This is a genomic window from Flexistipes sp., from assembly GCF_036172515.1.
Taxonomy (GTDB): domain Bacteria; phylum Chrysiogenota; class Deferribacteres; order Deferribacterales; family Flexistipitaceae; genus Flexistipes.
The window spans coordinates 1-57,671 of sequence record NZ_JAXKVW010000014.1 but is presented as its reverse complement, the minus strand read 5'-3'; the positions used below and the strand labels follow the sequence as shown (position 1 = coordinate 57,671).

The following is a 57,671-nucleotide window of genomic DNA, read 5'->3' as shown; positions in this document are numbered from 1 at the left end:
GGCCTATCATAAAATACAGTTTAGCTGTTTTCCATCCGTTGTCAGCCGCTACTTTAACGGATGATATAATTTCATCCTCAGAAAGATTCTTGTTTATAATTCTTCTCATTCTTTCGCTTCCCGCTTCCGGTGCAATGGTAAATCCCGATTTTCTGACACGGGAAAGTTCCCTGAATATATAATCTTTGATTTTATCAGCTCTAAGGGAAGGAAGTGAAATGGAGGTGTGCGAATTTTTAACAATAGACGATAATCTCACCAGCAAATCCTCCAGACATGAATAATCTGCGGCGGATAAAGAAAGAAGTGAGGCCGTTTCATATCCTGTATTTTTAAGCTGATTGAGAATATTGTTCACAATATCATCAACATTTCTCTCTCTGACAGGTCTGTAAATCATGCCGGCCTGGCAGAATCTGCATCCCCTGCTGCACCCCCTGGATATTTCCGAAACAACCCTGTCCTGTACAGCCGGAATCAAAGGTACAACCGGAGCATTTACCGTAATATCATTTTTAAAATCTGTATAAACTTTTTTCACAACATGTTTTTCCGAATTCACAGAAGGGACATAAGTGAAATCATATGAATCAAAAAACTCAAGACGCTCTCTGCGTCCGGCAAATTTTTTCCCGGCGTATTCTTCACAAATATCTGTGAAAACATGGTCCATCTCGCCTATAAAAAATACATCTATAAATTTTTCCAAAGGCTTGGGGTTATAAACACAAGGGCCGCCGGCAACAATGACCGGAGAATCACTTCTGAGACTGCTCTCTGCCGGAATACCGGAATTAAGAAGTATGGACAAAATATTGGAATAAGATAATTCGTACTGGACACTGAAGCCTAAAATATCAAACTTCTGCAGAGGGGTTTTTGACTCAAGCGAAACAAAAATATCTCCGCCCATTTTATCAATTGCATCAGGCCAGGGCATAAAGAAACGCTCCGCATAAATCTGGGAAGATAGGTTTAGATTCTCATATAAAATCTTTATACCCAGATGTGACATCCCGACCTCGTAGTTGTCCGGGAAGGAAAGACACACCCTCAGCTTGTCAGAATACTCTTTTTTATAGGAATTTATTTCACTTCCCAAATATCTCGGAGGCTTAGACACCTGAAGAAAATCGTGGAAATTCATAACACAAACACTCCGTTTAAAAATCTGCCGGTCTGTCGTATCTGCGCATAGCTATGGAATTGACAATACCAAGCATAGACATGAAGGTAACAAGAGATGAACCGCCATAGCTTATGAAAGGCATAGGTATTCCCACAACAGGCATCATTCCGACAACCATTGAGGCATTAACAAAAAACTGAAAAAAAATAAAGGCAAAAACTGCCACACACATAATTTTTGCTGTGGGCTCTTTTGAATATGCGGAAATGAACAAAATTCGGGCAAGCAGACTTAAAAAACACAATAAAATAACAGCAGCACCCACCAGGCCGAATTCTTCGCCAATCACCGAAAAGATAAAATCCGTATGCTTTTCCGGTAAAAATTTCAAATGGGACTGTGTACCCTGAAGATACCCTTTGCCGGTAAGTCCGCCCGAGCCGACAGCAATTTTGGATTGAATAACATGATAACCCGCCCCGAAAGGATCTGCTTCCGGATTAAGAAATGTAACAACCCTCTGTCTTTGATAATCATGCATATTTGCCCATATCACGGGGATACTAACCAATAAAATTGTCAATACGGCAAAAAATGTATATTTTGTAATCCCTCTGTACAAAAGAACAATCCCCCAGACTGCTAAAAATATAACGGCTGTGCCCAGGTCAGGTTGCAAAAAAATCAGCAGCAATGGCGGGACGGCAGGAATAAATTTTTTCAGTATAGGGAAAAAAGAGAAATTTTTCATTCCGATATCCTTAAAAACCCTTCCCAAAGTTATAACCCATGCAACTTTAAAAAACTCAGAAGGCTGTAAACTGAAACCTCCTATATCAATCCATCGCTTTGCTCCCATGCTCACATCACCAAAAATCAAAACATAAACCAAAGATATCACACCCAAGGTATAAATTACAGCTGTCCAGGATATTAATCGTTTGTAACTTATAAATGAGAAACCAAGAAAAAGAGCAATACCAATAACACTCCAGGTTATCTGTTTTATATAATAATCTCCCGACTGTTGAAGCTGGAGATTGTATGATGCACTGTATATAGCCATAATGCCGAGAAACAGTAACAAGACCGTTTGAAAAAAAAGTATATAGTCAAAATTTACAACATGCCGTTTATCAATCTGAAACATAACCCATACTCACCATCTTATTTATTACCGCCCCTGAAATTGATGCCGCGCTGTGTCCTCCGGAGCCTCCGTGTTCAATCAGCGAAACTATAACATAGCGTGGCTCCTCAACAGGGAAAACGCCGCCGAACCATGAGTGATCCCTGTATTTTTCCGGGACTTCTCCTTCTTCATACTGTTCAAATTTTTTCAGGCTTACCACCTGTGCTGTTCCCGTTTTTCCACCGATTTTAATTTCACTAACCCTGGCGCGGTAAGCTGTACCGTGTAATCCGTATACGGCATTATACATAGCATTCAGGAGAAAATTCCTTGTTGAGTTATCGATATCTATTCTATTGTTAATTTTAACCGGTTTAGTCTCGAATCCGTCAGCGGTTTCAAAACCTTTTACTAAACCGGGCTGATAAATCATCCCGCCGTTGAAAATACCGCTCAGCATAACTGCCATCTGCAAAGGAGTGACATTGGTATACCCCTGCCCGATTGAGGTAATTATTGTTTCTCCAGGATACCAAGGCTGATCAAACGCCTTCTCTTTCCAGTTTCTATCAGGAAATATGCCTGATTTTTCATTAGGCAAATCGATACCTGTTTTTCTACCTAAAGAAAAGTTATGTGCATATCTGCTGATAGTGTCGATACCGAGCTTAAGCCCAAGGTTATAATAATATATATCACAAGACTCCACTATTGATTTTTTTAAATCCACTTCGCCATGGCCGGATTCTTTCCAGCACTTATAATCATAACTGCCGTAATAGAACACTCCGTTACACTCAAAAGTAGTATCAGGGGTAATTTCATTTTCCGTCAAGGCGGTTGCAGCCATTAAAATTTTAAAGACAGAACCCGGTGGATAAGAGCCTTCAATAGCTCTGTTTAACATGGGTTTGTCCTGATCATTTGTTATAGCTTTCCAATAATCACTTTTTATAAAAGGAACAAACTTGTTCAAGTCATAAGATGGGTTTGTCGCCATAAGCAAAACCTTATTGTTGTAAATATTAAGAACAACTATTGCTCCTTTTTTTCCCTTCAAAAGTTCCATTCCAAACTTCTGAAGGTCATAATCCATGCTGAGCACAACATTTGCACCCGGTTTTGCATGTTTCGTTTTCAAAACTTTAACAACCTGACCAAAACTGTTAACCTCAACCTGTTTGGCACCGTTAACCCCTTTAAGTCTTTCTTCGTATTCCTTCTCCAAACCGGTCTTTCCTATTAAATCACCAGGTCTGTACCCATTATACTTTTTCAACTCACTATCGTTAACTTCCCCCATGTATCCAACCAAATTACTGTATGCAAAACCGTCTTTGTAATTTCTTACGGCCTCCATATCTATTCTGATTCCTGGATAATTTTTCAAATTTTCATAAAGGTAAGATACTTGTTTGAAAGTTAGACCCCTGAAGATGGTAACCGGGTCATAGTAGTATCCTTTCAAAATCTTCTCTTTAGCCTCTTCAACGTTTATATTCACAACATTTTTTAACTTATCAAACAGCCTGTCCAGATTCCTGGTATCCTCTCTGATAACACTGAGATTGTAACTGGGGGCATTCTTAACCAAAATTTCACCATCTCTATCCTTTATAAACCCCCGGGGAGCCTTAATTCTTAATATTCTGATACGGTTATCTTCCGAAAGCCGCTTATATTTGTCATGCACAACCACCTGAAGATAATAAAGTCTTAAAAAAAGGAGCAAAATTAAAAAGAAAGTAGCTGCAAACAGCAAGAAACTGCGTTTTTTATATTTGGCAATAACATTTTCTTCAAGAAAGCGAAAAAGCATAACCGAAATCCTTTAATGAAAGCAAAACAAAATACAGTGATGAGTTAACAACCAGAGGAATCAGAAGTAAGTTACTATCGTTAGCAAATGAATAATCGGTAAAAGAAAAAGCGATAACTACAAAGATAGTATAACTCAGAAATGAATACAGCAGTTTAATCAGCAGGTTGTTATAATCAAAAAGCGTAATAAGCAGTCTTTTTGTAAAGTAAAATAAAATTATGCTCAAAACAGAAATACCGAAAATTCCGAATGTTATAAAATCGTTAAACATACCAAGTAAAAATGCATGCGGAATCAGATTTTCACTATCCACTTCATGTTCCAAGGCAAAATATATTAAAAAAGGGTAATTTATGTAATTGAGCACCCCGTCAAAAATCATAAACAGAACATAACAGACAATCAAAGCCACTGTGATTTTGATGTACCTTTTATTCTTCATCTTTTACTACTAATACGTTTTCAAGTTTATAAAAATTTACCTTTTGCTCCACAAATATCTTCTGAAAAATACCGTTCACAGATTCCGTGTTTTTTACAGCGTTACCCACCGGTATACCTTTAGGATAAAGTCCTCCAAGTCCCGAGGTAATAAAAAGGTCTCCTTTTGAGACTTCATCCAGTTTGTCGTAAAAATCAACCACCAATTTACCTTGCCCATCGCCACTGAGAATTCCGACTGTTCTTGTATTAAAGTTCATAACGCTGACATAACTGTTCACATTCAGAATAACATTCACCCTCGCAGAGCTGCGGTAAACCTCCACAACCTTGCCCACAAGCCCCTCATAGCTGACAACCGCATCATTAATTTCCACACCGTCCGTACTTCCGGCATCTATTATGATGTATTTTAAAAAGCCTTCTATATTACGTCCTATCACATTGCAAGCTATTGTCCGGAAATCATAAGCTTTTTTAAAGTTCAGTAATTTTTTTAATCGATTATATTCAGTTAATTTTTCACTTAAAATACTGTTTTCAAGTTTAAGTTGCCGAATCTTTTCTCTGAGCTCTTCATTGTTTTTCTTTACACCAACAAGGTTTATGTAATCATCGTAAATATTGGAAATATAACTCGTTGTCATCTCTGTATAATAAAGAACAGGATTCAGTATATTACCGAAAATTCCCCTGAACACTTTTTGGGATTCAGGAACTCTCGTCTGAAGAAGAATGATTAGAATTAAAAGTATAACAACTGCTATAAATTTTCTTCTAAAAATCATCAAACTACGGAAACTTTCTTAAGCAAATCAATTTCATCAAGCACCTTGCCGGCTCCGAGCGCAACTGCTGTCAGAGGATCATCGGATACTATAATAGGAAGACCTGTTCCTTCAGCCAGCCTTTTATCAAGCCCCTTCAGCAGTGCTCCGCCTCCGGTGGCCACAATTCCCCTGTCAACTATATCAGCCGCCAATTCAGGAGGGGTTTTTTCAAGTGCAACTTTTACTGCCTCAACAATTTTGTTTACTGCTTCTTCCAGAGCTTCTCTTATTTCACTGTCTGTTATCTCTATGGTTTTCGGTATACCTTCCACCAGTGATCTGCCTTTTATTTCTATACTCATTTCCTCTTCGCCGGGATATGCAGAACCAATTTCCATTTTTATTTTCTCAGCTGTCCAGGTACCGATAAGAAGATTGTATTTTCTTTTGATATAATTGACGATAGCCTCATCCATTTCGTCTCCGCCCACTCTCACGGAATTTGTATATACAATACCGGACAGGGAAATGACAGCAACCTCAGTAGTACCACCGCCGATATCAACAACCATATTTCCCGACGGTTCCTGAATAGGCAGCCCTGCACCAATGGCTGCAGCCATAGGCTCCTCTATAAGATAAACTTCTCTGGCTCCGGCCTGTATGGCTGAATCTTTTACCGCTCTTTTTTCAACCTGTGTTACACCTGAAGGTACGCAAATAACAATTCTGGGACGAACCAGGGACTTTCTGTTATGAACTTTCGTAATAAAGTACCTGAGCATTTTTTCCGTCACTTCAAAATTGGCTATCACACCGTCCTTCATAGGCCTTATCGCAACAATATTGGCAGGAGTTCTTCCCAGCATATTTTTCGCTTCGCTTCCCACTGCAAGTATATCTTTTGTATCATTGTTAATAGCCACCACTGAAGGTTCACTGCAGATAATTCCCTTGCCTTTCACATATATTAATGTATTGGCAGTACCCAGATCTATGGCCAGATCGTTTGAAAAATAATCAAAAATTTTATTGAATAACATTCGGTTTCCTCCGTGTTGTTGAATACAATTTTGTTGAACACAACCATGATATAGCAAAACTTATGCATCTATTCAATATAAAACAACCTTAAGAGAATATTTTCAGCATAACTGATGCTGCTGCAATTGATGCATGGCTCAATAGTGCTACAAGTCAATAAAATCCGTTTTGCCGTTATCTGTATAAATAACGGCAAAAGAAGCACTATCAGCCATATATCCTCCCAGCGTGCCTGGATTTATTATCGTCTGTTTATCCCGTTTTGTTAAATCTTTACTGTGAGTATGCCCGTATAAAACATAGGAGACATCACTGCTTATGTAATCTATAACAGATGGCTCATGAAACACAGCAAACCTGCAGCCGCCTATTTCCTTCACAAGAGGTCCCTTTACTATTTTTCCGCCGGTAATTTTAGCCAGACCTAACCATTCACCGTCGTTGTTGCCAAAAATCCCGAAATACGGCATCCGGAGTTTGTTTAAATACTCAGCGGCAAACGGTGACACTATATCTCCGCAATGAATAACATAATCTGCACCGTTACGATTGAAATATTCAACTGCAAATGAAAGATTCTTGACATTATCATGGGAATCTGAAATAACACCGACTTTCATAGTACTCTCCATATTGACGGGTGAAGATTTTATATTGTAAACACATATGGTTTTATGTATAACATTACCCTAACAATATTATCAATAGAATATAATTGTCAATAATATATAAATACTCAGGAGAGAAACAGATGGATGAACACAGATACAAAAAACTGCAGCATTTAAAAAATTCTGATATTTTACCGTACGTAAATTCATTTAAAGTCCCTTTTTCGCTTGCAGAAATCAAGGAAAAGTATGAAGGAGTACAAAAATCTCAACTGATGGAAAACAAATACAGATTTACTGTAGCCGGCAGAGTGATGTCCATAAGAGAATTCGGAAAAGCGGCCTTTATTACAATTAAAGACAGAAGCACCTCCTTTCAGATATATCTAAAGAAGGGTGAAATAACCGAAGAAGAGTACGAAGTTTTCAAATCCACCGATGTGGGCGATTTTGCCGGAATGTCCGGTTTTCTCTTTAAAACAAAAACCGGCGAATTAACACTGTTTACTGAAAGCTACAGAATGCTGACAAAGGCACTGAGAGATCTACCGGAAAAATGGCACGGTCTGAAAGACGTGGAAAAGCGGTACAGACAGCGTTATACAGACTTGATTGTCAATGAGCATGTGAAAGATATTTTTATAACGCGCAGCAGAATAATTAAAGGGATAAGAGATTTCTTCAATGATAGAGATTTTCTCGAGGTTGAAACCCCCATGATGCAGCCTTTGGCAGGCGGAGCAACTGCAAAGCCATTCATTACTCACCATAATGCCCTTGATATGCAGCTGTATCTGAGAATAGCGCCCGAATTGTACCTGAAAAGACTGGTTATCGGGGGGATGGAGAAAGTTTACGAAATAAACAGAAATTTCAGGAATGAGGGGATCTCCACAAAGCATAACCCTGAGTTCACAATGATAGAGTGGTATATGGCTTATGCCGACTATTACGATATGATGGCATTGACTGAAAATTTGATAGTATCAGTGACAACAAAAATACTGGGGAAAAATTCAATTGAATACGACGGTAAAGAGATAAATCTGCAAAAACCATGGCCGAAACTGACCCTTGAAGAATCCATTGAAAAATTCGCAAACATACCCCAAAGCGATTTGAAAGACTATGAAAGTGTTAAAAAGATTGCAGAAAATCATAATATAAAAGTCGACAAATCATGGGGCAGAGGGAAAATTGTTCTGGAAATATTTGAAGAACTTGTCGAAGATAAACTTTTTCAGCCCACTTTTATAATTGATTACCCTAAAGAAGTTTCTCCCTTATCTAAATCAAAAGCTGACAATCCCGATGTCACTGAGAGATTTGAACTGTTTATAGGCGGCTTTGAAATGGCCAACGGATTTAATGAGCTCAACGATCCGATAGATCAGAAAGAGCGTTTTGAAAAGCAGGTGGAAGCAAAAGATGCCGGGGATGAAGAGGCTCATCTTATGGACAAAGATTTTCTGAGAGCACTGGAATACGGATTGCCGCCAACTGCAGGTGAAGGTTTGGGGATAGACCGTCTTGTCATGCTTTTAACTAACAGCAAATCCATTAGAGAAGTAATACTCTTTCCTCATATGAGACCGGAAGAGGAAGAGGAGTAAAGCTTTGAATTATTTTGAATAATCCGGGAAGTGCTGTAACAATAAGGTTCAAGGTTCAAACTTATTGAAAGTGGAAATAAATATTTATTGTTATTCAAGTTTCGCACTTACACTGTTTTCACGTCTTTGTTCACCCTGTTAAATATCAGCTTCGCTGATTGCCTGTGGCATTTAACAGGGCAGGGAGTGAAAACGACGAAGCAATCTCTCTATTTTTCTTGTTTTGAGATTGCCACAACCCTGTTTCCACAGGGTTTCGCAAGGATGCCTATGGATAGCACCAGTCTTTTAGACTGGTAAATATGTTTAACATTCTATATATTCGCTAAAAGCGAATGCTAGACAAAACGAAGTGCGAAACTTGATTTATTCTTAGTTATTTATTGAAAAACGCCGGCTCGTCAGAGGTCGCTTTCTTTTGTCGTATAATCATCCGGAAGGCTGCAGCTCTCCACCATATCAAAAGGAATTGGATACCTAATGCCTGCTTTATGTGTATTCAGCAGACCTTCTGCAACCTCATCCATCATTTCAAAAGGAAAACCCACAACAATTTCAAAGTCCTGAGCCATTGCAAAACGCCTGTCGCCAAGACATGGAATCTCTAAAACGGGTTTTCTGTATTTGTACACTTCAGCCACACCTCTGGAACATACACCGGCATCCCCTGAGGATTTCATCACAAATTCACCGCCTTTATCATAAAGAAATGCCTGGACAAACCTCATCGCCTGAGCCGAATTTACATACATAACAATGACATCCGGCTGAATATTCTCCACAGGTCTTTCAAGTGAATATGTCAAAACACCCTGAATATTTTCGTCAATCCTCGGCATAAGTCGCTGCATATTAGATGCAGCATGAATATCCTTCTGATAAACATTGCAATTAACTTCGCCGTTCAGCACCCTTTCCGGGGTTTCAATAAGTCCGCAGCATGAAGCACCGAGAACACAGTAACTATCCTCCGCAGTAATATATGTAGGCCAGTTGTAGTAACGGGAGTATGCAATCTGCTGGCAGATATTTATTTTTTTATTTTTCACTTTTGCTTTACCGTCAAAATGAGTTTCTTTAAACAGTTTAACCGCTACAGGGCTGGTCTGAGGTTTAACAGTTTTTTGCAGTACAGCCAGAAATTCTTTCATATCAGCCTCCGTTTTCAGTCAAAGCCTTAAGTAAATCCCCGAGAGAAACGATTCCAACCAATTTGCCGTTTTCAACAACCGGTATCCTATGAATATAATTTTCCAGGAATATTTTTGCCACATCCTTTAAGTTATGCTCCGGGGTTACAGTTATAGGCGGTTTGCCCATAATGTTTTTTACTGGTGGATTTGTCAGCTCCTGTACATCAACAAGAGGGATTTTATCAGCATCATTTAATATGTCCGGTAATTGATTTAAAACATCGGATTCACTAAAAACTCCCACAACCTCCCCGTCTTTATTCAAAACCGGCAGACCTGTTATACTTTTCTTTCTTAATTTCAGTGTTACCTGCCTGATACTTTCGTTCTCATTAGCCGTTATGACCTTTGTAGTCATTACTTCACTAACTTTGATTTTCATTAATATTGACCTCCGGTTAATAAACGTTTATAATCAAAAACACAGTATCTCAATAATCAAACGTTGTTTAAAATTATAGAGCATTTGATTTTAAATGTAAAGAATTTTTTGATACCCTCCTAAATAAAACCGTGACGCGGGACGTTCAAAGTTCAACGTTCAATGTTTTATAATTAGTTACTTTGGCACTATATCACTCAACAACTCAACCAATACACCACTCAACCAATACACCAATATACCAATCATCTCATTCTTTCCCAAAACATATTACATCTGTGTGGCAATCTCCTTAAGCATGTCTCTCAATATAGATCCGTCGGCAGATTTGGGAAGAGCCCTTGTAAATTTAATTTCAGCCGGTAACACAATCTCCCCGATTTCAGAAATTATTGTTTCCCTGATTTCCCTGACCGTCTGATCGTAATAGCTTTCCTCAATTTTTCTTGAAAGCACACAGAATGCAACAAGCATATCCCCTCTTTTTTCATCATTAATGTTAATAACTGCAGCATCAAGCACCAAAGGATGTTTCTTTATAGCTGCTTCAATTTCAGTAAAACTTACCCTTTTACCCCCTATATGCATAACCTCATCCATTCTACCGGTTAAGACTATCTCATAATTTTCAGTGAATTCAGCTCCGTCTCCTGTTTTAAAGAGAAAATCACTGTCTACTTTCCTCCAGTATATACTTCTGTACAATTCACTGCCATTGCAGATATTTTTACAGATAGACGGCGTAAGCTTACTCAGCATCAGTGAACCTTTACTGCCCTGAGCGTTAATTTTGCTTTCATCCAGTTCATCATAGATGAATACATCTATACCCGGCAGCGGTTTTGAAACATTGGAAAAATCAATCTCCGAATATCCGGGTATATTTGCTGCAAGGGCCCCGCCGGCTTCCGTCAGCGAGTAAATGTTGACAATCGGTTTTTTTTGAAAAAGTATCTTTTTAAATACCCATTCCAGTAGCTCATCGGAAGTTCTTTCCCCACCGGTGGCTATAAGCTCTATACTGCTGAGTTTCCTGTAAATACTTCTCTTTTGGGCGGCATTCATAATTGATTTTAGGATAGTTGGAGTGGTATAAAATTTTGTAACCTGAAACTTTTCGCATATGTCATAAAAGCGGTAAGCATTGTTCATATCCAGAGTATCTTCAAAAATAAGAATACTTTGACCGGCCATAAGGGGGCCGTATGCCCCGTAAGAGTGCCCCGGAATCCAGGAAATATCAGCTGTGCTCCAGTAAGTGTCCAGGTCATTGGGATCAAAAATCAACAGATAACTGAAGTACACCCAGAGTAAATAGCCGGCACAGTTAAACACAAGTCCTTTCGGCTCTTTTAGGTTCGTGGATGTGTATGTCATAAAAAACGGATCGGATGAATCGTAATAAACGCTGTCCAGATTCTTGGCTGCTGTGAAGTCCTCATCACTTATCAAATCGTGATACCACAGGTCCCTTAACGGTTTCATATGAACCTTCTTTTCACTCCGCTGAACAACAATACAGTGTTTAGGGCTATAGGAAGCTTTCTCGATTGAAGCATCCACCTTCTTTTTGATTTCCCTCTCTGCACCGGTATAGCTCACATTGCAGCAAACAATATAATTCGGTTTACAGTCATCCAGCCTTTCCGCAAAGGACTCTGATGAATAGCTGTGATGGTAAACAACATGAACAGCACCCAAGCGTACACAGGCAAGCATGCTTATAATAAGCTCCGGTATATTCGGCATATAAATAAAAACCTTGTCACCTTTATTAACACCCAGTTTCTTCAAAGCCGAAGCAAACTTCATGGTTTCAGAATATAAAGACTGATAGGTATAAATTTTTTCGGTATGGTCGCTGCCTTTCCAGATTATGGCCGCCTTATTTTTTGTGGCCGAATGAAGATGTTTTGTTAAAATATTGTAAAAAGGGTTGAGAAGCCCGCCGCTGAACCATTTGTAAAAAGGAGCCTCTGATTCATCCAGAACTTTATCAAACTTTTTCTCCCATGTTAAAAGTTCAAGTGATATTTTATTAAAAAAAACTAAATTATTTTCGGCTTCTTTATAAAATTTCTTTATCTCTTCGCTGGAATAGTTGGCTCTTTTATAGTTTTTATTCACATCGGTTAGTTTTTTATTAAACATTAACACCCCCATACATAACACTGTTATTTTATTAATAATATAAGCGAAGTCAATATAAGACCTTTGAATAAGTACCCCACCCAACCTCCCCTAAATTAGGGGAGGAGCTTTATCTCCCCTCCTATCAAAGAGTTAGAAGGGGATTAAGGGAAAGTTCACCGTTCAATGTTCAATGTTCAAGGTTCAACTTTCAGCGTTAAGTACCCAATCAACCAATACACAAATATACTGTTCAACAAATTACTACTTGTCTCCCTCTCCACATCCCTATCTCACTACCTCACCAAAAAGCTAACCAGCAGTCAGACTTTATTTGCGCTCTATCCCCTCTTCAGTTCTATTTTTTTACTGATTTTATTAAAATCAGGCTCTCTTTTGTACAACGGTTCAGCACTATCTTTATAAGGTGGAAGATGATTATCAAAACAAGGCTTTTCTTTATTAATGTAAAAAATGCCCAACGGATAAGGATCTTTTTCAAAAGCTTTAATCATTGCCTGATCTTTGTCCATGACATTATGGTCCTTCATAAAATAGGTGTTATTTTTATACCACATAAACGTATTCACTTTGTTAAAAGTGACACATGGCTGGAATATTTCAACATATGAAAAACCTACATGCTTAATCGCATTTTTAATAATCTCTTTTGTTTCCTCTTTGTAACCCATAAATGTTCTGGCAACAAAAGAACACCCCTGGGAAACAACAAGTGCAATGCTGTTCATAGGTTCATCGTAAACACCCCAGGGCTGAGTGGTGGTCTTCATACCGGGCAAAGATGTGGGAGAACCCTGACCTTTGGTGAGTCCGTAAACCTGATTATTATGAACAATAACGGTAATATTGGGATTTCTCTTTACGGCGTGCAGAAGATGATTGCCTCCTTCTGCGAACATATCACCGTCTCCTCCTATAGCAATTACCTCCAATCTTGGATTTACTGCTTTTGCAGCTGTTGCTATGGGGAGAGAACGGCCGTGAAGTGTATGAAAACCATTGGCTTCTAAATAGTGGGGCATTTTTCCGGCCTGCCCTATTCCGCTGATGACGGCTACCTCTTTTGGCGAATACTGCATCTCTTCCAGGACATCCATCAGCTCATTTCTTATACCGAAATTTCCGCAGCCCGGACACCAGGATATATCCTGAGACTTCGGTCTGTCAGAATCAAATAACTTAGATTGCTTGGCCATTATAATACCCCCTTCTCAGACAGTTCTTTCTCCAGAAATTCCTCGGAAATCTGTCTGCCGTCATATTTTAAAATTCTCTTGCTGATTTTTATATCAAGTTCTCTGTGGATAAGATCGGCAAACTGCCCTGTAAGATTTTGTTCCACAGCAATAATCTGATCAGCTTTTTTCAAATAATCCGAAGCATCGTAAACAGGATACACCTGTGAAAAATGAAGCATAGCCAAACCTTTATCCTCGTATTTATCAACCAGACTTTTAACAGTATCGCGTGTTGAGCCCCATGACACCATTAAAACGGAATAATTCTCATTTCCGTAAAAAAATGGTTCCAACGCTTCATCTTTTAACCCTTCCAGTTTTTTCATACGTTTTTCCTGCATAGCAGTAGTCAACCCTGTTTCTTCAGTAGTATCGCCGTATTCGTCATGCTCATTACCGTTTGCTATTATTATTCCCTCCCCGTATCCAGGGATGCCCCGGGGGGAAATTCCGGTTTTGCTCAATTTATAGCGTTTGTAATCACTATTCATTTCCACAATATGTTTATCAACAGTATCATTCACTTCCAGTGTTCCTACATTGTAATACATATCCACCAGGTATTCGTCCGTTAAAAGTATAACAGGAACCTGGAACTTATCAGCTGTATCGAATGCTTTTGTGCTGAGTGCATATGCCTCTTCAATATTGGAAGGGGCATACATCACTCTGGGAAAATCACCATGCCCCGCATAAAGCGCCAGATTCAAATCTCCCTGTGCAGTTCTTGTAGGCAGTCCGGTTGCAGGGCCCGGACGCTGGGCAAGATGTATAACAACCGGAGATTCCGACATACCGGCCAGACTCAGACTCTCACACATTAGAGAAAAGCCGCCGCCGGATGTGGTCACCAGACCTCTGCCACCCCCAAACCATGCGCCAATGGAAGCATTGGAAGCAGCAATCTCATCCTCAAACTGCTCAACTATAATACCCATCTCCTCAGCCATATTCGCCAATTCCACCGCTACATTTGTGGAAGGAGACATGGGATAAAAGCTTACAAAATTACACCCCCCATTTAAAGACCCCAGGGCAACAGCTTCCGATCCGTTAATTACTATGTCTTCGCACACAGAGCTGTCTCTTTCTATTTCAAAAGAAAAATCATATTCCTTGCAGATTGTCTCACTTAATTCATAACCTTTTTCAGCAGCTTGCACATTCTTAGCGGCCACCTCTTCACCTTTTGAGGAAAACTTTTTTTCCACTACTTTCTTAAGAGCTTTCTTATCGGCTTTTACAATTCCGAATAAAAGACCGCTCAGAATGGTATTTGCAAAAAGTTTGTTTCCCAGCTCTTTTGCAAGTTTTTCTATTTCAACAATAACATGTGTTAAACCGTCCGGTATCTCCTGTTCGAGATATTTTTCACCCAGAATTAACGTATCTTCTGAGAGTCTGCCGCCTGTCCAGTCAACAACACCTTTAGTAAAAGGAACCAGAATATCTATTTTTTCTCTGTAAGATCTGACGGGAGAAGAAGAAATGCTTATAGTCGTTGTGTTAATGCCGCCTCTGACACGGGACATATATTCCTTGGTTGCAAAAATATTAAATCCTGATTGTTTTAACGCTTTGGTAAGCAGTTCTTCAGTGGTGTTAATACCTTGACCCGCTGCCCCTCCGAGCACAATGTTTAAAGTTGACATAAATTCCTCCGTTTATAAATATAAACTCATAAGATCATTTGCTTTATAAAATTCCACATCGGTATCCAGCCTGCTCAGGGCAAAATCCGCACTGTTCGGATAAAAATGGCTGAACACCAATCGCTTTACTCCGGCTTTTTCGGCCATGGCCAGCCCCTCTCTGTAGTTCATATGCCCTTCAACCGGAAATTCCGTTGAAGCTGCGCAATCAAGAACCGCCAGTTCTGCATCCTGCAGGTACTCCAGATAGGAATCAGAGTATTCCGTATCTGAAGTATAAACTATTTTTTTACCATCAACAATAATATATACTCCGGTAGATTCTTCAGAATGTACTGTAGGGAAGAGATGAAAATTACAGTCAGCAATATCAAGCTCATCTTTGTCTGAAAATCTGACATCAAATCCAGGCTCAACCCATTTCCCCAATATTTTCCTGAAACTGTTAAAATATTCCTCAATTCCTTCAAATCCAGTTATATAAAGGGGGTTCAGTCTGTTGTAAAAAGGAGATTTCAAAGCAAAAAGCAAATGTATAAGTCCCATAAAATGATCCGGATGTTTATGGCTGATAAATATACCGCTCAGCTCATCCAAATCAATCCCTGCCGCGCTTAATCTGCCTACGCATTCGAAACCGCAATCGAGCAAAAATTTACCGCCGTTTGTTTCCAAAAGGTAGGAAGCAGATGCCCTGTTTTCAAAAGGAACAGCGCTGCCGGAACCCAAAATTGTAAATTTAATACTTTTACCTTTCATAAATTGATGATATAATAATTTAATATAAATTTCAAAACTTAATATGGAGCATAAACTATGATAACCGGAATAATTATAATAGTTTTAATTCTAATTGTCATCCTTTTACTTATTTATTATTATAACAAGTTTATCAGTTTGAGAAATCAGGCGGATGAGTCTTTCAGCGGCATTGATGTTCAGCTGAAAAGAAGATATGATTTGATTCCGAATCTTGTAGAAACGGTAAAAGGATATGCGTCCCACGAAAAAACTACTCTGGAAAACGTTACAAAAGCAAGAAATATGGCGATGAATGCAGAAGGGGTAAAAGAAAAGGCAAAGGCTGAAAATATGCTGAGTGAAACGCTGAAGAGCATTTTCGCACTTTCCGAAAATTATCCTGACTTAAAAGCTAATGAAAATTTCCTGAATCTTCAGAACACATTGTCGGAAATTGAAGAAAACATTCAGATGGCACGCCGTTATTATAATGCAGTAGTAAGGGACTATAATATTCTGTGTGAAGCTTTTCCCTCGGTTATTATAGCAAATGCTTTTAGCTTTAAAAAACGTGATTTTTTTGAAATAGAAGCTGCTGAACGACAAAATGTAGAGGTTTCTTTTTCTTAGCGATGAAAAAACTTTTTTCTTTAGTCCTGCTGTTTTTTGTAAGTAGTTTTGCTCATGCTGAATATTTTACCATAGAAAATTACAGTAACGAAATTTTTCTCCAAAGTAACTCAGTAATTGAAGTAAAAGAAGAATTGACAGTAAGATTCTCATCCCCCAGACACGGAATTTTCAGAAAAATCCCTTATAAATATGAGATAACAGATGCACAAAATCTGTCTGCGGAATTTACTTCGTTTTCAGGCTCAGCAAAAGACGCTTACAAACTAAACATATATGACATCAATGTTGAAAACTATAATTATAAAATCAGCAAAGATGGTAATTTCATAACGATAAGAATAGGCTCCGCCAATAAATATGTCAGAGGCCGTGTAAAGTATAATATTTCTTATAAAGTGGCTGGCGGAATCCTCAATTTCGAAGACCGTCAGGAATTTTACTGGAATCTGATTGGCACCGAATGGCCTGTTAGTATTGAAAATTCAACATTCTCGATTTTTCTGCCAAAACCGCTGAATTTAAACAAAGACGATTTTTTTCTTTTCAGGGGCAGCTATGGTGAGAAGAAAAAAGTTGATACAGTAAAAATTAAGCCAAAAGCAATATACGGATCGACTGAAAAACCGTTCTCTCCAGGCGAAGGGCTGACTGTAGGGATAAAATTTCCGCCAGGATATTTGGGAAACATATCCTATTTTAAATCGTTGCAGCTTTTTATATCCGGCAATTGGGCTTTGTTTATCCCTATTTTCGTGCTTGTTGCCCTTTTTGCTTTATGGTATTTTATCGGCAAAGACAAAAGCATAATAGACGTTGTCCACTATAAAATACCTGATAAAATCACACCTGCTGAAGCCGGTTTTATTATAGATGACAAAGGGGATAACAGAGATTTAACTTCACTTATCTTCTACTGGGCATCAAAAGGTTTTATCAGTATTGAAGAAGTTGAGGATGAAGGGTTCTTCTCATCCAAAGACTATATCCTGACAAAAGAAAAAGAGCTTAATAAGGATGCAAAACCTTTTGAAAAAACAATCTTTTACGGACTATTTCCTGCGAACACAACCAACGTCCGGGTATCCACACTAAAAGACAATTTTTACACATATATGAAACAGGCAAAAGAACAGCTGCGTGAAGAAATAAACAAAAGCGGGGTTTACGAAGGTTTCAGCAGGCAGCTGGGCAGACTGATGAAATCAGCAGCTGCAATTATACTTTTTGCCGGGATATATCTCGGAGCCAGTTTGCACAGAATAGATTTTATTATTGCAGGGGCTCTCACTTCTGTCATCGTTTTTATTTTCGGATATATAATGCCTAAAAAAACGGATGCCGGCTTAAAAAGGTACCAAAAGGTAAAAGGTTTTAAAGATTTTATAAATATGGTTGAGGAACCGAAGCTTAAAATTTTCTTAAAAAAGGATCCTTCATATTTTGACAAGACACTCCCATATGCCGTTGTTTTCGGACTGACAACAAAGTGGGCTGAAAAATTTGAAAATATTCTGACCAGTCCGCCTTCATGGTACCGCAGCCGTACCATGGATAATTTTTCATTGATATACCTTGCCAGCTCAATTGAAAGCTCTGCAAAATCCATGAGCAGCACAATGAGCTCACAGCCCAAATCTTCAGGTTCCGGCGGTTTTGGTGGAGGCGGAGGATTCTCCGGCGGCGGTTTCGGCGGCGGAGGCGGTGGAAGTTGGTAAGAACAGCAGTTTTCACAGCCAATATTATTGGATTTAAACTTCTGGAAAAGCTACACTCGCTTAACTTTTACCCGAAGATAATCACATACGATACCGCTTTCAGACGTACCGGTCAGTCAAAGGATTTTTCACCTTTTGAGGACAAATTCAGTATAATGTATCTGCAGAATAATAAGTATGAATACAATAAAAACATTCTAGACAGACTGGACTGTGATAATGCCGTATGCATCGACTGGACTAAAGATTTCTTCAAAAAAAGCAGACCTGAATTTAATGTCATTCAGATGCAGCCGTCTCTTCTTCCAAAATACAGAGGGTATGGATGTATCAGCGAACAGTTTGAGAAGGGAGTTTATCAAAGCGGAGTCACTTTTTACAAGCCTTCCGGGAAAGTTGATGCCGGAGATATCATATATCAGAAAGCGCTGCGAATCGAATATGACGATTATCCGGAAGATTTTATAGAAAATATTGTGAATATATCAGCTGAATTTATTATAAATGTTGAAAAAAACGGGCTGAAAAATTACAAAACCCTTCCGCAAAACGAAGATGAAGCCTTCTATATTATCCGAAAACGTTCAAAAAACGCCATAATAGATTTTGGGCGGGATGCATACAGTATTTACAATCAGATCAGGGCATTCAGCAGACCGTTTTTCGGCGCTTATTTTTATTCGGAAGGAACCAAAGTTAAAGTGTTCAGGGCCAAAACAGAAAAATGGCAGGGACATTTTGGAGAGCCGGGTGAAATAATCAAAAATGATGAAAACGGAGCGGAAATTGCCTGCGGCTCAGGAACAATTACCTTAAGCGAAGTGGAAATCAATAACCAGATTTATTACAATTACATTCCATTATAATATTCCGTCAAGTTTGGATGGTGAAGAAAGATAATCTTTTATAAAAAAGGTCTCTGAAGCTTTTATATATGTAGAGAAAGGATTTTCAGTCACATCATTAACCAGTTTCTTCACAACCTCGTATACTGTGCATTCGCTGCACATTTCCTCCAAAAAAGCCGCGCGATCTTTTACTTTTCTAACGTAAAATCTTAACCGCTCATCAACTGAGCCAATATAGTCCCGATGACCGGGCAAAAAGTTATAATTTTTCATGCTCTTCAGCTTCATTGCGGTATTTATAAATGCATCGTAATTTTTGAATCTTCTGTCAGTATCATAAAAATCCATATCAAGCAGGGGCGTCTGAAATATGTTTCTTAGAATTATATCGCCGCTTACAGCACTGCCGTTAATTTTATAGAGGATATCGCTCTGTGAATGGCCGGGGCACCTTTCAAATGCAATTCCGAGTTCTGATACATAATTTTCATTTTCCTCCAACACATTATAACGCTTCGGAAAAGGAACGGAATATTTGAAGTAGCGAAGACTCCCTTCAACAGATGAAATAATATTCTCCGGGAATCCTTCCCCGGCAAGAAGCCGTTTTAATTTTTCCAACCGTTCGTCAACTTTGTCAAATTTAAACAAATCATATTTTGAAATAAAAATCTCCGTGTCATCACGCCTTTCAAAGAAATCCAGCATACCATAATGGTCAACGTGACAGTGGGTTATAAAAAGAAATTTTTGCTTTTTATTATCGAATAATTCTTCAACATATTTCGCAGCTTCTTCCGTTCTCGGCCCCGTATCAAAAATCAAAACATACCTGTCCGTTTCATAGGTATAAAAATGGACAGGGCCCACAGGATACGGCGTCTGTAATGTGTGCTTTTTTATTTGCAACTTTTGCCTCTCATTCAATAAGTTTAAGTGTATCCAGGGTTTTAAGATTTTTTCCTGTAATTTTGTTGAAATATTTCTGAAAGAAATCCCAGTACATCATTTCCACATCACTTATCACAAAAAGCTTTTTGTATAATTCATTATCATCCAAAGCATTAAAGATTTCCACCAGTTTTTCGTCAATGTAAAATCCGTTTCCTTTTGAACAATCCATGCAAAAAATTCTGCCATCTTCCAGAAACCCTTCCACCATATGTTTATCACATGAGGAACAAAAAATAAAGTTATCTCTGAACCCTGATTCGCTCAAAATATAATCACTAATATAAATTGAGGACTTGCGGAAATTATGGGGTGTGACATTCATAAGCAAACGCCACAACCGTTCATCCGGCATGTCAAGGCCGTAAAACATATCAAAAACTTCAAATATAAGATTCATACGCAGATAAACAGCAGGTGATTCCAAAAAGTGCGACATACCGATATTCTGATAAAAAGCATAAAATTTGTTTAAATCCGAACTGCTTTTTTTGAGAAAATCCAGATCTCCCGGCAGCATTTTTGATATGCCTCCGCGTTTGGAATAAGCTTTGTTTATAAAAAGTTTGATTTTGCCGTGAGACAGGGAAAATGCTGTGGCAATAGCAGATTTATCCGAATACATCATCATTTTGTAAATAATAGCGGGTGTTTTTATCCGTTTCATCCGGAATTACAACCCCTGGATACTTAAATACTCATCACTGTCCTGCCAATTCGATTTGACTTTCACCCATAATTCAAGATGTATTGGAACTCCAAAAAACTTTTTAAGATTTTGCCTGGCGCTTTTACCTATATTTTTAAGATTCTGCCCCTGCCTGCCTATTATCATCCCTTTCTGGGAATCCCTTTTTACAATTATGGCAACACTGGCAAAGAGCTTGTCATTTTCCTCTTCCAAACTTTCACATTCCACAAGGGTATCATAAGGCAGCTCATCTTTCATATAGTTGAAAACCTGCTCCCTTACGAATTCTGCAATAAGAAATTTTTCCGGGACTGACGTAATTTCTTCTTCATCGTAAAAAGCACCGGCACTGCTAAACTCTTCGACAGTCAGATTCAGCAGCTTTTCCACATTGGTGCCTTTCTTTGCAGAGATGGGTAAAACATATTTAAAATCACCCTTTTTAAAGGCGGTATCGGCTATCTTATAAATTTCGTGTCTTTTGTAAGCATCAATTTTATTAATCAACAAAAATTTCGGAGTACTGAGCTCATTCAGCAGGCTCATTATATAGTTAAACTCAGACGCAAATATCTCATCAGGTTCCATCATAAGATAAATAACATCCACCATACTCAAGCTTGAAACTGCCTGATCCACCATGAGCCGGTTGATTTTATCCCTTGCATTATGAATACCCGGAGTATCCACAAACACAGCCTGATAATCTTTCGTGGTTTTTATCCCTTTAACCACGGTTCTTGTTGTATTGGGTTTGGAGGAAATGATTGTAATCTTTTCTCCGAGAATATAATTCAAAAGTGTGGATTTGCCGACATTCGGACGGCCAATTATTGTTACAACGCCAAACTTACTCATATCGTTCATCTTCTGAGTCTTCATTAACTTCGTTTCTTACCACCTTAATTTTTTTAAGTTTTCTGCTCTCTTTTTCAATCACCGTAAGTGTATAACCATCAAGATTAAACTCGTCACCAACATCGGGGATTTTACCGGCTAGGTCATATATAAGCCCTCCAAGAGTCTCATACTCATCCATGTCTTCGGATTTTTCCAGTCCGAAAAAATCACAGAAATCATCCACATCCATCCTGGCTCTGACAATATATTCCGACTCGGAAGATTTCTCAACAATATCATCATCCTCTTTGTCGTACTCATCTCTTATTTCACCGACTATTTCTTCCAAAATATCTTCCAAAGTTACAATCCCCGACACTCCGCCATATTCATCCACGACTACAGCCAGGTGTATTCTGTTTAACTGAAATTCCCTGAGCAGATCGTCAATTTTTTTGGTTTCCGGAACAAAATACACTTTCCTCATGATTTTGCGGATATCTATAGAAGCAAAATCCTCTTTAATATATTTCAGCAGATCTTTAACATATAAAATCCCAATGATATTATCCATCCTGTTTTCATAAACGGGAATTCTGGAATATTCCGTCTGGCTGACGACATTTATAATATCATTAATCGGTTGATCCACTTTCAGTATTGTCATATCCGTTCTGGGAACCATAACTTCCCTTGCTATGGTATCGCTGATTTCAAAAATATTATGCAGCATTTCCCGCTTCTGATTCTCCAGCACACCCTCTTTTTCACCAACAGAAATAAGAAATTCCAACTCATCCTCAGTAATACTCGGACCAATCTTTTCCACTTCACCGCCCATAAATTTTATTAAAACCTTTACAAAAACGTTCAGGGAATAGGAAACCGGATAAAAAACAGTATAAAACAACCTGAGAATTTTTATTGCAAACAGTGAAAATGCCTCGGCATTGTGTTTTGCAAAGGTTTTGGGTGTTATTTCACCAAAAATCAAAATCATCAGAGTCATAACACCTGTAACAAGAGCAATGGGTGTGTTGTTAAACATTATATTCGCTATCTCTGCAGCCAGAACAGAGCCCAGAATATTAAAGATATTATTTCCTATAAGTATGGTGTTCAGTACCTTGTTTGGGTGCAGCAGCCACAATTCCAGCGCTTTTGCTTTACTGCCCTTTTCGTGAATAATATGGTTGATTTTAAGCTCTGTTAACGACGTCAGAGCAGTCTCCGTCGAAGAAAAGAAAGCCGACATCACCAGACAAATAATTATCAACACTGAATATAACGTTACACCGTCTTCCAAGTTTTCACCTCACAAAAAAAATACATATATAAAAAACGTTATCACAGCCCCTAATATGCCGCCCATAGCCACTTCCTTAAGGGTGTGTATGTTCAGTTGAATACGTGAGTGGCTCACCAGAAGAGCCAGAACAGTAACCAGAAGAATTACCAGAAAATCTTTTGTAATGTATGCTACGGAAACAAGTATTGAAAACGATATCGCTGCATGTCCGGAAGGCATCCCGCCTATTATGGGAGGTATCCCTTTAACACTCATCGTTTTAAAAATCACAACAAAACAAATAGTTATAAACAGGGAAATAACCGCTATGTGGTCGGGAAGGTTGGGGAGATTACTCAGAGACATATTAGCAATTTTGCGCATTCTGTCAAAAAGAACAAAATATCCGACAAAAATCGCTCCAAATGCCGTTACCAAAACAGCACCCGCAGAAACATCTTTTATCACCCGGGCGGTTTCGGATTGCTCAGGTATCAGAGCATCTATTATGTATTCGATGGCTGTATTAAAAAGTTCTGATGCAATAACAAGCGTAATGGTCAATGCAAATATTACATATTCCAGAAAAGCCAGATCGAAAAAAAGAGAAATAAATAAAACGGCAATAGCCAAAAAGATGTGAATCTTGAGATTTCTTTCGGTTTTAACCGCATAAAGCACTCCCTGCGTAGCAAAGCCGAGGGATTTCCACCAACTGTCCGATTTCATATGGCTACTAAAAGCTCACCTCTTAGAAGCATTTTTAAACACGTGTATTTTATCATATTAGTTTAGTTACCATATAAAATCTGTAAAATCCACAAAAATCCTCTAAAAAGACTATTACTTTCAATCTCACGTGCAAATTCCGGCTTCAATAACCTGAGTTAATATATTCTCCTGCATATCAAACATAATCTTCTCTTCAGCCTCTGAGAGTTCGTGATCATATCCAAGAAGATGCAGGAGGCCGTGAATATATAGATATGCCAGCTCCCTTTCAAAGGAAATATCGGCATCTTCAGCCTGTTTTCTTGCTTTATCAGCAGAGATAACAACATCACCGATCATGTATTTAGCAGCACTCTCCTCCGGATTCATGGGAAAAGATAAAACATCAGTGGGCTTATCAATTCCACGATAAAGCCGGTTTATCTCTCTGATTTTTGCATCATCCAATATTAGTAGCGAAATTTCAATAAAATCATTTTCCGCTTTCACATTATCAAATAAAATTTTTGAAATATCCTCAAAAAAATCTCCGGAGAATAAATCTTCATCCGTTTTATTGTCTAACAAAACACTAATTTCCATTGCCAATCCTCTCCTCATATTTCTCATAAGCTTTTATGATTTTCTGAACAAGCGGATGTCTTATTACATCCTTTTCAGAAAATTCCACAAATTTGACACCTTCAACGTTCTTCAGAATGTTTCTCACCAGGACAAGTCCGGAACCCTTGCCTACGGGGAGATCTATCTGGGTAATATCACCCGTTATAACGGCTTTGGAGTGAAATCCCAGCCTTGTTAAAAACATTTTCATCTGTTCCATAGTTGTATTCTGAGCTTCATCAAGTATTACAAAAGAATCGTTAAGTGTTCGGCCGCGCATAAAGGCAAGAGGTGCAAGCTCAATCACTCCCTTTTCAATGAGAAGCGCAGCCTTTTCAACATCAAGCATGCTGTATAAAGCATCATACAGCGGTCTTAAGTAAGGATTTATTTTATCAGCAATATCCCCGGGCAAAAATCCGAGATTTTCGCCTGCTTCCACAGCCGGTCTGGTCAGTATAATACGGCTCACCCTTTTTGTCAGATACATATTTACAGCCATCGCCATTGCAAGGTAAGTTTTACCTGTACCTGCCGGCCCTATGCCGAAGACTACATCGTCATTTTTAATATTTCCAAGATACTCCTTCTGTTTTTGAGATTTTGGTACCACTTCCTTTACACGTCCCGAAACTTTCACACTGTCTAATAAAACTCCCTGGACATCTGTATCCTTATCCGAACTTATCATACGCAGCGCATAAGTTATATCCGACTTATTTATATTCCTCGTTTTCGCAATGCTGATCAGATGTTCCAGCAACTTAACCCCTTTTTCAACAGCTTCCGAATTGCCTGAAAAAACAAAATTATTACCGAAAACAGCTATATTAATGGAAAGTTCTTTCTTAATCATTTTAAGATACTCATCCTGTTTGCCCAGTATTTCCGGTACCAGTGTCTCTTCAACCTGAATCTCTTTTTGCTGTAACGCTTTCTCAGCCATCAGCGCCATGCTCCCTGAATAATTTTTTTGCCCAATTTAATTCATCCTCCTTGTTTGTAATATACCCGTCAAGCTTTAAATCCAAGAGTTTCTCAAGAACTATACCAAACAGTTTCGACGGTTTGTAACCCAATTTTTTCAAATCATTGCCGTTGATTATCAGTTTTGTATTTCTATATTTTGTAAAATAATCTTTAATAAGATAATCATCTTTTTGGGAAAGCAAGGCCCCAACTGAAAATATGTATTCATTGGAAAGCGGATTTAAAAGCCTGTAAACTTTGGCTGGCGTTACTTCTTTTGTTTTTGTAATCTTAAGCACCACATTCTTTGTTTTCAGCAAACCTTTAATAAGATCGTCTCTCATTTTAGCAGAAAAGTTAAATCTTTCTCCGAGATTTACCACTTCCTTAAATGTAAGGTTACTGAATAAAACACAGAATCTGCTTTTATAAATTTCATCACACACCTCGGAAAATTGAAATGTATACCAGGAATATATTTTTTCAAGGTTTTCCAGATTTTCCAATTTACCGGAATTATAAACTTCTTTTGCAGAATAGTATTTAAAAAGATCATACTCATCGAGAAGTTTTAAAGCATCTATATAGTTGTCTTCACTCAGGATATATTTTAATTCCTGAAAAAGCCTGACTCCGGCTATGCGCTCTATCAAATTGAGATTAACGGAATGTTTTATCAGTTTTTTTGTATGGGGTCCTATTTCAAATCCGAACCTCACTGCAAATCTGATAGCCCTGAAAACCCTCGACGGGTCATCCACAAAACTTAAGTTATGTAACACCCTGATTTTTTTATCCTTAATATCTTTCTGCCCGCCGAAAAAATCTATCAGTTTTCCGAAATCTTTGTTATTAATCTGAACCGCCAAAGAATTTATGGAAAAATCTCTTCTGTATAAATCATTTTTAATGGAAGAACTTTCAACCTCCGGGGCAGCAGCCGGAAAATCGTAATATTCGGTTCTTGCAGTTGCAAAATCAATACGATCGCCGTTTAAAATTACCACTGCAGTTTTGAACTTATCATGTACAGAAACCTTTGCCCCTTTTTGCCCGGCATAGGTGCGGGCTACCACAGTAGCATCACCTTCCACAACAATATCCACATCAAAGTTTTTATTGCGCATGAGTAAATCTCTGACAAAACCGCCCACAATATATGCGTTCATCCTCAGCTCATCGGCCAGCATACCGACTTCTTCCAGAATTGAAAAATATTTTTCAGGCAGTCTGTCTTTCAGCATATTGGAAAGGTTTCTCGTTTTTGACAGACCAAGACTTTTAATTCTCCCTTTCATATAACTGGGGGTCTTATCCATATCTTCTCTCATAAGTCTCAACAAATCAGTTCTTGTAATCACACCAACGAGAACCCCGTCTTTTTCCACCGGCACAATTTTCTGATTTGCTCCCAGGATGATATCTTCAACTTCATAATAAGGGGTATCCGGATTTACTTTTTCAAACTCAATCTGCATTATCGAATTAACCGGTTCATCTGACAAACCGTGTTTAATCCCCTGCAAAATATCTTTTCTGGAAATAATGCCAACAGTTGCGCCTTCTTTCACTACAGGCATCATATTCAGATTATATTTCATAAAAAGACTCAGGGCCTCATTAAAAGTTTGATAAAAGGACACACATTTTACCGGATAGGTCATTATGCTCTCGGCATTTTTAGACGGTTTTATCTTATCTTTTATAACATTCTTCAAAGTATCGAATGCTTCCGGCAACATTCTGTCTTTTATTATGGAACTGGCTGCTGCCGGATGTCCGCCTCCGCCGAAATGATAACATATTTCAGATGCGTCAATACTTTCAGTCTTGCTTCTTCCCACAAGAACAATTCTGTCTCCCAGCCTTACGAGAATAAACAGCGCATCAAGATTTTCCATATCAATTATTTTATGTGCCAAAAAAGAAATTTCTTCCACATATTCATCAAATGATGCAGACGAAACCCCGACATAGACACCCTCGGCAATGATAAGCGTCATGTTCATAAGAAGTTCATTTAAAAGAAAAACCTGCTCCTTGGACATATCCCGTTTAATATAATAAGGGACACCGGAAAGATCCGCTCCGGCATCCAGCAGGTATGCGCATGCCCTCAAATCTTCGGATTTTGTGGTATTAAACGAAAGAAAGCCTGTATCTTCATAAATTCCCATCAACAGCAGCGTCGCCTGTTCAGGATCAATCGGTATATTTTCTTCACGTATTCTGTTTACAAGGATAGTAGTTGTGGCGCCATAAGGGAAAAAGTACATCTCGTCGGCACCGATATCGGATTCTTTACTCTGGTGATGATCAAAAACTATAACTTTATCAGCCCTGGAAAGGATTTTATTAAGATAACCCAGCCTGTTTTTCAACTTACAATCTGTTACCACAGCCAGTTCAATTTTTTCTTCAGGCATATCCTCCAGTTCTTTCTTGTTCATCCTGCTTATTTCAATACCCAAATCAACCCTGTCAAGGTATTCGGAGACATTTCCTTCGGTATTTGACGATAAAATCACCTGGTCACATCGATATAAAAGTGCTGCAGCCACAGCACTTGAAAGGGCATCAAAGTCGGGGTTATGATGTGTCAAAACTATTTTCATTATTTCCTGTCTCTGAAACGCGGGTGATTTTCAAGCAAAACATTCCTTTTCTTATCATCTGTAACATGAGTATAAATTTCCGTAGTGGAAATATCAGCATGCCCCAGAAATAGTTGAATAGTCCTCAAATCAGCCCCGTTGGTCAATAGGTGGGTTGCAAATGAATGTCTCAGTGTATGGGGACTGAAATCCCCTTTTATACCGGCTGCAGCGCAGTATTTTTTTATAATGCTCCAGCATGAAACTCGTGAAAGTTTTCCTCCGTTTTTATTTAAAAACAGGTAACCATTATCACGATTTTTTACAAAAGAAAACCTCCGTACTTCAAGATAACGATTTATCAGATCAATTAAAGAACTGTACAAGGGCACAAAACGCTGTTTACTCCCCTTGCCGGTAACCTTAATGATACCTCTTTTTAAATCCATGTCGCTGATCATTATGTTGGTCAGTTCACTTACTCTGACTCCTGTAGAATATAGAGTCTCAATTAAAACCTTATCACGTAAGCCGAAAGGGGTATTGATATCCGGGGCGTCCAGAAGTTTGTCGATTTCCTCAAAATTAAGAAACTTTGGAATTTTATCCCATCTTCCCGGTTTTTGAACTGCATTCAAAGGATTATTGCCAACAAGCTTTTCCTGCAGCAGGAAATCGTAAAAAGAAGATAGACCTGACAGCTTTCTTAAAATTGTATCAACAGCAAAAGTGTTTTCCCTCAGATGAGACATATAGGAAACAACATCAACCATATCTATTTTATCATAATATTTTTCTGACCATTCAAAAAAAGACTGAACATCATGCATATAAGCCTTAATTGTGTTCTCTGAAAAACCAAGCTCAGTTCTCAAATAATTTTTATAATTTAACAAAACACGTGAAAGCTTATTCATAATAGTTTTTTCAATTTCTTTTGCAGGACAAATTAGTAAACTCCTTTAACCTGTATTGAGTCCTTTAAATAAGTACCCCGCCTTATAGATCTCTTCGCTCCACCGAGCACACAAAGTCTTATGTACTCGGTTCCGGTCGAGAAGACAGTTTTTTGTCACCTCGAGCGTAGTCGAGAGGTCTCTCGTAAAACAACTTAATTTCATACCCCCCCTAACCCCTCCTATCTTAGGAGGGGAAAATACCCCATCCTGGCCTTCCCCTAAGTTAGGGGAAGGGACTTTACTTCTCCCCCTATCTTAGGGGGAGAGCAAGAGGGGGTACTTCTTTTGTCAAACAATGTCAGAGATCTCTTCGCTCCGCTGCGCTCCGGTCGAGATGGCACCTTTAGTCAATTGTTACCTCTCGCCCTGTTGAATGCCGAAGGCAAATAGCAAAGCTATTATTCAACAGAGCAAGCGTAGTCGAGAGATCCCTTTTTCAAACTACGTATGTTATTTCTCCTCATCGGCTAACCAAACTGTCCACCAAAAACAGTCAAAACCTATAATCAAATAATACCACCAAACATCTTCTGAATCAATAATATAAGTCTTTTGATAGTTCCGAAAGTACCGTGATGAGTAATGGGTTATGGGCTATGGGTAATGCGTGATGAGTGATGAGTGATGAGTGATGAGTGATGAGTGATGGGTGATATGAGATGTCCGATGTTGAATGTCCACAACCAATACACAAATAAACCAATATACTAATGTACCACTTCTCCAAATTGATATATTAACCATAAATTAAACAAACCGGGTATATTAACACATATTTCTTTCCATTATAACTAAATTGAAGCCGCCCATTAAAAGAACAATCAATCAGAATATGCCCGAATGTACCATTATTGAGATAAATTTGTAATACACTGCAATGACCTAATATTGTTTTAGCAAATTTTTATAAGCATTATAACAGGAATTTAAATATATTTTCATTTTTTTCAAATAGTTATATCATAGAATATTTTTATAATATTACAAATTATACTTATTATAAGATTTTATATTTAACGTCAGTCTATTTGATAATAATAAGTTAAAATAGATAATTATTGATATTTTATATATCTAAAAACGGCAATATTTTTTAATAATATTTTTGCAAAATATTACATTTTTTTGTTTACTTTGTATTAATGTTGATTTATAGTTTACTCTATACTCACAATCCGTCTATAATTGGCAGATGTTAAGTTTACTATAAAACTTGAAATAAAAACAGCAGGAGGAATTTATGGAAATGGAAAAAAAAGGTAAGGTAACTAAAGAAGAAGCACTTGAATACCATATGGGGCACAGGCACGGCAAAATAGAGGTGGTTGCAACTAAACCCTGCTTCACTCAAAGGGAGCTGTCACTCGCGTATTCACCCGGTGTATCATACCCATGTCTGGAAATAGAAAATGATCCTGAGAAAGTTTTTGATTACACAGCAAAAGGTAATCTTGTGGCCGTTCTGTCCAACGGAACCGCTGTTCTCGGTCTGGGAAATATCGGGGCAGCTGCAGGAAAACCCGTTATGGAAGGAAAAGGTGTACTGTTTAAGCGGTTTGCAGATGTTGACGTTTTTGATATAGAGGTAAACTCTCAGAATCCGGATGAGGTCATCAAAGCAGCCGAACTTATCGAACCCACTTTCGGCGGTATAAATTTAGAAGACATCAAAGCTCCCGACTGCTTTTATATTGAAGAGACATTAAGGGAACGTTTGAATATACCGGTTTTTCATGACGATCAGCATGGTACAGCTATTATCGCATTGGCTGCACTTCTCAATGCCTCAGAAATTGTGAAAAAGGAAATTTCGGAGTTAAAAGTTGTTATTAACGGAGCAGGAGCATCGGCTATAGCCATAGCAAAACTGATAATTTCCACAGGAGTAAAGAAGGAAAACGTTATAATGTGCGATTCCAAAGGTGTTATATATCAGGGGCGTACAGAGGGTATGAATAAGTACAAAGAAGAATTTGCCGTGGATACGGACAAAAGAACGCTTCTGGAAGCGATGGACGGAGCTGACGTATTTTTGGGATTATCCGTAAAAGGTGCAGTCACAAAAGAAATGGTAAAAATGATGAACAGAAACCCCATTATTATGGCAATGGCTAACCCTGATCCGGAAATCACTCCCGAGGAAGTTGAAGAAGTGAGAGGTGATGCCATAATGGCCACAGGAAGATCGGATTATCCGAATCAGGTAAACAATGTTCTCGGTTTTCCTTTTATCTTCAGAGGTGCACTTGACGTCAGGGCAACTGCCATTAATGAGGAAATGAAACTGGCTGCGGCCAAAGCACTCGCTGAGCTTGCAAGACAGGACGTTCCCGAATCTGTGTGCAAAGCTTACGGGCTGGAAAAAATTGAATTTGGCAAAGAGTATATTATTCCCAAGCCGTTTGATCCAAGGGTGTTGACAACAGTTGCACCGGCTGTGGCACAAACTGCAATGGAAACAGGTGTGGCACGAGTGGAAATAAAAGACTGGGACAAATATAAAGATGTTCTTGAATCAAGACTTTCCATAGCAAAAGAATTTACACGGCAGATTATCAATAAAGCCAGATTCAACCCTAAAAAAATCGTTATGGCCGAAGGCAATTATGAAAAAATATTAAGAGCTTCACAGAAAATTGTTGAGGAAGGATTCGCAACACCGGTAATTCTTGGCGATGAAGCTGAAATAAAAGAGCTGGCTGATATTAACAATATCAATCTGGAAGGCTGCGAGATAATTGATCCTGCAAAATCTGACAAACTTGAGGAGTATGCCGAACAACTGTTTAATCAGAGGCAGCGAAAGGGTATGACCAAAGTTGAAGCCAAGAGAAGATTGATAAGAATAACAAACTACTACGGTTCCATGATGGTACTAAACGGTGAAGCTGACTGTATGCTGACAGGTTTTTCAAGAAGCTATCCGGAGTCCGTCAAGCCGTTCTTGGAAACTGTACCTCTTCAAAAAGACTACAAAGTTCCTTCCGGCTCTTATTTTATGGTTTTTAAAGAAAATATCGTTTTATGTGCCGATACAACAGTAAATATCGATCCTGATGCAGAACAGCTGGCAGAAATTGCTCTCCAGTCCACAGAAACATGGAAAAAATTTGATACTGACGCCAAAATTGCAATGCTTTCCTTCACCAACTTTGGCAGTGTCCGTATTCCCAGGACAAAAAAGGTTTCCGACGCTATGAAAATGGTAAAAGAAAAACATCCAGAGCTGATCATAGACGGCGATATGCAGGCAGACACAGCTACCTATCCTCCTATAGCACAAGATGCGTTCCCATTCTCAGCCATTCAGGGTGACGCTAATACACTCGTTTTCCCAAATCTTGAGGCGGGAAACATAGCATACAAACTGCTTTACAGATTAGGCGGAGGTACAGCTATCGGCCCAATTTTGCAGGGATTCTGCAAATCCGTACACGTACTGCAGAGGGGAAGTGATGTAAATGAGATAGTTAATATGGCTGCAATTGCCGTAGTGGACGCCCATTATAAAGAGCAGCACAAAGACGAAATCTGCAGATAAATCTTCAGCCTGCCGTATATTGAACTGTACGGCAGGCCTTTCCCAATGAATAACAAATAACTATTTGTTTCTAATAGCATTGAACTACCATGTTACCGCACGTCCTGAATTATTTAAACCCTCAATTTATACTTTTTATTTTTTACCAAACACATTTGACTCTTGATTTATATGAATTTTTTTGTTATTTTATGCTTGAAAAGTTTTAGTATCAAATTAATTTTTTAAATAAGTAATTCAAGTTTCGCACTTAAACTGTTTTCACGTCTTTGCGAGGAGTGAAAACGAGGCAGCAATCTCTCTACTTTTCTTGTTTTGAGATTGCCACAACCCTGTTTCCAGAGGGTGTCGCAAGGATGCCTATGGCTAGCACCAGTCTTTTAGACTGATAAATATGTTTAACATTCTATATATTCGCTAAAAGCGAATGCTAGACAAAATGAAGTGTGAAACTTGATTAAGTAATTTTACAAACAGAGGTACACTATGTATGACAACGAACATCTTTGCATGGATCTTATTCTCAATATAAGAAAAATCAACCGATTACTGGATAAATATACAAAATATCTCAATCAGAAATATAATATCACCCTTCCTCAGCTCATCTGCCTGTACGAAATAAAAAAGGAAAGAAGCATCAATCTTACGGAGCTGACAAGGCGCGTCAATCTGAATAACAGCGCCATTACCGGCATAATAGACAGGCTCGAACTGAAAGGTTACGTACAGCGGGTAAAAAGCGGAAAAGACAGGCGGATTATTAATATAGAGCTCACGGAAAAAGGTACTGACTTTGTGGACAGATCGTTTCAGGTGCTGGAAGAAGACTGTTTCTTTGAAAAAAACAAATTTGACGAGCAGGCTATAATAGACCTCATTAAATCAATCCAGAAAATAACAGACTCAATAGACCCCGAAGTCAAAAAGATAAAGATAAATTAGTAAGTTCTGTAGACAAATTCTATGATAGCTTTATCATTGGTTTTATCATTTTCAGCTTCAACTCTTACAGAATATATTGTATAATCAACCTCATCCACAGTAACTTTTTTGGGATCAGATAGCATTATTGCGCTTATGTTGTGATTAGGCGGAGCTATATCTATATCTATACTTTCTCCTGAATCACAGCTGGATCCACTGCAGGTTAGGTCGTCACTCAGTATTTTCTCCACAACATAATCGGACACGCCTTTTGCTGTTTCCAAAGCCATCGAATACCGTTTTGTAGCACCGGAACCGCTGGTGGAGGTATTTAAAAGATATAAGATAGCGGCAATAAAGCCAAGTGCCACAAAACTTAAAACCAAAGTAATTATAAGTGCCATCCCTTTTTCATTTGTCTTAATCATCATTTACCAGCCCCATAGGTTTTACTTTCATGACAATAGGGTTCCATTTGTAATGCTCATAACCTGCAGGTAAAGAGAGAGTTATATCATCTCCGTCCGGGTTAACATTCTGCAGAACGTAACTTCCACCAACCACGTTATTTGTAAAATTAAGGTTTCTGTCGTACTTCCCTTCCTGCACAAGTAAGTATACATTGACAGCACGAATCTTATCAGGATTTGGGACAGATTTACTAAGATCATATTCGTCTAAATCCAATGTACCGCCGCCATCCTCATCATAATCAAAAGTTACCTTAAAATCAGCCACACAGTCAATAATATGAGAGCCTTGGTTATCATTTTTGCCGGCATTAACCCCTACTCCACGAAGTAAATTATAGGTGCCGTCATTGCATATTTTTAACTCCCCTGTATAACCGGAATCCCCATTCGTATTCTCACTTAACTTAATGGCAATGTTAGTCCTTTCCGGATAAACCGTATAAACTGAATTGCCGGGGCAAGTTCCCCAAGCATTACTTCCGTTATCCTCTGCCAATGTAAAAACGTTTATGAATGTTAGATTATCGTTTAAATCATCGCCCGACATCTTAGTCCATGAGCCATTGTCACAATCTATTAGTGCCCATTTCAAAGTATCCTGGTTTGTACTGTTTACTGATGATACAATTTTAAGGTGGTTAGCTGCATTGTCCCATTCTATAGGATTTATAGAAGAATTATCCGGCACACCCATACCGGCATGCTCAATATCCAGTCTAACTATATTTTGTCCTAATAAGTTTTCTATTTCACTTTCTACATTAACGGTCTGGTGTTTGTAATCACTATACAAGCTAATATAGGTGTAATAAACACCTGCTATCAAAATGGCAAAAATCGCCATCGATACCAAAAGCTCTATTAAAGTAAAACCTTTCTTCACTCAACGTCTCCTTAGTTTCTTATATAACTAACTGCACTATGCTTTTTAATATCGCCAAAAAAATCCCAGCAAACATTCACTTCTACTTTTTTCAAATCAGAACCGGTTACTTCAACTATTTTACCAAATTTAACATTACCATTTCTGATATAACGGCTAACAGTGCAATTATCACTTCCGGCTGGATCACATCCACCAGCACAATCTCCTGTATTGTCAAGCGAATTTACATCAATCACATTTCTTGCGTTTTCAAATGTATCAGCAGCAATGCGAACGGCCTCGTTTCTGAGCATATTATTCAGACTAATTTTTTTCACCTGAATAGCTCCGGAAACCAAGCCCAGCATTGCAACTGCAAAAATAAGCATAGCCACCATAAGCTCTATTATTGTAAAGCCTTTATTCATGTTCACAGCTCCCGTTCCATTTACCTATAGCAATTCGCGTGTCATCAACAGAAATACAGTCCACCTGCGATATTGTAGAACCTGAAACCGGTTTGATACTTGATCCTGAATAAGTGCCTCTGGTATCAATGCTAACATCACTTCCAACAAATTCAAATTCATTTTGCAGATTAACACTTGCAGAGCTGTTATCATAAGAAGCAGTTAAAACATCATTTGTACCATTAAAGGAAAAATCAACATTCATTTTCTCGGTAAAAGCTTTCGTTCTAAGCTCACTTAATAATCCGTACATTTTGTGCACATCGTTTTCTATACTATTCTTTTCACGCCACTCGTTATAGTTGGGTACAGCGATGGCAAGCAGAATTACTAAAATGGCAATAGCAACCAAAAGTTCTATTAAAGTAACTCCTTTTCTGGTCATTACTTTTCTATCCAAAGCAATATGTCTCCTTTCAACCCTGAATAAGGTGGAGGAATGATCGGAGGTGTTTCAGGGGTTACGCCTGTATACCACTCAGTCTGACCGGCGTTAACATCATTAATAGATGCATCGCCGCCTGAACTGTTTCCTTGCCCCATTGCATTACTTACATTTCTGTCACCTTCTTGCTTCGAGAAACTTTCTGCACATAATTGATTAATTGCAGTTGTTGATGTCTGCAGATATCCGCAGGTAACAGAGCTATTGTCAACTGTAAATCCAGGACAAGAATCATCCCATATACTTTTCCCCGTAGCGCAGTTTAATCCCCAGCCTCTGGATCTGCCGCCGTAAGAACAGGGATTGGTACTAGGCTGCATAGAGGTGAAAAGAATTGTGTTAGCCCATTCCATTTTACCTGCATCGGATATGATTCGTTCTTTGCCAAAAGTAATGTTATCAATAGTTTGTTCAGTGTTTAAGCCAATTTCCCAGGCTGCAGGTTTTTTTGTGCTGTCCTCTAATTCGCTACATATATCATTATTGTTAACCAAATTACTAAAATTATTACAGCTATCATCTCTAAGACAACTAATATTTATCCCGTAAAGTTTATTAGTCCTGCCTGCGGAGTCGTCCTGCTTATAAAACCACCTCCCTGTCCCAAAATAAATGTAGTCCATATTAAAACAGGGCATATTGACAATGCTTGCTGTAACTGCACCATGGAGAGAAGAAACAACTCTATCAAGAAAGTTACCATTTGTAGGAAAAGAACTGTCATCTGTCCTTGCAACGTATAAGTTTGAAGTCCAGTCACCGGCTTGCAAATAACTAAAAGCAAAAAACAAAGCATCAGTATAACCATCATTGTCCAGATCCACACCGTCTGTAAATAGCCGGTTTCCGTAAACCTGATCTTTTTTCAAATTATTGTCAATATCACCAACACTGTAACTGTATGTACTTGTAATACTGAGATTATTCGAATCCAAAGTCAGAACATAAACTTTGGCGTTACTGCCTACATACGCAACTTCTCCATCATAATCCTTCATGCCGCTAAGAAACATAATATAAAGCCCATTAGGTCTCTTTATTACTGCAGGTCCAGAATAAGCAAAACCCAGATATTTGTCAGTAAAATTCCACAAATATTTAGGATTTAATGGGTCAGTTACATCAAGAGCGTAGTAAGATGAAAAACCTCCCGATACCGATGAATTATCTACAGTATCTGACGGTGGGCTTACGCAAGAGGAATTATCGTTATTACAATTAACTCCACCCCCAAACCTCATGCCGCCAATAAGAATTTTCTTATCGCTGTAATCAAAAATATAGGGCGTAAGATCATTTATATAAAGGTGTTCAAAACCAGGCTGGGCTCTGTATCTCAGATAAGGCTGAGCATTTTTGGGAATAAAAGCCCATTCCTCTCTGCCGATCTTATCTGTAGAATTATCATTTTTGGCATTTTGCAGTTGAACGGCGATATAGTCATTTGATTGATATTTCACTGTTTCACCGGCTCTGAAAGCGTGCAACATACCGTCATTAGCAGCTACATATATCATGCTCATATTATCATAGTTGGCAATTCGCGGAGTGGAATATATAATATCACCTAAAATTCTTTTAGTTCCGTCATCATCAGTTCTGTCAACACACCCCGGTATACTTCCCCCGTACACAAAATCAGTTAAATTATCAAAACTGCCCAGGCATCCATAATCAGTCCCAAAATCCGAATCTGTATCATAGTTTTTTAATTCCGTAAGATTTTGTGTAGGTATACAGTTAGCACTATCACATGTTGTATAGATTGTTCTCTGAGTGTTATCAAGTTTGTTAGACACTTCAAAAAGTGAATTAATATCTTCAAGCTGATCATAAGGTGTTTCATAAGAAGTATTATCATATCTATATCCACTGCAATCACTTCTGTATTGGCTGACTTGAAGTTTACTGGTTAAATCATTATAACCAAAACCTAATATTCTGTCTCCACCGGGCGTACCGTTATCATTGCATATATTAAGCTTATAAGGATCATATGTATCCTCTCTGATATTCTGTACAGCATTCCCCTGAGGGTCTTTAAAATTCAAGAACCAATATCCGAAAAGTTTCCCTATCCATGGAACACCTTGATAATCCGGGTAAAAAACAGCCTGTGTCATAATGGAACCTTCTTTTCTTTTATCTGTCAGTACTGCAACAGAGGTACCGGAACTTACCTCTTTTAGTATTTCTTCAAACACTTTTTCCAAAGAAGTCCTGAATTTATCCGGATTTTCACCGGAAAAGAAATTATCAGGTAATCCGTCAGAATTAGCATCCCATTCATCACATGAAGAATTGGGGAAATTTGTGGTTAAAGAAGTATAAAGATATTCGGAAGTATACTCACAAGGTGCTCCCTGCCCTTTATAACCACCAAAAACACCAAAATGTTTCATAGCATTAAAACCATTTGATGCACTATCCAAAAACATTGCCATTGAAAAGGTTTGAACATTTTGATTCCCGCTTAAAGAAGACTTTAAATCAGCATTCCCGCCTTTCCACATGTCATAAATTATATGTTGTGGATCAACATTAGAAGGGCTGTCATTGCTGTCACCTTCATTCCATGCACCGTCAGACATTAACAGTGTAAAATTTTTAGTACAACTAACATCAATCATATCCCCTTTAATATTAAAGGAATAAGCACTATCACTTTCAAAATACTCTTTAGCAGCTTGAATTCCACCGTAAGTATATGTACCACCTGTTGCAACAGTATCGTTAATTGTAGCTATAATATTATTATAATCATAAGACGGCTCTATATTGTATGTAACACCTGAACTGTAAATTACCAATCCCAACCTTGGTTTTACACTTCTCTCATTGATTTCCTGTAAAATACCATTTGCTGTTTGTGTTGCAGAATCATAATTTGAAATATCCACATATTTAATTCGTTCCCCATATTCAGTCATAATACTTTTTTCAGAATTCCAAGTGCACAAATCATTTGAATTACAAGCAGTCGCATCACTATAATAATCATTGCAATTATATCTATTATAACAGCCAGATAACCACCACCAGTTACTCCAACTACAAAGGTTATTGCTTTCACAATCAATTTCATTATCATATGAATTACATGTATTTATGCTCTGACAGTAATCATTCTGGGATACACCACCGCCTGTTAAAACATATCTGAGAAGGTCTATCCTTGCCATATTATAAAAATTCAATTCATTCCCGGAATAACTGCCTGAAGAATCTTTTTGCCACTGTCCGTCGCAATGAATGTAATAAGCAAAAGAGGACCAATAACCAGGAGGAATATATTCGGTTGTAGAAATACTTCCTGTACAAGAATAATTACTATTACGGTCATAATAACCGTAATATTCTTCAGATGAATCATAGCTACTTCCGGACGTGTTATACGCAGGGTACGCCATGCTACCACTATAATCCAACACCAGACTTAAATTTGAATAAGTATTTTTTTGTAAAAAAGGAGGAATTGAATAATACTCATCACCCATAGCAGAGAAACATATGCTTTGCGTAAAAATGAAAAAAAAGAAACTTGCAATAATTATCTTTTTCATAAAATCCCCCTATATTTATCTAACATTACTTTTGGCATAGGGGAAAACGTATCTTTTCCCTATATCCTGCTCGACTACCTTTTCAAGTCTGAAAGTTTTACCATAAAGAAAACGGCCATTTACCTTTACAATGGTAGAATCATCATCCTTACATAAAACTTCTGTATGCAATAAAGTTGGTTCTGTGTTCTGTGTATTATTCAGCAAAATAGTTTGTAATTCATTATATTGCTCCTCACATGTTAAGTCTTCAGCAAAAGAGACCCCCGCAAATAAAAACAACATTAATATAATAAAAGTATAGATTCTTAGCCTCATAATTTCCTCCACTTATAACAACTTTAATTCAATATAATCATTATAACATAAAAAAATCGTGAAAATCAGAAAATAATTTTAGAGGTAAAATATCTGCCGGCATTCCAGCTCAGCTTTATTCCGTTTTTTTTGCACAGCTGCTCTGCAACAGACAGCCCTACCCCCAACCCGCTTTCTACCGGACTGCCGAAGTCATTAATAACGAACAAATATTTTTTTCTTTTGTAAACTCCTGCCCTGATATAAATGAAATTTTCAGAATATTTATACGCATTATCCATTAATAAAAAAAGAATAAATTTCATATCATCATAATTCACAGATACCCGTTTTAAATTAATTTTTTTCTTAATTTTTTTCGCACCACCGGAAATATCTTCATAACTGATTTGTGTTTCATAATATTCTTTCTCAACCTCATCAAATATCTCTGGTAAATTAATATTTTGTTTTAAAAAACTTTTGGTGGTATTTTTTTTGTATTTTGTATTATTTTGAATCCCAAATTTTTTCACAAAAGAAAAAATATTTTCCAGTTCGGCTGTCAGCATTCTGTTTCCAGTTTTGATTCTGTTAACAGCATCTCGTATATGCTTATAATTCAAGTTTCGCATTTGCAAGTTCTGCAACTCTTTGCTCGCCCTGTTAAATGCTGCATCGCAGCCCGACAAAGTCGGATTTAACAAGTTAGGGATCCGCCCTTGGGCAGAGACAAAGCAATCTCGTTGTTTATCATCTTTTGAAATCGCCACAACCGAGTACTTAGATTCTAAAGTGCTCGGTTTTGCAATGACAGAACTATCAGTACCCCTGTCGATAATCTCAGCATTTACCCTTTGGCCGGCAAGATAATTTTTTAGTTTATGCCCCAATACCAGAAGAATAATTTCAAAAGATTTTGAATAGTTTTCACGGTTCTTAATCAGTCTGTAAGCTGTAAAATAATACAGTACAGATACGGAAAAAATTATGACCGCATCCCAGTAAAACATCAGAAACAATTTATTGCGGACTTCCTCTGCTAAATAACTTTTGTCCACGTAATATTTATAACGGCCTCTGATATCATACAATTCGTAGCCGGGAATAAATATATTTTTTTCAGAAACTTTAAGATAGGCAGGTTCATTCGGTTTTGTATACCGGCTAAGCTCCTGATGTCTGTCAATTTCCAGGGAAATCCGCTTTTGTATTTCCGTCTTGAATGAATAGAGAAAAATGGCATTAAGCATCGAAAGACCGATAACCAGAGTAACAATAATGAAAAGAAAGATTTTCAACTCAAAACTAACATTAAAAAGCTTTTTCATCTATACCCACTCTCTACCTCTACCTCAACCTTTACCTTTGCCTTTGCCTATTGACCGACAAGCATATACCCCCTTCCTTTATACGTTCTGATGGCATCTTCAGGAAGATACTGACGCAAATGCCTTATATAGGTTCGAACCGATTCCGTTCCCACCGGCTTATCCCCCCAGACATAATTTATAATTTTTTCAAAACTGACAACATTGCCGCGGTTTATCAGTAATATATATAATATATCCCACTCCCTTTTGGTAAGCTTAACCTCACAACCGTTTTTAAAAATAGTTTCACCGGAAACATCTATACATAAATCCCCTATCTCCATTCTATCCGCCGGGCAGCCGTATCTTTTACTTACAGATCTGACCCGAAGCAGCAACTCTCTCGGATCAAACGGTTTTACGATATAATCATCAGCTCCTTTCTTAAAACACTCCTCTTTGGATTCTATACCTTCTTTTGCGGTAATTATCATTACAGGTATTTCAGGATTATTTTTTTTCAGCTGTGAAAGTATGGACTCCCCTTTTTTCATTTTAAGCATAAGATCCAGAAGGACAATATCGTAGTGTCCGAAGTTAAAGAATCTGTCGATTTTTCTGTCATCTGTAATAAGAGACACGTTTTCACCTTCGGATTTTAGATAATCCCGTACAGATGAGCCCAAAACCAAGTCATCTTCAATAATCAAAATTCGCATATATTATTATATCATGCTGTTTATATGAAGTAAATCATGCAAAAATATTGGCAGCATTCTATTCTCAAACAGCCATTTGCTTACCAGCCCTAACCCCGCATATCTTAGGAGGGGAATCATTGTCTCCCCCTGGTTTAGAGGGGAGTAAAAGGGGGAACTTCTTTCAAACAGCAATATAGATCTCTCGACTCCGCTGCGCTTCGCTCGAGAAGACAGCTTGCACGTAGTTGTCACCTCGAGCAAAGCCGAGAGGTCTCTTTGCAATATAACAGTAGAGATCTCTCCACTCCGCTGCGCTCCGGTCGAGAGAATGCCTGCGGCTAACACCAGTCTTTTAGACTGGTAAATATGTGTAACATTCTATTTATCCGCCCAAGGCGGATGCTAGACAGTTTTATGTCACCTCGACCGAAGCGGAGAGGTCTCAACGATGAACGATGAACCTTGAACCTTGAACTAAACCTGGGGGAGAGTAAGAGGGGGTACATCTTGTCAAACAACATAAAAGATCTCTCGACTCCGCTGCGCTTCGCTCGAGAAGACAGCTTGCACGTAGTTGTCACCTCGACCGAAGCGGAGAGGTCTCAACGATGAACGCTGAACGTTGAACCTTGAACATTGAACTAACCTACTGAACAACCGTATTCAAATCGAAAAGAGGCCCCATAATGGACAGCACTATAAAACCGACAATGATACCGATAAAGACAATAAAAAGAGGCTCTATAAGGGAAATGAATGCAGAAGTGTATTTATCCACCCTCTTGCTGTAAAACTCACCTATTCTGTCCAGAATACTTGATAATTCACCTGATTTTTCCCCGGTTTTGACGGCCGCCACAAAAATTTCGGGGAAGATTTTTTTACTTTCGGCAGAACCGGAAAAACTTTTACCCGATTTTATATCTTCCACCACTTCATCAAGATTATTTTGCAAAAACTTGTTATTCAGCGTTTTGGAGCTAAGAGCTATTGCCTGGGTAAGAGTCAGCCCCTCAGCCAGCAGAAATGAAATCATATGGGAAAGTTTTCCCACCAGTGCTTCCCTGAAAAAATTTATAAAATAAACCTTTCTGTCCACTTTGACTCTGACGGATTCCTTCTTGCGATATATATACTGAATCAGAACACCGAGAAACAGGAAAAACAGAAGCACAAGAAAACCGTACTCCTTAATAAAATTACCGACAAATATCATCACCTGGGTGGAAGGAGGTATTTCCCTGTTCATAGATTCAAAAATATTATTCATTTTAGGCACAACATAGCTCAGCAGAAAACCGACAACTCCCAAACCGATAATCAGAACCGTCAGCGGGTAAACCAGAGCTGATTTTACCTTGTCAAAGGCCTTCTTGCGCTCTTCCTCATAAACGGCTATATCCATCAGAACATCGCTGAGTTTACCAACTTTTTCGGAGGCTTCTATCAATCTAATATGTATTTCGTCGAAATAATTGCTGTGTTTGTTGAGGGCTTCAGAAAAACGTTTACCTTCTGAAACAGCAGTGGAGATATCCAGCAGTATGCTTTTCACCTTCTGTTTTTTAATATTCTGGGCGACAATACGAAGTGCTTCCACCAGCGGAATACTGCTTTTTATAAGCATAGAAAGCTGGAAAAAAATATCGGCTACACTTATTGATCTGCCTAATTTAAACGAAAAACTGAATTTTTTCTTTGATTCACCGATTTCATTAACGGTGTAAGGGAATATTCCCGATGCCTTTAATTCGCTAAGCAGAGCATTCTTTGATGCCGATTCTACGGTATTTTTTACCTTTTTGCCTGTTTTATCCAGTGCTTCGTAGTAAAACGTAGGCATTATTCTATCCTGGTTGTGGCTAAAATTTCTTCAGGAGTTGTAATCCCTTCTCTAACCAGCTCCATTCCGCTGTAAAACATAGACTTAAAACCGCTTTTTTTAGCGGCTTCCCTTATATCGTAAGCTGCGGACTGTCTGTTTATAAGTTTTCTGATGGAATCGTTTATCTCCAGAAATTCAAATATAGCCAGTCTTCCTTTATAACCGGTGTCAAAACATTCCTGACAGCCTTTGCCTTTTTTGTACTCATTCAGATATATTCCTTCATTTTTTAATATTGAACCGAGATCATCATCAACTTTCACCGTTTCTGAACAGTGAGGACAGTTTTTTCTAACCAGCCTTTGTGCAGCAACCAGAGAAAGTGATGAAGATATAAGAAACGGCTCTATATCCATTTCAATAAGCCGGGCAACAGCAGAAGGAGCATCATTGGTATGCAGAGTGGAAAGCACAAGATGGCCAGTAAGTGAAGCCTGAACAGCTGTTTTGGCCGTCTCATCATCCCTGATTTCACCAACAAGTATCACATCGGGATCCTGTCGCAGAAACGACCTGATTGCACTCGCAAAATCAAGTCCGACAGTATTGTTAACCTGAACCTGGGTGATACCGTCCACATCGTATTCCACCGGATCTTCAATCGTCAGAATATTTCTTTCCTGCCTGTTCATAGCGAGAAGCGCAGCGTAGAGTGTTGTAGTTTTACCGCTTCCCGTGGGGCCTGTGACAAGAATGATTCCGTTAGGTTTATTTATATGCTCTTCAAAGCGTTTTACCCATTCTTCCGACATGCCCACAGAGTCAAGACTCAGCAGATTCTTGGATTTTTCAAGAATTCTTAAAACGACTTTTTCACCATAGATAGAAGGAATTACAGATACACGCATGTCGATGTTTCTATTACCGACTTTTACGTTTATTCTGCCGTCCTGAGGTCTTCTCCCTTCGGCCACATCAAGCATTGCCATAACTTTTATCCGGGCAACCACAGCTTCATGCAGCGATTTGGGGTATCTTTTAAACGTCCTCAGCTTACCGTCAATTCTAAATCTCGCCAGAAAGGTATTGGCTCTGGTCTCAAAGTGAATATCACTTGCTCCTGCCTTAACAGCACTGATAATTATCTGATTCACCAGTTTAATCACAGGTGCATCTTCATATGAAGCTGATAAAATATCACTTACATCTTCAAAATCCTCTTCACCGTCTTCAAACTCGGCAGAACTTTCTTCAAAGGTATCTTCAAGTTTTTCCAGAATAAAACTTTGATCCGTCTCCTGGAAATCCGCATTCAGATCAAGAGTGTTGGCAAACAGGAAGGCTTTTCTGTAACCGTCATCGTCACAGTAATATAATGTAATATTCTTACCTTCCTCATCAAAAATAGGTATAAAATTGCTTCTATCAGGAAATTTAAAATAGTACTCTTTAATCTCCTCAAAAGTTTTCATTAATACTCTTCCCTCAATTGCTGCTCTGTTTTGTTATCAAACTCCATGGCTTTGTTAAACTTTTGTTCCGTTAAATTTTCCGCCTGAGATTGAGTGGATATAATCTTGGCGGTTATAAATACCATCATATTGGTTTTTTGACTGGACTTTTCCTTGGATTTAAAAAGCCATCCGATTAACGGGATTTTTGAAAGCCCCGGCACCGCCGAATTAATCTCATCCGAATCGTCTTTTATCAGTCCGCTTATAACCAGCTTGCTGTTATTTCTCAGCTTCACTGTTGTATTTGTGCTTCTGGTGAGTGTAATGGGAGCCGGAGCATCAACTGAAGCATTTGAAATAACTTTTTTCACTTCCTGCTTAATGTCCAGGGTAATAGTGTTATTACTTGAAATATGGGGCTGAATATTCAACCTTATACCCACATCCCTGTAGTCATAGCTTTGAATGGGGTTATTGTTAGAGTCGAATTTCGTACTTGTGATAAACGGTCTGTTTTCACCGACAAAAATTTCAGCTTCCTCATTATCAAGGGTCAATATCTGGGGATTGGAAAGTATATTTATTCCGCTGGCACTTTTTACGAAATTAACCAGTGCCGTCAATGTGGGGAATTTTACACCTTCATATGTAATTACATTGCCGAGAACACCTGCGGTGAAACCTCCGGGCAGAGCCGCAAAATTGGGTGAATTGCCTTCCAAAACAGGCGCCATAAAACTGGTAGCAGCTCCGTCATTCAGATAACCCACTGAGCCGGCAAAATCGTCATTACCGCCGCCGGCCATCCACTCGACACCAAAGTTGCCGCCTTTCTCCAAAGTTGTCTCCATTATCAGTGCCTCTACATAAACCTGTTTGCGGGGCACATCTAATTTATCTATAAGTTTTTCGACCTTGTCGTACAATTCACTGTCACCCACCACTATTATTGAGTTGGTGGCTTTATCAGAGGCTACGTTGGACTTTACTACATTTTTTGTTTTTGGATCCTGTATAGAGCCGAGAAGCTGATTCAAAACCTTTTCAACATCGGCAGCTACCGCATTTTTCAGGTAAAATACTTTGGGAGATGCTGCAGCCTGGGCATCAGCTGAATCCAGCTTGGAAACAATGTATTCTATTTTCTTCATTCCGTTTTCATTTGCTGCGGCTATCAGAACATTGGACATATCGTCGGCAATTAACACAGGATCCATAGCCACCATTGACTGGGCTTTTAGCTGGTTAAAAAAATTCTTAATATTCTGCAAGACACTGGTGGCTGTGGTATTTTCTATCTGGATTGCCTTAATATTCATATTATTTGCCACATTTTTCAACGATTCGATAACACTGGTTATTTTATTCACTCTGTCTGAAGAGTCTCTGACAACCAGGGCATTAATACCTTTAACCGGCTGAACATGTCCCAACCGGGATTTCAATCTGGCAACGGAAGCCGCCACCTGAGTCAAATCAATCCCTTCAACAGTGATTACTGAGGTTACAAAATCTTTGGAGTCTTTATCCGGACTTTTAACAAACTTATCCGGATAGTCCTGAAGGTCTCTTTCCTGAAGAATCTGGATATAATCATCTTTGTTTACAGCATAGAGATTGTTCATGCTGAGAACTGTATAAAAAATCTCGATCAGATCTTTTTTGTTCATTTTAGCCTGAGAATCTATAGATATATTCCCTCGCAACATCCTTTCATCGTACACGATTGATTTGCCGGTAAATTCCCCAACAAACTGAACAAAATCTTTTAAAGAAACATTTTTAAGATTAACATTTATCTGAGCATTTGCCGCACTGCTCAACAAAAGGACAGTAATCGTAATAATTAACACATTGGAAAATTTTTTCATTGTCTCCTCCAAAATTTCATAAAATTAAAGCTATGTAACTAAGCAGACTATCATAAATATCTGGCATATAGATTTCTCCGCTCCGGTCGAAATGACAGCTTACACGTAATTGTCACCTCTCGCCCTGTTAAATGTTGCAAAGCAACCCGGCAAGCCGGATTTAACAGGGCAAGCAAAGCCGAGAGGTCTCTATCGTCAAACAACCTTTATCATCTCACATTTAACACTTAACATTTTACGTTTTACGTCTCACGCATTACGGATTTCACGATTCAACTTCTATAAACAGTGTCTTTTTCTGTCCGTTCCTCAGTATATCTATGGTCGCAGCAGTCAGATCATCAATCTTGCTGAAAAGTTCAAGCATCTTGTTCGGAGAATCCAGAGTTTGTCCGTTTATCTGCACAAGAATATCTCCTTTTTTAATCCCCACCTTTGTCAATGGCGAGGAATCAGCAAGCCTGCTTATTCTGTATCCAATGAAATTACCATTATCATAATGAGGAGATATAAAAACAGTTCGCAATATGCTGTTCATATCCTGCAGTTGATTGGTCAGATACCGCTTACTTATCGTATAATGCAAATCATTTTTTCCGCCCTTTTTCTGCCCCGCAACTTTATCAGCTGCCTCTCCGTTCAAGCCGGGTATATTCTGCTGCGGAAAAGCCAGACTGTATATATCCCCTTTGTATTTCAGATTAACACTGTCCGGGAAAACGTCCATCAGTTCCAGTCCCTTCTGAGGCACACCTTTCCTTAAAATTAATACATCACCTTCAAATTTTACAATGGCTAAATATGTACCATCTCCTGCCAAAAGTCCTAAAAGTTCACCTTCAAATTCTTCAGCAGATTTAGTGGGAGTCTCAGCCTTATTTGTGTTTGGTGACTGAACAGACGCATTCTTTGAAGCAGTATTTTCCGGTGCCAAACCGGTCTGCAAACTGAAAATATTATTTTCTACAACAATTTCTCTGTTGAAAACTTCATCGGCTAACTCTGAGTTTTTTATGCGATCAGGTATATTATCCAGGAGTGGCGGATGAAACCTGTAATCAATATATCCTGAAACAAAAACTGCAGCTCCGAATGCAAGAATTATCGAACAAACAATAAAATTAATCTTTGTATTTAGCATCTGCGAATATTAGCATAAAATTTTTTCAAATCAAATAATAAAAACGTTTAAATTATAAAATCCGTGCAAAAAAACAGGAAATATCAATTTTTGATGTCTATCATAGACTAAACCGAAAATCAATGAAGGGATAAAAACCATTAAAGCATGAGAAATTGGTGAATAAACAAGGTGAATAGATGCAAACAGCACAGAAGTAATGATATTCTGTACAGAGATAAAACTATCCGTGGTATTAAAAAATAAAGTTCTGTGCCCTTTGTCTTTTTTTTCTAATTTGTCTTTCAATATCCTCTGTATATTTCCTCTGAAAATCCACTCTTCCAGAATCGGAACAATAACAATAAAATAATAAAACTTGTTAATATTGAAAACAAAGTCATCAGCAAAGAAACAAAGTTTAAATGTGAAATAGATAACACCGCCCAAAAAACTATTAATAAAAACGAAATACTTTTTAGCAGTAAACATATAATTCCCCGGCTGATATTAAAACAAAAACAAATACATTGAAAGTTTATTTTTCATACCACCCCTAACCCCCTATCTGATGTGGGGTTAGGGGTGGTATGAAAATAGTTTTTGCCAATGAGACCTCTCGACTTCGCTCGAGGTGACATAAAACTGTCTAGCATCCGCCTTGGGCGGATAAATAGGATGTTACACATATTTACCAGTCTAAAAGACCGGTGCTAGCCGCAGGCATTCTTTCGACCGTAACCGAGTACATAAGAATTTATGTGCTCGGTGGAGCGGAGAAATCTCAGATGTTGTTTGACAAGAGATTCCTCTACTAAGCTTGCCCTGTTAAATCCGGCTTGCCGGGTTGCTTTGCAACATTCAACAGGGCGAGAGGTGGCAGGTTTCTACTTTTTGTCACCTCGACCGAAGTGGAGGGGGTCTCAACGATGAACCTTGAACGTTGAACATTGAACTAAACCTTGGGGAGAACCAGAGGGGGTACTTATTGTCAAACAAAAAATAGAGATCTCTCCGCTCCACTCCGTTCCGGTCGAGATGACAGCTTTTTGTCATCCCGAGCGAAGCCTAGGGATCTCCTGCCAATCAAATATATAATTACATCCAAAAGTTTCACAAAACAATTTGCACAAGAAAACATTTTAAAATATAATCAGTTAAGATAACAATTTCAGGAGGCTGCTATGAAAAAAATATTTTATTTGATTCTTCTACTCAGTATTTTTGTTTTTTACGGCTGCGGAGACAACAATCTGTTTGAGGGTTCAGCAGACAAAGATAGTTCAGAAGCCCAAAAAGTAGAACTTAAAAACGATTTGGATGATGGAAACTATGATTCCGTTATAAACGAACTCGAAAACCAGGATAATTTAGATGAAGAGGAGAGAATCCTTCTTGCATCAGCTTACCTGGGCAAAGCCGGTGTTGATTTCATAAATGCTCTTGAAATATCAGAACAAAGCAATGTTTCAAGTTTCGACACAATGTCTGCAATCTTAAGCTACCCAACATTGGATAATGATTCTATAGACACCAAGGAAAATCTTATAAATAAAGCATTAACTACCCTTGATCCGGATTATGAAAGTACCTCTCTTGCGGACTATAAAACAAAAACACTTTACGGTGCCACTCCTGAGAGGAAATTGAGTGCCACTAATCCTTCAGAAGATGAAGACCTACTCAAAGGAATTGCAGCAGCAATGGACACTTTGGTTATTATTGGGGATATCCTTTACAATGTAACGGATGAACCGGTGAAATTATCAAAAAATTATATCAATGACCTTTTTCCGCAGTACGAATCAGCTCTGACATCTTACAATATCCCTGATGCTACAATGACACGTTTAAACAAAAACCTCTCAGCATTAAACACAGCCGTTTATATACTCGCCGGAGAGAATTTTGATAGTATACGGGCAGACTTTGAAGATTTCAAAAACGATCTGGGCTATTCGGACAATCAAGTTACTGAAAGTGAGATAGAAAACTATATACTTAGCCTTAATTAACCCAAAGGAGGAGATTGATAATGAAGAAAATTTGTGCTTTCTTAATACTAATACTGCCAACATTTATTTATGCAGCTGAATACCCTTATTTTATGAAATCAACAAAAGCTCTCGGCATGGGTAATGCTCATTATACCATAAACAGCGATCAGTATTCAGCATTTTACAATCCGGCAGGTTTGGCTTTCAACAAGGACTCACGCGTAGACATACTTAATCCACAGTTTGACATGGGAAAAAACGCAATGGATTTTTACCGTGATGCCAAAGATACAGACTGGGAAAGTGAAAGTGAAATAGCAAAATTAATCAGGGACAATATTGGAGAATATCAACACGCCGGTGTAAGTTTATTTCCGGCATATTATAATAAAAATTTTATGATAGGCGTATTCGGCAATGCTCGGTTGAATGCAGTCCCCCGAAACAAAGTGTACCCAAATATCGAGACTGAGTTTTTTGTGGATAGAGGTATAACAGCCGGTTTTGCGGGAAAATTTTTAAACAACGATTCGTTGAGTTTAGGCGCAAACGTTAAATTGATAGAACGGGAATCCCTTGTTGAAACGTATACTGCAGCAGATCTGGCAAAAGACGATTTTGATCAGATCATTGAAGATGATTTAGAAAGCGGAACAGGTATTTTAGGTGATATTGGAGCAATCTATGAAATGAAGAGTTTGCCGATGAATCCGAGATTGGGAACAGCTGTTAACAATATTGGCTCCACCGATTTTGGTGATGCTAAAGATATGAAAACAACACTTACACTTTCAGCATCTATTTCACCTCAAATACTGTTTTTCGAATCAGATATAGTTATAGACTATGTGGATGTGACAAAAGCTTATGATCAGGATGACGACCTTGGCAAAAGAATTCATGTCGGCGCAGAACTACGCCCTACAAACCTTCAGTTTTTTGCTCTTAGGGCGGGGATCAACCAGGGTTATCCCACATTTGGTGCCAGCCTTGATTTCAATATTCTTAAAATAGATTACGCATATTATATAGAAGAAGTTGGAGCATATGCAGGTCAATGGGATGACGAACGGCATATGTTGCAGGTGACTTTGGGCTTTTAGATCTAAGAGCAAAAGTGTATCAAACAGCTATTTTCATACCACCTTTAACCCCCTATATCAGATAGGGGAACCGCACTCTCCCCCTACTTTTTTAGGGGGAGACACAGAGAAGGTACTTTTGACAACCGATATCCGAGATTTTTCCTCATCAGCTATCATAGATTCGACAACCAACATTCTTGTCACCTCGACCGAAGCGGAGAGGTCTCAACAATGAACCTTGAACGTTGAACTAAACTTTGGGATCAATTATTACCAAACATGTTAAATATCAGAATTGCATTAATTGATAATTGCAATATAATAGAATTATATAATCATAGCTGGAGAAATAAAATGATAGAACTGTCACAAAATAAAGCCAAAGACTATCTAAAAGCCGAGATTCTTTACGAATTGAATTTAACAAAAGAAAAACTCAAACTTTTTGAAAAGAAATACGGGAAATCCTTAGAAGAATTTGAGGCTCAATTAGAAGAAGAAAAAGAAAATTTTGAAAAATGGGATGATTACATCGAATGGAAGTCATATAAAAAGAATATGGATAATATTGAAAAAAGATTAATTGATATTGAGAATGAAAATATTAAAATTACTGGATAATTCCCCTGTCATTTATTCCTACGAAATTAAGGACTTCAAAACATTCTCAGACGGTTTTTATATAAAAACTGAAGCTGTGCTCAAAAACAAAACCCTTCTGTTTATCAGGGAATATTTTGATAATAATGAAAGAAAATACTCTTACCACTGGCAGGACGCAAACGGAAATCTAATAATGCGTTGGGATAATGCCCCTCATCACAATAATCTAAAAACTTTTCCACACCATATACATAAAGAAAACAAAATTTATGAAAACTACCACATTCACATTGAAGATGTTCTTGAAATAATCAAAAAGAATCTCTCATAAATCTATTTATGGTATTTGGCAAACCATACAGAAATCTGTCTTTCCGAGCTAATCCTCCCGAAGGTGAAGATTAAAATAAAGTACTTCTCTCAGCAGCTATGATAGATTCGACAACCAACATTCTTGTCACCTCGACCGAAGCGGAGAGGTCTCAACAATGAACCTTGAACGTTGAACATTGAATTAAAACTGGGGGAGATAAAGAGGGGGTACTTTTTATCAAACATAAAACAACTCAAATACTATTCAGCCGCCGTATGGAATATAAATTGTGCGTGAGATCAATGGGAATTTTGTGCGCTCTCCGTTCCTTTTTCGTTATTTTATCCTCAAAAGTTTTGTATGCATATTCTATGAAACCCTTTGAACCAATAACAAGCGTATCGGAAAAATATCTGATCCTGTGCTGCCATAAACTTATTTCCGGTCGGGAATCTTCTGAGATTCTCCCTTTTTCTGCACCTTGATAACTTTTCCTCTCAACTTTACCCACACCGTATATAAATGACACATAGTCTTCAATTCTATCAATCTCAGTGCCTTCAAAACTCAGGAAATCATCGTTTGACTTTGCCAATCTGTCTGAAAAACTGCACCATCTGTATTCTTCAGGCTTACTGCAGATATTTGCACGCACAGGGTTTAAATCAATGTAGGCAAGCATGTTCAAAAGACTTTCTCCACTTTCCACCAGTACACTCTTAAATCTGTCTCCCCAGAAATAGCCTTTTCGGTTGTTCCTTTTGTTGTACCATCTGGAAAACGTCATTTTTATCGATTTTACATACTCAGATATGTCAGTCAGCTTCTCTTTATATATTATTATTTCAGATTCCGTGATTTCATCCGAAATATTTTTATTGTGGCGGGATAATCGCTCTTTAAGTTCTACATTATCAATATCTTCCACGGATGAAGTTTTTACGAGAAGGTGAAAATGGTTGTCCATTATACAATAACCGATAATGTTTACAAAATACAATGAGTTGAACTGCTTTATAACAGAAAGAAGCTTTTCTTTTTCAACATCACCCAATAAAAACTCTCCGCCCACTGTCCGGGAAATCACATGGTAGTATCCAACATCGCCGTTAATTTTAAATCGCTTAGTCCTTGCCATTTCAACCCCTCAGTTTTTGCTTTTCTCCTCTCAATAACTATAAAAACTTATCCCTTCCCTCTTAATACTTAAATCTTAGCACTTAATACTATCATTTCAAGTATTATTTACCTGTCCCCTTTAACCCCTCATTATGGATACACTTTTGGATACACTTTCGGCTCCGGTTTTGATTGGATACACTTTTTGGATACATCTTCGAAAGCGGGGGCAAAAACTACTGTTTTTTACATACAAAGATGTCCAATGTTTTAAAATAAAAAATACAGCTTGGATAAATCATGAATTTATATAGAGAATTGTATTTTTGTCTAAACCCCTTCTCAGAAAGCTGGATTGTTGGTATATGGAACCACTTTTTTAAAGTAGGTGTCATTTTATTTTACAAGATGATTAGAGAAATTTAAAAAAAAATTAAGCATGGGATTCTGCATATCATATCTTGTACAATGTAATTCATTCAAAATATTTGCATTTGATGACGGTACTGTATTTCCAAGATAATATTGCTATCATCTTAATTTTTGTTTGCCATTGTCTTCTTGAACTTTGCTAATTTGATGATGATTGACCCAGCCCTTTTCGCATAAAATATTTACTGCTATTTCAATTTGTCGAATTGTGAATTGCTTTTTATGATTATTCCAACTATAAAAAATCTCAACCAATTTGTCAAAAGAGTTAGGCTTTTCTTTTATTATTATCCAGTGTACTGTCGTAAGTAATTCCAATCCATAAGAGGATTCAAAACCTTCAATCAAGTTAGCAACTTTCTCAAAATTTTTTCGTGTGTTAGGACATTCGTTTAAGAAATTCTTAGCATCTTCTACAGAACCGGGAACTAATTTAAGTTGCTTGTTTGGATTATCTCCCCCATCTCCATATCCAAAAATATAGTACCCTTCAATTGCTTTTAAAACGTGGCGTAAATTTTCAGCATAAGGGCCATAATGAGCTGCCTGGTATTTGAGTTTGAGTTGTTCTCCAGCTTCTTGCATAAGGTATAATAGCTTGTGTAACTCAATTAAAGTCATTAATGGATCGAGTAAACCTTTTTGATATCTATCTATTAATCCTATTAATGCAGCACGTCCGGCAGTCATATTAGGTAACTTTTTAGAATGTAATTTTTTATTTATTTTAGACTCTTTTGCTGGTTCATAAATTATGATACTGATATCTGTTAATTTAGACAACTTTTTTTCAATAAGCTGTTTAACATCTTGCCACTCAAGCCCTCCTAATCCACTTCCCAATGGAGGTAAAGCAATTGAACTTATGTTATATTTATTGATGGTTTCTACAAGTGAATCAATTCCCTTTTCGATATCTTCAATACGACTTTTCCCTTTCCAGTGTCTTTTAGTGGGGAAATTTATAATATATTTAGGTTTAGTAATAAAGTTAGTTTTAAATACAAACATCTGACCAGGCTGGACTTTACCATGTTTACAAGCATCAACATAAGCTTTAAAATTTTCAGGGAAGCTCTTTTTGAACTGGTAAGCTATACCTCTACCCATTACACCAACACAATTTACAGTATTAACTAATGCATCAGTTTGCTCCTCTAAAATGTTACCTTGTTTATATTCAATCATGGCTATCCTCTCTTTCTTAATAATACCATTCTTCTTTTATTGTAAGCAAGGTTTCTTGCATTTCAGCAGGTAATATTTCTAATATTTCTTGATAAATCTGAAGTGAGTAAACTCCAATACATTCAACCAGACAAAAAGGAAAACAATCTTCTATTAAAAATTCTGCTTGCTTGGTTTCTTTACAATTTTGCCAATATCTGGATTCTATAGCTTCCCAGTCAATTTTAGAAAGTTTATTTAAGTCGTTCATATCTTCGAAAAAAAATGAGCCTGCGTTTGTTGTTGTATAAGCCCATCGTTTATTGTTTTCCTCTGCCCATTCGACTGTCCTTTTTAAGTCAGCTTGTAAATGAATTATATAATCTTGACCGTTATTATAATTAAGCTCTGGATTATCACCTTTGTAAACTAAGTAAAGCATCACTGAACGTGGACAAAAATAAAATGGAACACAATCGCCAACGTGAAGATCTTCATGACTTTTTAACTTTAGTTTTCGCCGACGCTCTTTTATACTATTCAAGCCTATATTAGTACCTATAATAGGACTTTGAGATATTTTTTTATCACACCTTAAATAACCATCTTTGATAACTGAAGATAACTTATCTATATGAAGTATGTGATAAATTTTTGGTTTTTCGGGTACACTCATTATTATATTACCTTTTCATCCGCTTATTCTTTTGAAATGTTTAAATATGTTAAAAGAATTCTAAAATTGTTAGTTAAAAGATATAGTGATAAAAATTTGCTGTCAATCAATAAAAATTTCTGAAATCACCCCATTTTTCACAGACTTATGCCACGAGTAAACTTTTTTTAATAACAGGAATACCATCTATGATTTCACTTTCGCAATAATTTTTATCCAAAATTGCTGAAGAAAAGATAAAAAATCTTCCATCTTTTTATTTGCAATTTTCAGTGAAGCCATAACTGATAGATACCATTTGCAAAATATCGGGTGTAGGCGGTAATCACCAGATGTCTTCGTCATCAAAGCGGAAAGATCTATTTGTATCATAATAGGTTTTCTTTAACCATGCTCTGTCATTAGTCCAGTCTTCGATTGATACTGAAAAATCCCCCTGATTTTTACGAACTTTGCCTTTAGCTTTTTTGATACATTCACTGATGGTTTTTGCCATCCAATATAAGCGCTTTGAGGACTTGGGCTGACCCCAAAAATGAAATTCTTCCGGTGCAACCATATTATAGGTTTTTTTTAGAATTTCTTTTCTTTTCTCAAAAGGCACTCCATTTTTGCCTACATGATAACCGTTTAGACTAAGCAAACTTTCTTCGGAGGGATTATAATCTTTTTCTTTAGATTCATCGTCAATATTAATTGACGGCCATTTGAACTTCATCTTAAAAATTAATTCAAAAGCAATGGAATCCTTTACACAACAATCTAAATATTTCTGACCAAAGTCATAAATGTCCGTTTCTCCGATGAGTGATGCCAGAAACATTTCAACAGTATAGATCTTCAATTTTTTGCCGGATGATTTTGGCAGATGTTTTTTTAAAAATTGAACTTTATCATTGTCTTTTTCAATCACCAAAATTCCGCTTTCCATGAAATCATCCGAAATGAAAATTTTTAATTCAGATAGCACAACTTGCAGGTGTTTATGAATATCTCGGTTGTTGATTTTTATAGTGATACAAGGGAATCTATCTTGAGACCACTCAGCAATATTTGTTTTTTCAAGAATTTGTGGAAGAAGGGAAAACTGATTTGAAAGAGCACTGTGAAGTACTTTCGTATTTCTCAAAAATTTTGAATTCGCCTCAAAAATATTTGCTGGATATTCTTCGACAGCAAACATTACCAGATCATCAATGTTTTTGAGTCTTTGTGAAGCATATTTAAACAGCTGAGGCTTTTCATAGATGACCTGTTCAATGATACCCTTGTTATTCTTGACATTATACGGTGCTTCTATGATAATCTCCGGATCAATATCTATCAACTCCGACCATTCTTCAAAGGTATACATAAAAACTTCTTATAAACCTAACATAAATAATATTGTTGCTGTATGACTTTTTTCCTCAATAACAGATGCGCCTTATCTCTATTTAGCGGGGAGAGCAAGGCGGAAACCATGAAACATATACTTATCATAAGGATCCCCCGCTGATCGAGAAGTTGATCGCACTACTTCAGCTTGTTCAAAATGTATAGAATAATCGCCGCCACGCAGCACTCGTAAAGAGTAACTTGAAGATGAGGGACCTGTAGGATTATTACGGGGACTCTGTGCATAATAATCATCTTCATACCAGTCGCTCACCCACTCCCATACATTACCGCTCATATCATATATCCCAAGGTCATTAGGTTCCTTTTGACCTACAGGGTGTGGCCTGTCACCTGAATTGTCATCATACCAGGCCACTGCATCTACATTATTACCACCGGCATATTTTTGTCTTTTACCTCCACTCCGGGCCGCATACTCCCATTCTGCTTCTGTAGGCAAACGAAAGTTTTTACCACTTTGGGAGTTCAGCTCTTCTATAAAACCCTGAACACCATTCCAGCTAACATTTTCCACAGGATATCTGTCTCCATCATCAAAAAAAGAAGGATTGTATCCCATAATTTTTTCCCACTGCCCCTGAGTTACTTCATACTTACCTATATAAAAATCATCAATACACACCTCGTGTACAGGCTTTTCATCATCCTCACCACCATCGCCAAATATATCGCCCATCTGGTAGCAGCCGCCAAGCACATAAACCATGTGGAGTCCAGCTATTGATATGTTTTTATCAACAGCTTTCTTGTACCTTGCTTTAGCTTCATCAATGTGCCTGCTATCAGGATATTTTTCAATGAAGCTCTTTAAACTTTCAATATTACTTCCCATTTTTTCATATATTTTATCATCAAGTAAAATTTTAGCTTCATCAATGTGTCTGCTGTCAGGATATTTTTCAATGAAGCTCTTTAAACTTTCAACATCTTGGCTCATTTTAGAGTATGTTTTATCATGTATTAAAATTTTAGCTTGAGTAATATATTTGCTGTCAGGATATTCTTTAATAAAATTTTTTAAGCTTGCAATATCACTTTTACTATTGTTAAAAACTCTTGTCTCCTTGAAGAAAAGCAAGTCTGTTGTATACACACCAATGCCTAAAAAAATTAGAATAACAAAGCTTATTGTTGCTATTTTTATCTTCTTTTGATGTGGTACAAAAATAATGGACAAAAAATTAAGCACCTATTATACAAATAAGAGAGAGGTGCAAAATGACATCGAGACGCAGGAGTTATACTGCAGAATTTAAAGAATCTGCAGTAAG

Annotated in this window: 52 protein-coding genes (1 of these 52 running past the window's edge); 10 read left to right on the top strand and 42 right to left on the bottom strand. The window is 37.8% G+C overall.

What is annotated here, in order from left to right; all coding sequences use genetic code 11:
- The 7 genes from UMU13_RS09545 to UMU13_RS09515 all read right to left on the bottom strand — a co-directional run.
- Positions 1 to 1,147: the 5' end (the start) of a TIGR03960 family B12-binding radical SAM protein gene (locus UMU13_RS09545; protein ID WP_328218685.1), read on the bottom strand. It extends 1,271 nt beyond the left edge of the window; only the first 1,147 of its 2,418 coding nucleotides appear in the window; the start codon lies at positions 1,145 to 1,147; its stop codon lies off the left edge, out of view.
- 16 nt (positions 1,148 to 1,163) lie between these two features.
- A complete protein-coding gene (rodA, locus tag UMU13_RS09540) occupies positions 1,164 to 2,279 on the bottom strand; it encodes a rod shape-determining protein RodA (protein WP_328218683.1) in 1,116 nt (371 codons plus the stop codon).
- Positions 2,266 to 4,080 carry a penicillin-binding protein 2 gene (mrdA, locus tag UMU13_RS09535; protein WP_328218681.1) on the bottom strand — a complete coding sequence of 605 codons (1,815 nt, stop codon included), beginning with the start codon at positions 4,078 to 4,080 and terminating at the stop codon, positions 2,266 to 2,268. The genes rodA and mrdA overlap by 14 nt, the downstream gene beginning before the upstream one ends.
- Positions 4,061 to 4,525 (bottom strand): hypothetical protein, encoded by a 465-nt coding sequence (locus UMU13_RS09530; protein ID WP_328218679.1) that lies wholly within the window; start codon positions 4,523 to 4,525, stop codon positions 4,061 to 4,063. The genes mrdA and UMU13_RS09530 overlap by 20 nt, the downstream gene beginning before the upstream one ends.
- Positions 4,515 to 5,312: a rod shape-determining protein MreC gene (mreC, locus tag UMU13_RS09525; protein ID WP_328218678.1), complete on the bottom strand. Its 798-nt coding sequence runs from the start codon at positions 5,310 to 5,312 to the stop codon at positions 4,515 to 4,517. Before mreC ends, UMU13_RS09530 begins: the two co-directional genes overlap by 11 nt.
- Entirely contained in the window at positions 5,312 to 6,337 is a 1,026-nt protein-coding gene (locus UMU13_RS09520; RefSeq protein ID WP_013886044.1) for a rod shape-determining protein, read from the bottom strand. Before UMU13_RS09520 ends, mreC begins: the two co-directional genes overlap by 1 nt.
- 147 nt (positions 6,338 to 6,484) lie before the next feature.
- Positions 6,485 to 6,958 carry a metallophosphoesterase gene (locus UMU13_RS09515; protein WP_328218677.1) on the bottom strand — a complete coding sequence of 158 codons (474 nt, stop codon included), beginning with the start codon at positions 6,956 to 6,958 and terminating at the stop codon, positions 6,485 to 6,487.
- Between the two features lie 131 nt (positions 6,959 to 7,089).
- Between UMU13_RS09515 and lysS the strand changes: the two genes are divergently transcribed.
- On the top strand, positions 7,090 to 8,562 hold the full coding sequence (gene lysS / locus UMU13_RS09510; RefSeq protein ID WP_328218676.1) for a lysine--tRNA ligase: 1,473 nt from the start codon (positions 7,090 to 7,092) through the stop codon (positions 8,560 to 8,562).
- 401 nt (positions 8,563 to 8,963) lie between these two features.
- Here lysS and UMU13_RS09505 read toward each other — a convergent pair whose 3' ends face one another.
- The 6 genes from UMU13_RS09505 to UMU13_RS09480 form a co-directional block, all read right to left on the bottom strand.
- Complete coding sequence (locus tag UMU13_RS09505; RefSeq protein ID WP_328218675.1) at positions 8,964 to 9,713, bottom strand: DUF169 domain-containing protein; 750 nt, start codon at positions 9,711 to 9,713, stop codon at positions 8,964 to 8,966.
- Between the two features lies 1 nt (position 9,714).
- Entirely contained in the window at positions 9,715 to 10,137 is a 423-nt protein-coding gene (locus UMU13_RS09500) for a CBS domain-containing protein (protein WP_328218674.1), read from the bottom strand.
- A 270-nt stretch (positions 10,138 to 10,407) separates the two neighbouring features.
- Complete coding sequence (locus tag UMU13_RS09495; RefSeq protein WP_328218673.1) at positions 10,408 to 12,288, bottom strand: AMP-binding protein; 1,881 nt, start codon at positions 12,286 to 12,288, stop codon at positions 10,408 to 10,410.
- Between the two features lie 320 nt (positions 12,289 to 12,608).
- Positions 12,609 to 13,484 carry a thiamine pyrophosphate-dependent enzyme gene (locus UMU13_RS09490; RefSeq protein WP_328218672.1) on the bottom strand — a complete coding sequence of 292 codons (876 nt, stop codon included), beginning with the start codon at positions 13,482 to 13,484 and terminating at the stop codon, positions 12,609 to 12,611.
- Positions 13,484 to 15,178: a 2-oxoacid:acceptor oxidoreductase subunit alpha gene (locus UMU13_RS09485; RefSeq protein ID WP_328218671.1), complete on the bottom strand. Its 1,695-nt coding sequence runs from the start codon at positions 15,176 to 15,178 to the stop codon at positions 13,484 to 13,486. Before UMU13_RS09485 ends, UMU13_RS09490 begins: the two co-directional genes overlap by 1 nt.
- Positions 15,179 to 15,190: 12 nt before the next feature.
- Positions 15,191 to 15,937, bottom strand: a complete 747-nt coding sequence (locus tag UMU13_RS09480; protein WP_328218669.1) for an MBL fold metallo-hydrolase — start codon at positions 15,935 to 15,937, stop codon at positions 15,191 to 15,193.
- A gap of 57 nt (positions 15,938 to 15,994) precedes the next feature.
- On the opposite strand from UMU13_RS09480, the gene UMU13_RS09475 reads away from it, so the two are divergent.
- From UMU13_RS09475 to UMU13_RS09465, 3 genes are read left to right on the top strand one after another with little or no spacing between them, the layout of a single operon-like run.
- A complete protein-coding gene (locus tag UMU13_RS09475) occupies positions 15,995 to 16,549 on the top strand; it encodes a LemA family protein (RefSeq protein ID WP_328218668.1) in 555 nt (184 codons plus the stop codon).
- Positions 16,550 to 16,551: 2 nt separating this feature from the next.
- Positions 16,552 to 18,267: a DUF2207 domain-containing protein gene (locus UMU13_RS09470; RefSeq protein WP_328218667.1), complete on the top strand. Its 1,716-nt coding sequence runs from the start codon at positions 16,552 to 16,554 to the stop codon at positions 18,265 to 18,267.
- Positions 18,261 to 19,133 (top strand): formyltransferase family protein, encoded by an 873-nt coding sequence (locus UMU13_RS09465; protein ID WP_328218666.1) that lies wholly within the window; start codon positions 18,261 to 18,263, stop codon positions 19,131 to 19,133. The genes UMU13_RS09470 and UMU13_RS09465 overlap by 7 nt, the downstream gene beginning before the upstream one ends.
- Here UMU13_RS09465 and UMU13_RS09460 read toward each other — a convergent pair.
- From UMU13_RS09460 to xerA, 9 genes are all read right to left on the bottom strand, one after another.
- The gene (locus UMU13_RS09460; RefSeq protein ID WP_328218665.1) at positions 19,128 to 20,024 is read right to left on the bottom strand and encodes an MBL fold metallo-hydrolase; all 897 of its coding nucleotides are present in this window, start codon (positions 20,022 to 20,024) and stop codon (positions 19,128 to 19,130) included. The two genes, UMU13_RS09465 and UMU13_RS09460, sit on opposite strands and share 6 nt — an antisense overlap.
- A gap of 10 nt (positions 20,025 to 20,034) precedes the next feature.
- Positions 20,035 to 20,733: a DNA repair protein RecO gene (gene recO, locus UMU13_RS09455; RefSeq protein WP_328218664.1), complete on the bottom strand. Its 699-nt coding sequence runs from the start codon at positions 20,731 to 20,733 to the stop codon at positions 20,035 to 20,037.
- Between the two features lie 6 nt (positions 20,734 to 20,739).
- Positions 20,740 to 21,615 (bottom strand): GTPase Era, encoded by an 876-nt coding sequence (gene era / locus UMU13_RS09450; RefSeq protein WP_328218663.1) that lies wholly within the window; start codon positions 21,613 to 21,615, stop codon positions 20,740 to 20,742.
- Entirely contained in the window at positions 21,608 to 22,903 is a 1,296-nt protein-coding gene (locus tag UMU13_RS09445) for a hemolysin family protein (protein WP_328218662.1), read from the bottom strand. Before UMU13_RS09445 ends, era begins: the two co-directional genes overlap by 8 nt.
- Before the next feature lie 9 nt (positions 22,904 to 22,912).
- Positions 22,913 to 23,614: a diacylglycerol kinase gene (locus UMU13_RS09440; protein ID WP_328218661.1), complete on the bottom strand. Its 702-nt coding sequence runs from the start codon at positions 23,612 to 23,614 to the stop codon at positions 22,913 to 22,915.
- Positions 23,615 to 23,740: 126 nt separating this feature from the next.
- Positions 23,741 to 24,199: an rRNA maturation RNase YbeY gene (ybeY, locus tag UMU13_RS09435; protein WP_328218659.1), complete on the bottom strand. Its 459-nt coding sequence runs from the start codon at positions 24,197 to 24,199 to the stop codon at positions 23,741 to 23,743.
- Positions 24,189 to 25,166 carry a PhoH family protein gene (locus tag UMU13_RS09430; RefSeq protein ID WP_328218658.1) on the bottom strand — a complete coding sequence of 326 codons (978 nt, stop codon included), beginning with the start codon at positions 25,164 to 25,166 and terminating at the stop codon, positions 24,189 to 24,191. The genes ybeY and UMU13_RS09430 overlap by 11 nt, the downstream gene beginning before the upstream one ends.
- A complete protein-coding gene (locus UMU13_RS09425; RefSeq protein WP_328218657.1) occupies positions 25,159 to 27,804 on the bottom strand; it encodes a CBS domain-containing protein in 2,646 nt (881 codons plus the stop codon). Before UMU13_RS09425 ends, UMU13_RS09430 begins: the two co-directional genes overlap by 8 nt.
- Positions 27,804 to 28,700 (bottom strand): site-specific tyrosine recombinase/integron integrase, encoded by an 897-nt coding sequence (xerA, locus tag UMU13_RS09420; RefSeq protein WP_328218656.1) that lies wholly within the window; start codon positions 28,698 to 28,700, stop codon positions 27,804 to 27,806. Before xerA ends, UMU13_RS09425 begins: the two co-directional genes overlap by 1 nt.
- A gap of 1,288 nt (positions 28,701 to 29,988) precedes the next feature.
- On the opposite strand from xerA, the gene UMU13_RS09415 reads away from it, so the two are divergent.
- Together UMU13_RS09415 and UMU13_RS09410 are read left to right on the top strand one after the other, a co-directional pair.
- A complete protein-coding gene (locus UMU13_RS09415; RefSeq protein ID WP_442902147.1) occupies positions 29,989 to 32,283 on the top strand; it encodes an NADP-dependent malic enzyme in 2,295 nt (764 codons plus the stop codon).
- A gap of 486 nt (positions 32,284 to 32,769) precedes the next feature.
- Positions 32,770 to 33,228 (top strand): MarR family winged helix-turn-helix transcriptional regulator, encoded by a 459-nt coding sequence (locus tag UMU13_RS09410; RefSeq protein WP_328218654.1) that lies wholly within the window; start codon positions 32,770 to 32,772, stop codon positions 33,226 to 33,228.
- On the opposite strand, the gene UMU13_RS09405 is transcribed toward UMU13_RS09410, so the two are convergent.
- From UMU13_RS09405 to mrtJ, 15 genes are all read right to left on the bottom strand, one after another.
- Entirely contained in the window at positions 33,225 to 33,641 is a 417-nt protein-coding gene (locus UMU13_RS09405) for a hypothetical protein (protein ID WP_328218652.1), read from the bottom strand. The genes UMU13_RS09410 and UMU13_RS09405 overlap by 4 nt on opposite strands.
- Positions 33,631 to 34,566 (bottom strand): PilW family protein, encoded by a 936-nt coding sequence (locus UMU13_RS09400; RefSeq protein ID WP_328218650.1) that lies wholly within the window; start codon positions 34,564 to 34,566, stop codon positions 33,631 to 33,633. The genes UMU13_RS09405 and UMU13_RS09400 overlap by 11 nt, the downstream gene beginning before the upstream one ends.
- A gap of 11 nt (positions 34,567 to 34,577) precedes the next feature.
- Complete coding sequence (locus tag UMU13_RS09395; RefSeq protein WP_328218648.1) at positions 34,578 to 34,976, bottom strand: type IV pilus modification PilV family protein; 399 nt, start codon at positions 34,974 to 34,976, stop codon at positions 34,578 to 34,580.
- Positions 34,969 to 35,418 carry a pilus assembly FimT family protein gene (locus UMU13_RS09390; RefSeq protein WP_328218647.1) on the bottom strand — a complete coding sequence of 150 codons (450 nt, stop codon included), beginning with the start codon at positions 35,416 to 35,418 and terminating at the stop codon, positions 34,969 to 34,971. The genes UMU13_RS09395 and UMU13_RS09390 overlap by 8 nt, the downstream gene beginning before the upstream one ends.
- Positions 35,403 to 38,393 carry a hypothetical protein gene (locus tag UMU13_RS09385; RefSeq protein WP_328218646.1) on the bottom strand — a complete coding sequence of 997 codons (2,991 nt, stop codon included), beginning with the start codon at positions 38,391 to 38,393 and terminating at the stop codon, positions 35,403 to 35,405. The genes UMU13_RS09390 and UMU13_RS09385 overlap by 16 nt, the downstream gene beginning before the upstream one ends.
- Complete coding sequence (locus UMU13_RS09380; RefSeq protein ID WP_328218645.1) at positions 38,390 to 38,542, bottom strand: hypothetical protein; 153 nt, start codon at positions 38,540 to 38,542, stop codon at positions 38,390 to 38,392. Before UMU13_RS09380 ends, UMU13_RS09385 begins: the two co-directional genes overlap by 4 nt.
- A 114-nt stretch (positions 38,543 to 38,656) precedes the next feature.
- On the bottom strand, positions 38,657 to 38,836 hold the full coding sequence (locus tag UMU13_RS09375; protein ID WP_328218644.1) for a hypothetical protein: 180 nt from the start codon (positions 38,834 to 38,836) through the stop codon (positions 38,657 to 38,659).
- 205 nt (positions 38,837 to 39,041) lie between these two features.
- Positions 39,042 to 39,344, bottom strand: coding sequence for a hypothetical protein (locus UMU13_RS09370; RefSeq protein WP_328218642.1), 303 nt, complete (start codon positions 39,342 to 39,344; stop codon positions 39,042 to 39,044).
- Between the two features lie 65 nt (positions 39,345 to 39,409).
- The gene (locus UMU13_RS09365) at positions 39,410 to 40,654 is read right to left on the bottom strand and encodes a hypothetical protein (protein ID WP_328218640.1); all 1,245 of its coding nucleotides are present in this window, start codon (positions 40,652 to 40,654) and stop codon (positions 39,410 to 39,412) included.
- A gap of 47 nt (positions 40,655 to 40,701) precedes the next feature.
- A complete protein-coding gene (locus UMU13_RS09360) occupies positions 40,702 to 41,355 on the bottom strand; it encodes a response regulator transcription factor (RefSeq protein ID WP_328218639.1) in 654 nt (217 codons plus the stop codon).
- Between the two features lie 628 nt (positions 41,356 to 41,983).
- The gene (locus UMU13_RS09355) at positions 41,984 to 43,180 is read right to left on the bottom strand and encodes a type II secretion system F family protein (protein WP_328218637.1); all 1,197 of its coding nucleotides are present in this window, start codon (positions 43,178 to 43,180) and stop codon (positions 41,984 to 41,986) included.
- Entirely contained in the window at positions 43,180 to 44,634 is a 1,455-nt protein-coding gene (locus UMU13_RS09350; RefSeq protein WP_328218636.1) for a GspE/PulE family protein, read from the bottom strand. The genes UMU13_RS09355 and UMU13_RS09350 overlap by 1 nt, the downstream gene beginning before the upstream one ends.
- Positions 44,634 to 46,487, bottom strand: a complete 1,854-nt coding sequence (gene gspD / locus UMU13_RS09345; RefSeq protein ID WP_328218635.1) for a type II secretion system secretin GspD — start codon at positions 46,485 to 46,487, stop codon at positions 44,634 to 44,636. Before gspD ends, UMU13_RS09350 begins: the two co-directional genes overlap by 1 nt.
- A 265-nt stretch (positions 46,488 to 46,752) precedes the next feature.
- Positions 46,753 to 47,628, bottom strand: a complete 876-nt coding sequence (locus UMU13_RS09340) for a PDZ domain-containing protein (RefSeq protein ID WP_328218633.1) — start codon at positions 47,626 to 47,628, stop codon at positions 46,753 to 46,755.
- 30 nt (positions 47,629 to 47,658) lie between these two features.
- A complete protein-coding gene (gene mrtJ, locus UMU13_RS09335; RefSeq protein WP_328218632.1) occupies positions 47,659 to 48,099 on the bottom strand; it encodes a JDVT-CTERM system glutamic-type intramembrane protease MrtJ in 441 nt (146 codons plus the stop codon).
- Positions 48,100 to 48,791: 692 nt separating this feature from the next.
- Between mrtJ and UMU13_RS09330 the strand changes: the two genes are divergently transcribed.
- The 4 genes from UMU13_RS09330 (at position 48,792) to UMU13_RS09315 (ending at position 51,623) form a co-directional block, all read left to right on the top strand.
- Positions 48,792 to 49,622 (top strand): hypothetical protein, encoded by an 831-nt coding sequence (locus tag UMU13_RS09330; protein ID WP_328218631.1) that lies wholly within the window; start codon positions 48,792 to 48,794, stop codon positions 49,620 to 49,622.
- Positions 49,623 to 49,642: 20 nt separating this feature from the next.
- Positions 49,643 to 50,707, top strand: coding sequence for a conjugal transfer protein TraF (gene traF, locus UMU13_RS09325; protein ID WP_328218630.1), 1,065 nt, complete (start codon positions 49,643 to 49,645; stop codon positions 50,705 to 50,707).
- 336 nt (positions 50,708 to 51,043) lie between these two features.
- Positions 51,044 to 51,310 (top strand): hypothetical protein, encoded by a 267-nt coding sequence (locus tag UMU13_RS09320; protein ID WP_328218628.1) that lies wholly within the window; start codon positions 51,044 to 51,046, stop codon positions 51,308 to 51,310.
- The gene (locus tag UMU13_RS09315) at positions 51,285 to 51,623 is read left to right on the top strand and encodes a toxin-antitoxin system TumE family protein (RefSeq protein ID WP_328218626.1); all 339 of its coding nucleotides are present in this window, start codon (positions 51,285 to 51,287) and stop codon (positions 51,621 to 51,623) included. Before UMU13_RS09320 ends, UMU13_RS09315 begins: the two co-directional genes overlap by 26 nt.
- Positions 51,624 to 51,858: 235 nt before the next feature.
- Here UMU13_RS09315 and UMU13_RS09310 read toward each other — a convergent pair whose 3' ends face one another.
- The 5 genes from UMU13_RS09310 to UMU13_RS09290 form a co-directional block, all read right to left on the bottom strand.
- The gene (locus UMU13_RS09310) at positions 51,859 to 52,743 is read right to left on the bottom strand and encodes a transposase (RefSeq protein WP_328218625.1); all 885 of its coding nucleotides are present in this window, start codon (positions 52,741 to 52,743) and stop codon (positions 51,859 to 51,861) included.
- 512 nt (positions 52,744 to 53,255) lie between these two features.
- The gene (darG, locus tag UMU13_RS09305; RefSeq protein WP_328218624.1) at positions 53,256 to 54,344 is read right to left on the bottom strand and encodes a type II toxin-antitoxin system antitoxin DNA ADP-ribosyl glycohydrolase DarG; all 1,089 of its coding nucleotides are present in this window, start codon (positions 54,342 to 54,344) and stop codon (positions 53,256 to 53,258) included.
- Positions 54,345 to 54,360: 16 nt separating this feature from the next.
- Positions 54,361 to 54,999, bottom strand: a complete 639-nt coding sequence (gene darT, locus UMU13_RS09300; protein ID WP_328218623.1) for a type II toxin-antitoxin system toxin DNA ADP-ribosyl transferase DarT — start codon at positions 54,997 to 54,999, stop codon at positions 54,361 to 54,363.
- Between the two features lie 325 nt (positions 55,000 to 55,324).
- A complete protein-coding gene (locus tag UMU13_RS09295; RefSeq protein ID WP_328218622.1) occupies positions 55,325 to 56,353 on the bottom strand; it encodes a hypothetical protein in 1,029 nt (342 codons plus the stop codon).
- Positions 56,354 to 56,431: 78 nt separating this feature from the next.
- Positions 56,432 to 57,337, bottom strand: coding sequence for an SUMF1/EgtB/PvdO family nonheme iron enzyme (locus UMU13_RS09290; protein WP_442902146.1), 906 nt, complete (start codon positions 57,335 to 57,337; stop codon positions 56,432 to 56,434).
- Positions 57,338 to 57,671 lie beyond the last annotated feature (334 nt).

Coding starts and splice junctions, on each gene's coding strand:
- mreC (WP_328218678.1), bottom strand. CDS start 5,312: ATGATTTTTAGAAGAAAATTTATAGCAGTTGTTATACTTTTAATTCTA.
- UMU13_RS09490 (WP_328218672.1), bottom strand. CDS start 13,484: ATGGCCAAGCAATCTAAGTTATTTGATTCTGACAGACCGAAGTCTCAG.
- gspD (WP_328218635.1), bottom strand. CDS start 46,487: ATGAAAAAATTTTCCAATGTGTTAATTATTACGATTACTGTCCTTTTG.
- UMU13_RS09440 (WP_328218661.1), bottom strand. CDS start 23,614: ATGAAATCGGACAGTTGGTGGAAATCCCTCGGCTTTGCTACGCAGGGA.
- UMU13_RS09500 (WP_328218674.1), bottom strand. CDS start 10,137: ATGAAAATCAAAGTTAGTGAAGTAATGACTACAAAGGTCATAACGGCT.
- UMU13_RS09370 (WP_328218642.1), bottom strand. CDS start 39,344: ATGAGGCTAAGAATCTATACTTTTATTATATTAATGTTGTTTTTATTT.
- UMU13_RS09340 (WP_328218633.1), bottom strand. CDS start 47,628: ATGCTAAATACAAAGATTAATTTTATTGTTTGTTCGATAATTCTTGCA.
- UMU13_RS09330 (WP_328218631.1), top strand. CDS start 48,792: ATGAAAAAAATATTTTATTTGATTCTTCTACTCAGTATTTTTGTTTTT.
- UMU13_RS09485 (WP_328218671.1), bottom strand. CDS start 15,178: ATGTCAACTTTAAACATTGTGCTCGGAGGGGCAGCGGGTCAAGGTATT.
- UMU13_RS09405 (WP_328218652.1), bottom strand. CDS start 33,641: ATGATGATTAAGACAAATGAAAAAGGGATGGCACTTATAATTACTTTG.
- UMU13_RS09480 (WP_328218669.1), bottom strand. CDS start 15,937: ATGAAAGGTAAAAGTATTAAATTTACAATTTTGGGTTCCGGCAGCGCT.
- UMU13_RS09495 (WP_328218673.1), bottom strand. CDS start 12,288: ATGTTTAATAAAAAACTAACCGATGTGAATAAAAACTATAAAAGAGCC.
- xerA (WP_328218656.1), bottom strand. CDS start 28,700: ATGAATAAGCTTTCACGTGTTTTGTTAAATTATAAAAATTATTTGAGA.
- UMU13_RS09470 (WP_328218667.1), top strand. CDS start 16,552: ATGAAAAAACTTTTTTCTTTAGTCCTGCTGTTTTTTGTAAGTAGTTTT.
- UMU13_RS09415 (WP_442902147.1), top strand. CDS start 29,989: ATGGAAAAAAAAGGTAAGGTAACTAAAGAAGAAGCACTTGAATACCAT.
- UMU13_RS09430 (WP_328218658.1), bottom strand. CDS start 25,166: ATGGCTGAGAAAGCGTTACAGCAAAAAGAGATTCAGGTTGAAGAGACA.
- UMU13_RS09475 (WP_328218668.1), top strand. CDS start 15,995: ATGATAACCGGAATAATTATAATAGTTTTAATTCTAATTGTCATCCTT.
- UMU13_RS09410 (WP_328218654.1), top strand. CDS start 32,770: ATGTATGACAACGAACATCTTTGCATGGATCTTATTCTCAATATAAGA.
- UMU13_RS09350 (WP_328218636.1), bottom strand. CDS start 44,634: ATGAAAACTTTTGAGGAGATTAAAGAGTACTATTTTAAATTTCCTGAT.
- UMU13_RS09375 (WP_328218644.1), bottom strand. CDS start 38,836: ATGATTCATCTGAAGAATATTACGGTTATTATGACCGTAATAGTAATT.
- UMU13_RS09385 (WP_328218646.1), bottom strand. CDS start 38,393: ATGACTGAATATGGGGAACGAATTAAATATGTGGATATTTCAAATTAT.
- darG (WP_328218624.1), bottom strand. CDS start 54,344: ATGATTGAATATAAACAAGGTAACATTTTAGAGGAGCAAACTGATGCA.
- UMU13_RS09505 (WP_328218675.1), bottom strand. CDS start 9,713: ATGAAAGAATTTCTGGCTGTACTGCAAAAAACTGTTAAACCTCAGACC.
- UMU13_RS09515 (WP_328218677.1), bottom strand. CDS start 6,958: ATGAAAGTCGGTGTTATTTCAGATTCCCATGATAATGTCAAGAATCTT.
- mrdA (WP_328218681.1), bottom strand. CDS start 4,080: ATGCTTTTTCGCTTTCTTGAAGAAAATGTTATTGCCAAATATAAAAAA.
- UMU13_RS09365 (WP_328218640.1), bottom strand. CDS start 40,654: ATGAAAAAGCTTTTTAATGTTAGTTTTGAGTTGAAAATCTTTCTTTTC.
- UMU13_RS09320 (WP_328218628.1), top strand. CDS start 51,044: ATGATAGAACTGTCACAAAATAAAGCCAAAGACTATCTAAAAGCCGAG.
- UMU13_RS09355 (WP_328218637.1), bottom strand. CDS start 43,180: ATGCCTACGTTTTACTACGAAGCACTGGATAAAACAGGCAAAAAGGTA.
- lysS (WP_328218676.1), top strand. CDS start 7,090: ATGGATGAACACAGATACAAAAAACTGCAGCATTTAAAAAATTCTGAT.
- UMU13_RS09290 (WP_442902146.1), bottom strand. CDS start 57,337: ATGAGCCAAGATGTTGAAAGTTTAAAGAGCTTCATTGAAAAATATCCT.
- UMU13_RS09425 (WP_328218657.1), bottom strand. CDS start 27,804: ATGAAAATAGTTTTGACACATCATAACCCCGACTTTGATGCCCTTTCA.
- rodA (WP_328218683.1), bottom strand. CDS start 2,279: ATGTTTCAGATTGATAAACGGCATGTTGTAAATTTTGACTATATACTT.
- UMU13_RS09520 (WP_013886044.1), bottom strand. CDS start 6,337: ATGTTATTCAATAAAATTTTTGATTATTTTTCAAACGATCTGGCCATA.
- darT (WP_328218623.1), bottom strand. CDS start 54,999: ATGAGTGTACCCGAAAAACCAAAAATTTATCACATACTTCATATAGAT.
- UMU13_RS09530 (WP_328218679.1), bottom strand. CDS start 4,525: ATGAAGAATAAAAGGTACATCAAAATCACAGTGGCTTTGATTGTCTGT.
- UMU13_RS09360 (WP_328218639.1), bottom strand. CDS start 41,355: ATGCGAATTTTGATTATTGAAGATGACTTGGTTTTGGGCTCATCTGTA.
- mrtJ (WP_328218632.1), bottom strand. CDS start 48,099: ATGTTTACTGCTAAAAAGTATTTCGTTTTTATTAATAGTTTTTTGGGC.
- recO (WP_328218664.1), bottom strand. CDS start 20,733: ATGAAACGGATAAAAACACCCGCTATTATTTACAAAATGATGATGTAT.
- UMU13_RS09310 (WP_328218625.1), bottom strand. CDS start 52,743: ATGGCAAGGACTAAGCGATTTAAAATTAACGGCGATGTTGGATACTAC.
- UMU13_RS09315 (WP_328218626.1), top strand. CDS start 51,285: ATGAAAATATTAAAATTACTGGATAATTCCCCTGTCATTTATTCCTAC.
- ybeY (WP_328218659.1), bottom strand. CDS start 24,199: ATGGAAATTAGTGTTTTGTTAGACAATAAAACGGATGAAGATTTATTC.
- traF (WP_328218630.1), top strand. CDS start 49,643: ATGAAGAAAATTTGTGCTTTCTTAATACTAATACTGCCAACATTTATT.
- UMU13_RS09395 (WP_328218648.1), bottom strand. CDS start 34,976: ATGAATAAAGGCTTTACAATAATAGAGCTTATGGTGGCTATGCTTATT.
- UMU13_RS09295 (WP_328218622.1), bottom strand. CDS start 56,353: ATGTATACCTTTGAAGAATGGTCGGAGTTGATAGATATTGATCCGGAG.
- era (WP_328218663.1), bottom strand. CDS start 21,615: ATGAGTAAGTTTGGCGTTGTAACAATAATTGGCCGTCCGAATGTCGGC.